The sequence below is a fragment of the Flavobacterium sp. genome (genome assembly GCF_035760125.1).
Taxonomy (GTDB): domain Bacteria; phylum Bacteroidota; class Bacteroidia; order Flavobacteriales; family Flavobacteriaceae; genus Flavobacterium.
The window spans coordinates 1-52,652 of sequence record NZ_DASTTN010000028.1; the positions used below are offsets into that span (position 1 = coordinate 1).

Genomic DNA, 52,652 nt, shown 5'->3' on the forward strand with positions numbered 1-52,652 from the left:
GGAGGAAAAGGACAATTGTCATCGGCATTAAAAAGTATTGACGCTTTGGGGTTACGAGGTAAAATTGCCATTATTGGTATTGCCAAAAGATTGGAAGAGTTGTTTTATCCTGGAGATTCAATCCCTTTATATTTGGATAAAAAATCAGAAACTTTGAAAGTCATTCAGCAATTGCGAAATGAAGCGCATCGTTTTGGAATTACATTTCATCGCGATAAAAGGAGTAAGGCAGCACTCAATTCTTCTATAGAAAGTATTCCTGGAATTGGTGAAAAAACGATGCAGACATTAATTCAACATTTTAAAAGTGTTAAAAGATTGAAATTGGCAACCGAAAAAGAAATTTCTGACGTTATAGGTGTGTCAAAAGCCAAAAAAATTACCGACTTTTACAAAACAAAGTAATTTGCCCTTTATGTATAGAATACTGATTTTTATTCTTTTGTTTTTTACTTGTTTGAATTCATTTTCCCAAGACACACTCAAAAAGCCTAAAATAGGCTTAGTGTTGAGCGGAGGCGGAGCCAAAGGGTTTGCTCATATTGGTGTTTTAAATGTATTGGAAGATGCAGGAATAAAGATAGATTACATTGGCGGAACCAGTATGGGAGCCGTTATAGGCGGACTTTATGCAATGGGATATAATGCTAAACAAATCGATTCTATTATTGATGTGACCAATTTCAGTAATGTCCTGAACGATTATATTCCCCGATCTTCCAAGAATTTTTATGAAAAGAGAAATGACGAATTATATGCGTTGACGCTTCCGTTTAATAAATTGATTATTGGTGCGCCAGAGGCATTGTCAAAAGGGATGTATAACTTCAATTTATTAAGCAGATTGACATTGCCTGTTCGACATGTTCGTAATTTTAATGAACTGCCAATTCCTTTTTTGTGTGTAGGAACCAATATTGCCCTTGGAGAGCAAGTGGTTTTTGACAAAGGAATTTTGGCTCAGGCAATAACGGGAAGTTCTTCTTTGCCTTCTATATTTGCGCCAGTTGTAATCGATAATAACCTTATTGTTGATGGAGGGGTAATTAATAATTATCCTATTGAAGAAGTTCGAAAAATGGGGGCCGATATAATAATAGGAGTAGACGTGCAATCAGGTTTACTCAGTAAAGACGAATTAAGAAGTGCTTCAAAAATTTTCTTTCAAATCACCAATTTGCAGATGATTGAAAGAATGAAAACAAATGCAAATCTAACGGAAGTTTATATCAAACCTGACGTGAAAAATTACGGAGTGGTAACCTTTGACAAAGCTGCAGAAATTATTAAAAAAGGAGAAGACGCTACTTTTGCTGTGTTTGAAAAAATTGAACTTTTAGCAGATAAAGCGAATCCTTATCACAAGCCCAAATTGAAAGTGGAAACGGATAGCTTAACGATTGTGGATATTAAAACCAATGAACTCCAAAATTTTTCCAGAGATTATATTATCGGGAAATTAAACTTTAAGCCTGGATCCAAAATAAGTTTTAGAAACTTGGAAACTGGAATAAACAATCTTAATGCTACTCAAAATTTTAGTGCTGTGAGTTATTATTTTGAGAAAAATGGAGAGCATGATGATTTGATTCTCACCTTAACCGAAAGTCCTATAAAAACAAATTTGAAATTTGGATTGCATTACGATGGTTTGTACAAAAGTGCTATTTTGGCTAATGTGACCAATAAAAAAACGTTTTTTAAAAATGACTTTTTATCTGCCGATTTGGTTTTGGGAGATAACGTAAGGTATTATTTTGACTACTATATTGATAATGGATACCAATTGAGTTATGGTTTCAAATCCCAATTAAACCGATTTAATAAAAACATTCCGGTGAGTGTGATAACCTATAATAGCGACGGAACAAATTCTATAAATATTGATTATCTTGATTTTTCTAATCAGATTTATATTCAATCCGTATTTGCACAAAAATTCCTTATTGGAGTTGGGGCCGAATTTGAATATCTTGACATTACTTCTGAAACGCTAGAAGTAGAGCCAACGATTACCAAAAGCAATTATTTTAGTCTCTTTGGATATATAAAATACGATTCTTACGACAACAAATATTTTCCTAAAAAAGGCTGGTATTTTTCAGGAAATCAACAGTTTTATATGTTTTCTTCTGAAAGTACAGCAAATTTTGAACCCTTTTCTATTGTAAGTGCCGAAGCTGGTATTGCAAGAACAATTTTTAAGAATACAACAATAAAACTTCAGGCAGAAGCTGGAGCTTCAATTGGAAATAAAAGTTTGCCTTATTTTGACTTTATTTTGGGGGGTTATGGATTTAATAACACCAATAATTTCAAGTATTTTTATGGTTATGATTACTTAAGTATTGCGGGCAATAGTTATTTGGAAACCAGTATTACACTTGACTTTGAAATTTTCAAAAAGAATCATCTTAATCTTTCGGCGAATTATGCCAATTTAGAAGATGATTTATACGATTCCTTGGATTGGATTTCATTGCCCAAGTATTCGGGATATGCGTTGGGTTACGGATTGGAAACTGTTATTGGTCCAGTCGAAGTAAAATATTCCTGGTCTCCGGAAACCTCAAATTCCTATCTTTGGATCAGTGTCGGATTTATATTTTAATTTGTATTTTTTTAAATAAAAATTACGATATTTGTAATTATGAAAACAAATTGGACAGGTTTATTAGAGTATCTTCAATTCTTAATCAAAAGAAATCCAGAGTGATTTTATTGGTGCAATTAGCCTATTAGTATTGTCAAAGAATTGAATACTTGATTGTGTATATCAAAGTTTTGTTTAAAAAAAGCAAACTATTTGACGCTACGATTTTTACGAATTGTTTACTATCTAATTTAAATTGTTATGCCAATATATCATAAACTAGGAAATATTCCTCCTAAAAGACACACCCAGTTTGAAAAACCAAATGGAGGTTTGTATTACGAACAACTATTTGGAACAGAGGGTTTTCATGGACATTCTTCCTTGTCCTATCATATTCATCGACCGACTCAGGTCAAAGAAATTTTAAAATCGTATTCCGTTGAGCCCAAAATTGCGATCGGGAAAAACATAAAATCATTATTGTTAAAAGGCTTCGAATTGAAACCCGAAGATGATTTCTTGGACAGCCGAAAAGCAATGTTGGTCAATAGGGATTGCATCATAGGATTGGCAGCGCCTAGAAAATCATTGACTAATTATTTCTATAAAAATGCCGATGCCGATGAAATGATTTTTATACACAAAGGCAAAGGAAAGCTTAGAACCATGCTTGGGAATATTCCTTTTGAGTATGGTGATTATTTGATTATTCCACGCGGAATCATTTACCAAATCGAATTTGAAACCGAAGACAATCGTTTGTTTTATGTAGAATCCTATTCTCCTTTTTATACACCAAAACGCTATAAAAATGAATCGGGACAACACTTGGAACATTCTCCATTTTGTGAGCGTGATTTTATTTTGCCAAACGAATTAGAATCACATGATGAAAAAGGAGATTTTGTCATCAAAATGAAAAAAGAAGGAATGATGCATGAAGTAGTTTATGCAACACATCCTTTTGACGTTGTGGGTTGGGACGGTTACAACTTTCCGTACGGATTTTCGATTCACAATTTTGAACCTATAACGGGGCGTGTACACCAACCGCCACCGGTCCACCAAACATTCGAGACAGGCACTTTTGTGGTTTGTTCTTTCGTGCCAAGACTTTACGATTACCACCCAAAATCCATTCCTGCACCATACAATCACAGTAATATTGATAGTGACGAGGTGTTGTATTATGTAGATGGCGATTTCATGAGCCGTAACAATATAGAGCAAGGACACATTACATTACACCCAAAAGGAATTCCACATGGACCCGCTCCAGGTGCTATGGAACGTAGCATCGGACACAAGGATACTCAGGAATTGGCCGTAATGGTCGATACCTTCCGTCCGCTTATGGTAACCGAGGAAGCTATGGGAATAGACGATGGACAATACTATAAATCTTGGGTAGAGTAAATCATCTCGAAGAACGAAAATCACATTTAATAAATTAATTAGGAGCTATTCCTGCTATCCGTTGCAAACGAAGTTCACTGAACTCCGCTTAAAATGAAAGTTAAGTGAAGTAATCTTTTATTTTTTAAAGAAAAAAATAAAAGGATTTCCATTACTATCAGGGCTAGGGCTTTAGAACAATCAATAACATTTTCTGGAATCATAAAAAATTCCGAATCAAAAAAATAAACACAATGGCAAAAGAAGTAAAATCAGTAGAATACGGATTAGAGAAAATATTCGAAGGAGCACAAGATTTCCTTCCGCTTTTAGGAACCGATTATGTCGAGTTCTATGTAGGTAACGCAAAGCAATCTGCACATTATTATAAAACCGCTTTTGGTTATCAATCATTGGCGTATGCCGGATTGGAAACAGGAGTAAAAGACAGGGCGTCTTATGTATTAAAACAAGACAAAATCCGAATTGTTTTAACCACTCCATTAACGCAAGATTCACCACTTCACGATCATTTAAAAAAACACGGTGATGGAGTAAAAGTAGCTGCGCTTTGGGTAGAAGATGCAAGAAGCGCTTACGAAGAAACAATGAAGCGTGGTGCTCGCTCATTTATGGAACCAACAGTCGAGCAAGATGAGTTTGGAGAAGTAGTGCGTTCTGGTATTTATACTTACGGAGAAACAGTTCATATTTTTGTAGAAAGAAAAAACTACAACGGTATTTTCTTGCCAGGATATAAAGAATGGAAATCCGATTACAATCCGGAACCAACAGGTCTGAAATATATAGATCACATGGTTGGAAATGTGGGTTGGAACGAAATGAATACTTGGGTGAAATTCTATGAAGACGTAATGGGATTTGTTAATTTCCTTTCTTTCGATGACAAACAAATCAATACCGAATATTCGGCTTTGATGAGTAAAGTGATGTCAAACGGAAACGGAAGAATCAAATTCCCTATTAATGAACCAGCCGAAGGAAAGAAAAAATCACAAATTGAAGAATACTTGGATTTCTATGGAGGACCTGGAATTCAGCACATCGCCATCGCCACCGATGATATCATAAAAACAGTTTCACAATTAAAAGCTAGAGGCGTAGAATTTTTATCACCACCACCACATACTTATTATGAAGCGATTCCAGAAAGATTGGGAGTGCATATGGATATGATGAAAGAGGATTTGAACGAGATAGAAAAACTGGCCATTATGGTAGATGCCGATGAAGATGGTTATTTATTGCAAATTTTCACCAAACCAGTTCAAGACCGTCCAACTTTGTTTTTTGAAATTATTCAAAGAATGGGTGCCAAAGGATTTGGTGCAGGGAACTTTAAAGCACTTTTTGAGTCAATTGAACGCGAACAGCAATTGCGAGGAACTCTGTAAAATTTCATTTTTTTTGCATTATCAAAAAAAATAATAGTTAAATAACCCTTAAAGTTGCAAATGTTGTGTTAAACTTGATTTTTTGCTAAGAAAACGTTGATTGATGGTGTACTTTTGCACTCGCAAATCAGGAAGGGGTGGTTTCCTTCTTAGTTTCATATAAATTTTCATAATTTATAGTTTTTTGGTTAGTTAATAGCATAAAAACTCAGTCATTAATTTGACTGAGTTTTTTTGTTTTAATACATTTGAGGTTATTTTAGTTGTAATGTATCGAATCCATGAAAAAAATTATAATTTTCTTGTTAGTGGTCTTCACTTTAGGTTTCGATAATGAGAAAGATGAAGCCTTTTCAGGAGGTGAATATCTAAAATTTAGAGTGCATTATGGGCTATTAAATGCCGGTTATGCCACACTTGAAGTCAAAGACGAAACATTAAGTGGTCAGCCTGTTTTTCACGTTATAGGAAAAGGCTTTTCAACCGGCATGACTAAATTTTTTTTTGATGTTCAAGATGTTTATGAAAGCTACATTGATAAGGATACTAGAAATCCATACAGATTTGTTAGAAAAATAGACGAAGGCGGATATACTAAGAATCAAGAAGGATTCTTTAATCAAAAAACTAATAAAGTCTTGGTGAAAGACTACAAGCACAAAACCGAAAAAACATTTGACTTTTCCAAAAACACACAAGACATATTGTCGTCATTTTATTATCTACGAAATTATCCGAATATCAATAAAATAAAAACAGGTGATTCGATAATTATCGATATGTTTTTCGACAATGAGACTACAAAATTTAAGTTAAAATTTATAGGTAGAGAAGATATTAAAACTAAATTTGGCGTTGTTTCTGCGATGATTTTTAGACCTTTAGTACAGTCTGGGCGGATATTTAAGGAAGAGGAAAGTTTAACGGTTTGGATTTCAGACGACTATAACAAGATTCCACTTAGAATAAAAGCGAGTCTCTTGGTAGGGTCGATTAAAGCTGATTTGGAAGAGTACAAAGGATTGAATAATCCGTTTAAATTAAAAGCAAAATGACAATAAATGATACCACTGCATCAATTTTGGATGAAATTGATCAAAAATTTCAAAAAATAAATCAAAAAACGGAGACACATCTTGAAGGATTGCTTTGGTCAAAACCGATAACTTATTGGGATTATATTCAAACTGATGCATTGTTGAATTTACAGATTCAAAGAACAACGCTTCCGGATGAAATGGTTTTTATCATGTATCATCAAGTCAATGAATTACTTTTTAAAATGATACTTTGGGAAATGCATCAAATTTCCTATGCTGAAAAACTGACAACCGATTTTTTTACAGAGCGATTAATGAGAATTAGCCGTTACTTTGACATGCTTACCACTTCTTTTGATATTATGGGAGATGGTATGGAGGTTGAACAGTATATGAAATTTAGAAATACGTTAACTCCAGCAAGTGGTTTTCAAAGCGCACAATATAGAATGATAGAAATAGCTTCAACGGATTTAATTAATCTTATCGATTACCGTTTTAGAGCAAGTATTGATAGAAATACACCATACGAACATGCTTTGAATCACATGTATTGGCAAGCTGCTGGTAAAGACCATCAAACTGGAGAGAAGTCTTATTTGTTATTGGAGTTTGAACGCAAATACAAAGCTGCATTTTTGACCCAAATGGAAGAATATAACACTATAAACCTTTGGCAGAAATTTAAACAATTACCAGAATCTGATCGCGAAAACCCTGAATTGGTTAAAGCCATGCGTCATTACGATCACACGGTAAATATTACTTGGGTAATGGGACATTTAAATGCCGCCAGAAAGTATATTGATAGTGGAAAAGGAGATGGTGAGGCAACTGGAGGAAGTGATTGGAAAAAATATATGCACCCAAGATATCAAAGAAGAATCTTCTTCCCGGAATTATGGAGTGAAGAGGAATTGGCTAATTGGGGAGTAGAAAACTAAAGATTAAAAAGAGATAACTTGAAGCAGGTAATTGTAATTTTAGTAGTGCTGTTTTCCTTGATATCCTGTAATAGGAGTGAGGATGTTGTGGAAAATCAAGTAATTCCAAAGTCAAAAAAGAGTGATTTTGGTTTTAAATTTTCTGATTTTAATGTTGTTCTGGATTCTGTAAAGTCAGGAGATACTTTTGGGAGTATTTTGCAAAATCAAAACATTGGAGACAAAAAAGTATTTGATATTGTTGCCCAAGTGAAAGACACTTTCGATGTGCGTACCATTAGAATTAATAAACATTACACACTGCTTCGTTCCAAGAATAAAACCAATACGCTGGATGTCTTTATATACCAGCCAGATGCTTTAAATTATTATGTGATTGATTTGAGGGATTCAATTGCAAAGGCATATAAAAAGACAAAACCTTTAACGTTAAAACGTCGAACTATTGGCGGAGTCTTAAAAGGGTCGTTATCCGAGACTTTGGAATCAGCTAATGTTGAAGGGGCTTTGGCAACGAGAATTTCTAAGATTTTTGCTTGGTCTATCGATTTCTTTAAAGTAAAAAAGGGAGACCGATTTGGATTGACCTTTACCGAAAGATATATCAATGATTCTATTTATGATGGTGTAGATAGTCTTGAGGCTGCTTTTTTTGAATATAAAGGGAAGATTATTTATGCTTTCCCATTTGAACAAAATCTGGGTTCGGGTAAAGTTGATTATTATGATGAAGATGGAAAAACACTGAAGAATTTTTTCCTTAAAACACCAATTAAATTTAGTCGTATTACTTCTCATTTTAGTTCTAATCGTTTTCATCCTGTACAACAAATATGGAAAGCCCACAAAGGAACCGATTATGCGGCACCTTATGGGACACCAATTTCTACGACTGCTGCTGGAATAGTCGAACAAACGGGCTATACGGCTGGTAATGGTAACTTTGTGAAAGTAAAACACAACAAGGTTTACTCCACTCAATATTTACACATGTCTCGAATATTAGTAAGACGCGGGCAACATGTTAATCAAGGACAAACTATTGGATTGGTTGGAAGTACAGGATTGGCAACTGGTCCACACGTATGTTATCGTTTTTGGAAAAATGGTGTTCAGGTCGATGCATTACGTTTGAAATTACCAAATGGGGAACCTATGAACCCAAAAAACAAAGAACGTTTCTTAAAGAAAATAGAGCCATTGAAATTTGAATTGGACAGTGTTTCCAATTTATAGAAGCGATTTTCAGGCTTATTTAAACCAAGTTAATTTATTCTTTTAATTTGATATTTAATTGTTATATAATGTACTGATTTTAGTCCAATCAAACTTATTTCAGTAAATTTGCACAATTATAAAAAACTAGAATTAAAATGGCTTTAAATACAATAAACCCAACTGAAACTTCTGCTTGGAAAAAACTGCAAGCACACTATAATGAAACACAAAAGGCTTCGATGACAGCAATGTTTCAAGCCGATTCTTCAAGAACCGAAAAGTTCCATTTGAAATGGAATGATTTTTTGGTTGATTACTCTAAAAATAGAATTAATCAGGAAACAATTGATTTGTTACTTGAGTTAGCAAACGAAACAGGTTTGAAAAATGCTATTTCCGATTATTTTGGAGGAGCAATTATTAATCAAACAGAAAATAGAGCTGTTTTACATACTGCTTTGCGTGCCAAAGAATCAGCTGTAATTAATGTGGATGGGATCAATGTGATGCCAGAAGTATATGCTGTGAAAAACAAAGTAAAATCATTTACAAACGAAATAACTTCTGGACAAAGAACAGGATATACAGGGAAGCCATTTACAGATATCGTTAATATTGGTATTGGTGGTTCAGATTTAGGACCTGTTATGGCAGTTGAAGCTTTACAATATTATAAAAATCATTTAAATGTACATTTTGCATCTAATGTTGATGGGGATCACGTAAATGAAATTATTAAAAAGTTAAATCCAGAAACTACCTTATTTGTGATTGTTTCCAAAACATTTACAACTCAAGAGACTTTAACAAATTCTGAAACCATTAAAGCTTGGTTTTTAAAATCGGCCAGCCAAGAGGATGTTGCAAAACATTTTGTGGCGGTTTCTACCAATATACAGAAAGTAACTGAATTCGGAATCAATCCTGACAACGTATTCCCAATGTGGGACTGGGTTGGAGGACGTTTTTCTTTATGGAGTGCAGTAGGGCTTTCTATAAGTTTAGCGGTTGGTTTTGATAATTTCAACGATTTGTTAAGTGGAGCCAATGAAATGGACGAACATTTCAAAACAGCTGATTTTGACAAAAATATTCCTGTAACACTTGCCTTATTGAGTGTTTGGTATAATAATTTCTTTGGTGCCGAGAGTGAAGCTTTGATTCCTTATACACAATATTTGCAAAAACTGGCTCCTTATTTACAACAAGGAACAATGGAAAGTAACGGTAAGAGTGTAGGGCGTAATGGGAAACCGGTAAACTACGAAACGGGAACTATTATTTGGGGCGAACCTGGAACCAATGCACAGCATGCCTTTTTTCAGTTAATACACCAAGGGACGAAATTGATCCCTTCTGATTTTATTGGATTTGTAAAACCTTTATATGGAAATGACGATCATCATGATAAATTGATGTCGAACTTTTTTGCGCAGACAGAAGCTTTGATGAATGGAAAATCAGAAGAACAAGTTCAAGCTGAGTTTGACAAACAAGGATTGAGTGCTGAGAAAGCAAGTGTTCTTTTGCCGTTTAAAGTGTTTACTGGAAATAAACCAACCAATACAATTTTGATTCAAAAATTGACACCAAAATCATTAGGGTCTCTGATTGCGATGTATGAACATAAAATCTTTGTGCAAGGTATTATTTGGAATATATTTAGTTTTGATCAATGGGGAGTTGAACTTGGAAAGCAATTGGCTAATTCAATATTAGAGGAGATTCATACCAAACAAGTTAAGAGTCACGATAGTTCTACAAAATTCTTATTAAATCATTTTTTGAATAATAAGTAGATCGTTTTAAATAGGTAAAAAGCTCTGATTTTTTTAAAATCAGAGCTTTTTTTATTCCAATAAGTTACATTTTTTTTAGAAAATAAGAAAAGTAGAATTTGACCTGTCGTTTTTAATATGAAATTCTTATAATTTTAAATTTTAATTAGTAAAAATGATAAAACATTAACGATAAAATTGTAATATGCTTTTTATGGGTATGAAAGTTATTAAAAGTGCAATTTCTTAAAGCTTTCTTAACATTAATTCGTTCAAATGTTATAATTTTGCCAAAAATATTTAAAATAACAAGAATGAAGACAATGAAAAGTTGGTTACTCTCTGGATTACTGTTTTTGATGGTTTCGACCGTATTTTCACAAGGAAAAATTACTGGAACTATTACAGATGGACAAGGTCCATTACCTGGAGCAAATGTTGCTATTAAAGGTACATCAGCAGCTGCTTCAACAGGTTTTGATGGTAAATTTACCATTAGTTCTACTGTAAATGCTGGGCAATTAATTATTTCTTACATTGGTTACGATAACCAAACTGTTAATTTTACAACTTCAAACAATGGAACTACAGATTTAGGGAACATTGTTTTGGTGTCTAATTCTAATCAGTTGAGTGAAATAGTTGTTAAGTCAACTGTTGTAGACGTTGCAAAAGACAGAAAAACACCTGTTGCTGTTTCGACTATTAGAGCAACAGAAATTCAACAAAAACTTGGAACTCAAGAATTTCCTGAAGTTTTAAAGAACACTCCTTCAGTTTATGCTGTAAAAGGTGGTGGTGGATTCGGAGATTCAAGAATTAGTATTCGTGGATTTAGTCAAAATAACATTGCCGTTATGATTAATGGTGTACCTGTTAATGATATGGAAAACAGTTCTGTATATTGGAGTAACTGGGCTGGATTATCTGATGTAACTTCTGCTATGCAAGTACAAAGAGGTTTAGGATCTTCAAAATTGGCTATTGCATCTGTTGGAGGAACAATAAATATATTGACTAAAACTTCTGATCAAAAAGAAGGGGGTTCTATTGGGTCTTCTTTTGGAAATGCAAATTATCTAAAAACACAAGCTTCTTATTCTACTGGTAAATTGGAGAATGGACTTTCAGCTTCTGTTTTATACAGCCACACAATGGGAGATGGATATGTAGATGGAACTGATTTTGTAGGAGATAACTATTTTATAGCTTTGGGTTATACTACAAAAGACAACAAACACGATTTTCAATTTACTTTTACAGGAGCGCCACAATGGCACAACCAAAGAAATTCAAGTATTACTATCGCTCAGTATCAAAAATATGGAGTTGATGGAGAGCCAAATATAAGATACAACTCTGATTGGGGATATTTGAATGGAGAAAAGTTTAGTATGACAAGAAACTATTTCCATAAACCAGTTGGTTCTTTTAACTGGGATTACAAAATAAACGAGACTTCAAAATTGTCTACTGTTCTTTATGGTTCTTGGGGCCGTGGAGGTGGAGCTAGAGGTGCTGGAGGAGTTAGAGGTTCATCTTATACGGCAGATGCTTTTAGAACTGCTGATGGTTTAGTGGATTTTGATAAAATTCAGGCCTACAACTCTGGTCAAACAGTTATGATTAATGGAGTGGCTAGAACTAGAACGGAAATTAATGGTAATTTTCAAAACAGTTCAGATACAGGTAGAAAAGGTGCTGGAACAGCAACTGATCCATATGTTTATAATAGCACTTCAGGTATTTCTCAAATTTCATCTATCAATTCTCATGACTGGTATGGTGGTGTAATCAATTTCAATAAAAAATTCACAGAGAACATAACTTGGGATTTAGGGGTTGATGCTAGAACTTATGTGGGTATTCACTATCAAAATTTAAATAATTTGCTAGGCGCAGATGTTTATTTTGATAATAATGATAAGAATAATCCAAATAGAGTTTTGACTAATACGTATACTGTGAGTCCTTCTGGGAATCCTTTTTCAAATGCTACAGCTGGAGATAAAATCAATTTTTACAATGATGGAAATGTAAACTGGTATGGTGCTTTTACTCAATTAGAGTATTCTAAAGATAATTTGACTGCATTCATTCAAGGTGCTGTTTCTCAACAAGGTTTCAAAAGAGTAGATTACTTTAAATATTTAAGTTCTGATCCACTTTCTTCTACTGATTACGAAAACATACTTGGTGGTAATGTAAAAGGAGGAGTAAACTATAATATCAACGAACAGCATAATGTTTTTGCTAATGCTGGGTATTATTCAAAACAACCGTTTTTTAATGCGGTATATCCTGGAAATGCTTCTATAGTGAATCCATATTTGGTAAATGAAAAAATCATGAGTATTGAAGGTGGTTACGGTTTCCGTTCTGGAATTTTCTCTGCCAATGTAAATGTTTATTATACTACTTGGGATGATAGAAATTTAAGAATAAATGATTCTAATACAGCTACTAATAGTGGTGGGTATTATGATTATACAGGAATTAGTGAAACACACATGGGAGCTGAATTTGAAGGAAACGCTAGAATTACCGATAAATTCAAAGTTAATGGAATGTTCTCTTTTGGAAACTGGGAATACAGTGGTAATGCTAATTCAACATTATACAATTCTGCTAACGTAGAATTGAGTAAAGCACTTTTATATTTAGATAAAGTTAAAGTAGGTGATGCTGCTCAAATGACTGCTTCTTTGGGAGCTTCTTATGAAGTTTTTGAAAGAGTTACTTTGGATGCTAATTACAACTATAATAACCATTTATATGCAGCAATTTCTCCTGAAAAATTCACAAAGATTGACAATAAAGGATCTTTAGAATTGCCATCTTACGGATTAGTTGATGCAGGATTCTCATATAAAATGCTTGTTGGAGCTAAAAAGGATAAATCAGTAAATTTCAGAATAAATGTAAACAACGTATTTGATGAAATTTATATTGCTGAATCTAGATCTAACATCTTCGCTGATGATTTTGTTTCGGGTACATCTGGACCTACTTATGCATCTGCAGGAAAAACATATAATGGCGTAGCAAATGCTAACCAAGTTTTCTTCGGATTTGGAAGAACTTGGAACTTTAGTTTACGTTACGATTTCTAAAAAAAAAATCAAAATACAGTTCACAAAACCCCAATCGCTTTTTAGTGTATTGGGGTTTTTTTATGACTTTTTTGCTTATATTTGTTTAAATTAAAAAAATATTTATGTACACGATTTTACAAAAATTTCACTCAGGTTGGGCTTATATTGCATTGTTAGTTCTTGTTATCGCGGTTATTAATGCCATAATAGGAATGTCTTCAAAAAAAGAATTTACTCCAAAAGACAGAAAAATTGCTTTGTTTGGATTAATTGGAATACACGTTCAATTATTGGTTGGTATAATCTTGTATTTTGTTTCTCCGCTAGGATTGGCCTCATTTGGGCAAATGTCTGATAAAGCATTGCGTTTAACTTCATTGGAACATCCATTAATTAATATCATTGCTATCGTTTTGATTACAATTGGTTGGTCAAAACATAAAAAATTAACGACTAGCGAATCAAAATTCAAAACCTTCTCTATATTTTACGGTTTAGGATTAGTACTTATTTTAAGTAGAATCCCTTGGTCCTTGTGGTTTTAAACCCATTTTTAAAAGTCCTGAAAAGGACTTTTTTTTACCCATAATTTTTTTGCAATTCAAAGTTTCACCTAATAAACTATAAATGAAAAAAATAATCACGCTTTTATTTTTACTGGCCAATATTGGTTTGGTAAGTAGTCAAAGTACCATTATAAACAGCAAAAAATTTTCCATCAATAAAGACACTGTAAAAAAAACTACTAAAGTTGTCGAAAAAGAGTTTACACCAGTAACAATCGCCCCAGATTCTGTAATTGTTGAAACCGGAAAGTTTGTATTCTTCAAAAAAAATGCCCACGCCTCTTATTATCATGACAAGTTTAATGGTAAAAGAACAGCAAGCGGAAAACGATTTGATAATAAAAAATTAACTGCAGCCCATAGAAAATTCCCTTTTGGTACCAAGCTCAGAATTACCAATGAAGCCAATGGAAAATCGGTAATAGTAGAGGTGATTGATCGCGGTCCTTTTGCAAGAGGAAGAGAAATTGATTTAAGTAAAAAAGCTTTTATGGATATTACTTCCAATAAAAGCAGTGGTGCGGTAATCGTAAAAATAGAGGAATTACAAAAATAAAATCACCAATTCTTAAAAGGATTGTTGCTTAAGTAGGCATTGTAATATCGTTTATCATTCGTAACTTCTTCGCCAAGCCAAATTGGTTTTTCAAAAGATTCAGTTTCGGATTTTAGCTCGACTTCAGCCATAATCAGTCCTTGATTCTCACCATAAAACTCATCAATTTCAATAATATGACTACCCGTTTTGACTTCAAATCGGGTTTTGTCAATTACGCCAGATTCGCATAAAAGCAATAATTTTTCGGCCTCATCAATAGGGATTTCCTTTTCCCATTCAAAACGGGACATTCCCGATTCGTTTGAGATTCCTTTTATGGTCAAAAAGCCTTTGTTTCCTTTCACGCGCACTCTTACGGTTCTTTCGGGAACTGAACTTAAATAGCCTTGCTTTATTCTGTTTTGGGCAAAAGATTCTTCTTTGAAAGTGTCTGAAGTGACCAAAAATTTTCTTTCTATTTCTAGCATTTGTATATTTTTAGGAGCTTAATCCAGCTGTACACTATATCTTTTTCTTTTTAAAGAAAAAAGAAAAAGGATGCCGTTTCCATCTGGGCTAGTTGCGTTCATCAAAGATATTCATTTATTTTTTAACAGTTCTGTCGTTCCATTTTTTTCAAAACGTTTCTAAATTTGTAACATGTCCGAACCGTTTCCACATAGAAAAATCATACACATCGACATGGATGCCTTCTATGCTTCTGTGGAGCAAATGGACAATCCTGAGTTGCGTGGAAAGCCTATTGCAGTTGGAGGAGCCGAGAATCGGGGAGTCGTTTCTGCGGCCAGTTATGAAGCCAGAAAATTTGGTGTTCGTTCTGCCATAAGTGGCTTTTTGGCCAAAAAAAACTGCCCGGAACTTATTTTTGTAAGACCTCGTTTTGATCGCTATAAAGAAATCTCAAAGAAGATCCATAAAATATTCCGTGATTATACGGATTTGATCGAGCCTCTTTCGCTTGATGAAGCCTATCTGGATGTTACCAAAAATAAAAAAGGTAATCCCAGCGCCAGTTTATTGGCACAGGAAATTAGGGAAAGAATATTCAATGAAGTTGGACTAACAGCTTCGGCGGGAATTTCGGTTAATAAATTTGTGGCCAAAATTGCCAGTGATTACAATAAACCTAACGGACAAAAAACGGTCAATCCAGATGAAGTGATTTCTTTTTTGGAGCAATTGCCCATCCAAAAATTCTACGGAGTAGGGAAGGTTACCACCGAAAAAATGTTTCAGCTTGGAATTTTTACGGGATTGGATTTAAAAGGAAAATCAGTGGAATTTCTGGAAAAGCATTTCGGGAAGTCGGGTGGGTTTTATTATAATGTTGTTAGGGGAATTCACAACAGTGAAGTGAAATCCAATCGGATTACAAAATCCGTGGCCGCTGAGCATACTTTTGACATTAATCTTTCTTCTGAAATATTTATGTTGGAAAAGCTCGAAAGAATCGCATCTGAATTGGAACGACGTTTAAAAAAACATCAAATTTCCGGCAAAACAATTACCCTTAAAATAAAGTACAGCGATTTTACCCAACAGACGCGTAGCAAAACAATGCCTTATTTCATTTCGGATAAAGCGCTGATTTATGAAACGGTCAAGGAATTGTTGTATCAGGAAAAAATGAAAGATTCGGTGCGACTTCTCGGAATTTCCTTAAGCAACCTTAATACCGAAATCAAAAAAACAGTGGTGGTACAGCTCAAATTTGATTTCTAATTCTATGAATTTCATTTGGTAAGGCATTTATTTTAGAAATAAACTTTATAAGCGGAGGTCGATTATTGTTGTTTTTTCTTTTTTGGATGATGGTAAAAAGGCAAAATCTTTCTCTTTAGCCCCGATAGAAGTGGAAATCCTCCCGATTTTTTTCGGGAGATTGTAACGGAAAGCGGGACAATATTGCCAAAAAAGCCAAATGTTTCTGCTCCAAATTAACATAATAATCAGGTTGTTATTGTTGTTGCTGTTGTTCGATATAATTTATTTGCTCGTTTATTTCCTGTGGAATTTCTTCAAGTTGAACATCGTTTATTTCTTCATAATGCCTGCCGTCCTCATAGCCTATGGAGACGCATACGGAGAGTGTCTGTCTGGCAAGTCCTTTGAACGTTCCTTTGATTGGTGTGCAATCGCAAAAATCACTGCCTACGGCTAGTTTTACGTGATTGTCCATAGTCCAGATATTATTGGTGGGATCGAGCCCAAGCCAGCCTTGAGTGGGAGTGTAAATTTCGACCCAGGCATGAGTTGCCCCTTCGCCCCTTAAACCACTTTCGTTTGGACAAATATAGCCACTTACATATCTGGACGGAATGCCAACAGTTCTTAACAGTTGTAGCAATACGTGTGCAAAATCTTGGCAAACTCCTTTTTTGAGTTCTAAAATTTCATCGATAGTGGTTTCTATATTGGTGATTCCTTTGGTATAGGTAAAATTGTCAAATATGTATTGATTGCATAATTGAGCAATGTTTATGACTGGTTTATTGACTACATCTATAGCTGCCAAAATAGCTTCAATCTCGTTTTGTTTTTGAATGGATTCGGGATAACTCAGCCTTAATAAGGTTATGTTTTCACTTTTTTGTTTCAATAGATCTTCAACAGTTGTGTTGTCGATTTCAGGTATTTTTAGCGAATGATTAACTCGAACAGTCATTCTAGATTCGATAACCATTTCTTCATGCGATTCCAGATTATTAAAATTTGCAACTCGATTGCCGTAATAATCTTGGTAATATTCTACTTTAGGATCATGGGTGATTAAGAGTTGGTAATCGAGTACGTCTTGATTGTCAAAATGATTGGGAAACAAACGTACCTCGTTTATACTTTCTTTTATGGGCCAGTTGTATTGGTATTTTGTAATATGAACTATTTTGAATATTGCCATAGGAAATTAGGTGTAGGAGAAAAATAATTTCGAGAAATCGACAGAAAACTGGGTAAGCTGTGTTTTTGTAGTTTCTAGAACTTCTTCCAGTTGTTTATCCGTCAAGTGATGATAGTCGGTAAAGGCTATGTAGCTTTTTAATCGTCCAAATTGATTGTATAATGTTCGGGCTTCACTTATTTCACTGTCTTTCACAAGGCAATCCAAATATTTATTAATTAATTCGAGTGTAAAGATCACAGAATGAGCAAAGTCTTGGTTGAAAATAACGTGCTGTACGACCTTTCGATTGTGTTTGATATTACTATAACTCTTTAGGTACAACTCGTAACCCGATAAGGATAGCAATAATCTTCTCCAGTACATTACGTCTTCATTTCCGTCCAAATTATAATTGATAGGGGCGTAATAAGCTTGTGTCATAGAGATGGTTTGTAGGCACCTTTCTATCAGTTTTCCTATATTCGAAAAGCTCCATCCAAGTCCTCTTGGCATGGTTACATGCAATATGCCGTTGTAAAGTAAGAGATCTTTATTTAGTTTGCTTACAATCTGCAAGGCATCTGATGTTTCCAGTTTTTTGGGAAGATCAGGGGAGTTCATGAAATGATACAGCGAATTGATATGTTCCCAGAGTTCTTTTGTTATTTTGTCTTGAGAACCTCTGGCATTTTCACGGGCTTTCACAACTAAATTTTTAACAGAATTGTGATTCAAACTATCGCAGATAATGTATTTCAGCACAAAGTTGGTGTCGTATTGCACTTCGTTTATTTGGTCGTATGTCAAATCGGTATAATATTTTAATAAAGGTTTGTAGCCCTGACAATCATCGGTTTCTTTGTCAAATGATAGAATGTAACTGGTGTTAAGAGTTAGTAACATGCCATCGGTTCTTTCCATATATCTGTGGAGCCAGAACATTCCGTCTGCCACTCGACTTAGCATATTTGCTTTCATATGATTCGATTTATAAATTGTAATTTTTTCAGCAAAATTATTTACTTCGTCAGTTCGCTAAAGCTCGTGTGGGCGTGACCCTGTTGAGCAAAGAGGAATACTTTTAGCACTGCTTATACAGCCCCTTAGCTCAACAGCGACGGGCTATCACGAGCGCATGGCGCCTTGTTCAAATGAAATTCACTGAACTCCAATGAAAATAAATATATAGTGAAGTAATCCCTCACGCAATCCCATAAATCGACAGCCCGTATATCTTACGAGTTCACAACTATCGAAAACTGTGGTCTAAACAATGCTCTTTTTTAGCATTTGAAAATAATAGGTTCTACAATGGTTTCTATTATTGACTCTATGATAGGAGCCTGAGATTCTGTGTAATTGTTGAGTAAAAACATCCCGTTTGTAACTCCACTTAGCATAGTTGTTTTCATTTGAATTGATTTTAAAATTGAGATTAATAGATTTTGATTTTATTTATAAATCGCTTGATTAAATTTTCTTCTATTTCACTTTTTGGTACTTCCAAATTGGGTTCCTCTACAGTTTTAATAGGTTTTATTTCTTCTTTTTTTGTAACAATTTCAGGAATTGGAATTGAATCTAAATTTGGTATTTCAGGATCGGCTGTTATTGTTATTTTTTTAACTTCAGGCTCATTTGTGTTTTCTACTGTAGTTTCAGTTGGTTTCGCGTCGTTTAAATGTTCTAAAACCATTTCGGGTAAAAAGGCAAACTTATTGCTTTCGTTTTTTTCTGTGTTTAAGGCTTCTGTTTTCATTTTGATTCATTTTAAAAATTAAAATGAAATTACTTTATGATCCAAGTGTCTTTACTCCCTCCTCCTTGCGAAGAGTTGACGACCAATGAACCTTCTGTCAATGCGACTCGAGTTAATCCTCCAGGCACAATCTCTACTCCATTGGGTCCACATAAAGCATACGGTCTTAGATCTACATGGCGTAATTTCAATTGGCCATCTATTAAACAGGGGACGGTGCTGAGTTGAATGATAGGTTGTGCGATAAAATTTCTGGGATTGGCCAAAATGGCTGTTTTACCATTTTCAAGTTCTTCTTGCGTAGCCTTATTTCCCATAATCATTCCATATCCCCCACTTCCGTTAGTTTCTTTGATTACCATATTTTCCATATCGGCAAATACTAGTTCTCTTTCCTCTCTGTTTTCCATTTGGTATGTTGGAACATTTTTAAGTATTGGTTCTTCGTTAAGGTAATATTTTATCATATCTGGGACATAGGCATAGACCGCTTTGTCATCGGCAACGCCATTGCCAACAGCATTTACCAAGGCCACATTTCCATGACGGTAGGCACTAATAAGTCCTGGTACGCCCAGTGTGCTTTCAGGTTTGAAAACCAACGGATCAAGATATTCATCGTCCAAACGGCGGTAAATAACATCCACTTGTTGTAATCCCGAAGTAGTTTTCATATAGACTTTATTGTTATTAACCACCAAGTCTCTTCCCTCCACAAGTGGAATTCCCATTTGTCTGGCTAAAAAAGTATGCTCATAATAAGCCGAATTATAGACTCCCGGTGTAAGTAAAACAACGTTGGGATTAGATACGTTTCGTGGGGATAACGAAACCAATATATTGTGAAATATCATCGGATAACTTCCTACCATGCTTACTTTATTGGAGGTAAGCATATCTGGAAAAATTCGTTTGGTAATTTCACGGTTTTCCAACATGTAACTTACACCGCTGGGACATCGCAGGTTGTCTTCAAGTACGTAGAATTCTCCTTTTGCACCTCGGATTAAATCAATTCCGGCGATATGCACATGAATATTATGGGGTACTTTTATCCCATGAACTTCTTGTATATAATGAGGACAAGACGCTACCAATGAAGCTGGGATTATACCATCTTTTATAATGTGTTGTCCATTATAAACATCTTCTAAAAATAAATTAAGGGCTTTTAATCTTTGTTTGATTCCGGTTTCCACTTCGCTCCATTCGGCTTTTGTGATGATTCTTGGAATGATGTCAAACGGAAAAATTCTTTCTATTCCTTGGTTATTGTCGCTATAAACTGTAAATGTTATACCTTGATTCATAAACAAGTCCGAAGCCTGAATCTGTTTGTCGTTTAGACTTTCAGGATTTAGATTTTGTAACGTTTGAAGGACCTGAGCGTAAGAATCTCTAACGCCTTCATTCGAGAACATTTCGTCCCACCCTTTTGGGTTTAGCTGTGGCATCAATTTCATCATATTTCTCAGTATTAAATAATTAATATTCTGGTATAATATGGCTTTTTGGGCCGTGTTTAGGACTAAATTATTAAATTATTATCACTGAAATCGACATCGGTGTGATTATTTTATAATTTATGTCAATTTCTTTTTTAGCCAATCTTTTTTTGATAAATCTAATTTTTTTGTTTGGATTTTTTTTTGATTTCGCATTCGCTAAATTGACTTTTGAGAACATAGCTATTTGATAGTGGGTATCTTGTAGTTTTGGCAGCGGTTTTTTTTTAGTGTTAGTTTTTGCAAAGAATGGAGCAATCTCTTATAGTCCATCTTGGAGGTTAAGATAATAAGCTAAGATTTGGATTTTTTGGATAAAAGGAGTTGAGTTTAGAGTGCAAAAAAAGCCATCATTTCTGATAGCTTTTTTAGGGCGGGACATAATGCGCTATATTTTTTGAATAAATTGATTTGACTATATTAAATTAATTTCTTTCCAAAACCAAATATCCCCAAGGAGTCAGCTGTAATTTATCTTTACCACTAAATTCATAATTTTTGGATGTAAACAATTCTGTGTATTTTCCTTTGTGGTATTCGTTTTCTAAAATGACTTCTTTCGCCTGGTCGCTGAAATTAATGATTACAATTACGTTGTCTTTGCCTTTGGTTCTGGAGAATGAAATCACATTTGACATTTGGTTGTTTTTTATGCGAACCATTTTTCCTCCCCAATCGCCATTCCAAAGCGCTTGATTGCGGTGTTTCAATTCAAATAATTTTTTGAAAATAGCACCATTTTCATGTTCTTTCCAAGTTATGGGATCTTTGTCGAAAAAATTTAGAGAACGATCCAGCCCCGATTCTTGACCACTATACAACATAGGCATACCGTCAATGGTTCCTATTAGAACCATGGATGGTTTTAGTCCGTCGCCAAAGTTTTTAAACACATTGCCTTCCCATGAATTTTTATCATGATTGTCTAAAAAAGCCATTCGATAACCAGCTTCGGGAAAAATGCTCACGTGCTCTGCGATATATCCTTCGGTAAGACTTTGAATAGTCGTTTTTTGAGTGGTTATTTTATGTAGGCAATCCCATAAACTCCAGGCGTAAGTCATATCGAAAGCTTTTCGGTGTAAATCAAATGTTTCTGATTCGGCCAGCATAAATACCGGTTTTATCGCGTCGAGTTCTTTTCTTGCGTTTTCCCAGAAATCCAAAGGCATAAAACTTGCGACATCACAGCGGTAACCATCGATATTGGTTTCTTTAACCCAATATTTCAATGCATCGGTCATGTATTTTCGAATTCCAGGTTGTTGGTAATCAAAATCTATAATGTCATCGTAATCGCGCCAAGGTGTCGGTTCAAAATTCCCTGCTTCGTCCTTGATGTACCAATCGGGATGTTGTTTGACTAATGCATTGTCTGTAGCCGAATGATTGGCAACCCAATCCAAAATTACGTGCATTCCCATCGCATGAATTTTATCTACCAAGGCCTTCAAATCGGCTAAACTGCCGTATTCAGGATTCACGCCATAATAATCTTTCACGGCATAATAACTTCCCAAAGTTCCTTTTCGATTCTTTTCGCCAATGGGATGAATAGGCATGAGCCAAATAATATCTACGCCCAAAGCTTTTAATCTTGGCAAATGGGTTACAAAAGCTTTGAAAGTGCCTTCTGGAGTGAACTGTCGAATGTTTACTTCGTAGATTGTCGCATTTTTGCTCCATTCAGGATGTTGTAATTCGACATATTTTTTAGGTTGGTACACATCTTGTGAAAATCCCAGAAGCGAAATAAAAAACAAGGCTATAGACAAGTATAATTTCATAGGGGTTTGATTTTTTAGAAATTAATATTCGTAAACTTCATAACCCCAAGGTTTCATTTTCCATTCTTTGGAGCTTAAAGTTTCTTCATTTCCTTTAAAAATATTATGTGCTTTTCCTGTCAAAGTAGCGTCTTTTATGGATATCGTCTGTTCGCTTGCAGAAAAATTAAGAATAACCAAAACTTTTTTACTTCCCTTCTCTCTTACATAGGCATAAATCGCTTTGTCGTCTCCCAAGTTTACTTTTTTGAAGGAGGCATTAGCGGAAAGGGCTTCGTTGTTTTTTCTTAGATTCAGCAATGTCTTGTAGAATTTCTCTCTTTGAAAATTTTTAAACGTCATGGGGTCTTTGTCGAAAAACTTCAATGCCCTTAAAATCGGTTCTTCTTGTCCGCTGTAAATTAGGGGGACACTGTTTTTCATAGTTTGTGTAAATATGGCAAAAGGCTCGTGAATAACCCCTGGAAAGGTTCCAAAATCGGCATGATTCCAACTGTTTTCATCATGATTACTTGTGAAATACATTTGAATCGTATTTTTGGGATATAAAGTTTCATTTTCGGTATTGATGCTGTCCAAGACAAGTGCTGATTTTTCACCTTTGGCTACTTTTTCCATCATTTTAAACATGTGCCAAGGGTAAACCGCATCGAAGCCACTTTTAGGAAGATAAGTGCTGTCTCCTTCGGCAAGCATAAAGACATTCTTCATTTTTTTTAATTCCGGAATCGATTTACGCCAAAAAGAAGCTGGAACGTTCCAGGCAACATCACATCGGAATCCATCAATATCAGTGTCTTCAATCCAGTATTTCATCGCGCGAACCATACTGTCTTGCAATACTTGATTCTTGTAATTTAATTGTCTCGTATCGTTCCAGTCAAATGCGACTGCCGGTTTTCCAGAGCTGTCTTTTACAAAAAAGTCGGGATGTTGTGTAATCCATCGATGGTCAGCGCCGGTGTGATTTGGTACCCAATCAATTAATACTTTCATTCCTTTATCGTGTATGGATTGTACCAATTTCTTAAAGTCATCCATTGTTCCAAATTCAGGGTTAATTGCGGTATAATCTGAAACGGCATAATAGCTTCCCAAAGAGCCTTTTCTGTCCAATTTACTAATAGGGTTAATAGGCATGAACCAAATCGTTTGGACTCCCATTGCTTTTAATCGGTCAAGGTGTTTTGCAAATGCATTAAAAGTTCCTTCGGGTGTGTATTGACGAACGTTGACCTCATAAATATTGCCTTGCATTATCCAAGCGGGATGACCATCGATTTGATTGTTGTCGTTATTTGATAATTTGTTGTTTTGACAGCATATCAAAGAAAAAATCAATGCTATAAACACGAAAGGAATAGAGAGTCTTTTCATAACGGAGAAAATTAATGATTCAAATAAGTTTACATTTTGAAGTGCTTTAGTTTATGAAAATATTGAAAAACGTTTTTCTATAAATTGCACAAACTAGTTGAGTACCAATTTAGTAATTTATTAAACAAACTTCAAATGAAAGTAGTATTAATATCTTAATCATTAAGTTGTTTCGATGTTGAGGACATAAGATTTTCCAGAAAGAAATTCTAATTTGTATCCATAACAAGGTGTTGTGGAGTTTATTTATAATTTGGGCATGACCACAAGGGTCGGGCTGTCCATTATATCTTTTCTTTTTCTAAAGGAGGAAAAGAAAAGGATGCCATTTCCATCCCTCATGCAATTTCGTTTTCATAACGAGCTTTTGAATAATTCTTAAATATTGAAGAGGTTTTAAAAAGAATTGTAAATAAAAAAAAAGACCATCATTACTGATAGTCTTTTTATTAAGCTCCCCCTCTTGGGCTCGAACCAAGGACCCTCTGATTAACAGTCAGATGCTCTAACCAACTGAGCTAAGGAGGAATCACCTTAAAGGTAAATATGTTTGCTAAAAAAAGTTTGCTCCCCCTCTTGGGCTCGAACCAAGGACCCTCTGATTAACAGTCAGATGCTCTAACCAACTGAGCTAAGGAGGAAGTTGTTGCTCTTTTTAGCGAGTGCAAATATAGGATTAAATTTAAATGTAGCAAACAAAAAAAGCAAAAATAACATTCTTTTTTATTTGCCTACAATCGCTTTATAAATATCGTTTCCATTAGCAAAAAGCAATAGGCTGATAAGTAATACAAAACCAACCATTTGGGCATTCTCCAAGAATTTGTCACTTGGTTTTTTACCGCTCACGATTTCAAACAATAAAAACATTACGTGACCTCCATCTAGTGCCGGAATAGGCAATAAGTTCATAACTCCAAGCATAATGGATAATATTGCTGTGATGCTCCAGAAAACTTCCCAGCTCCAAGAACTTGGGAAAATGTCAAATATGGCTTTAAAACCACCTACTTGTTTGTAAGCTTTAGTCTCTGGATTGAAAATCATTTTTAATTGTTTTCCATATCCCACCAATTGGTCTTTCCCTTTTTCAATTCCAAAAGGAATCGATTCCATGAAACTGTATTTTTGATGAGTAATTTTGTAATAACCTAATTTTTCTAAAGATTCAAGACCCAAACCACCAAGTTGAACGCCTAATTTACCTTCATTGTTTACTTTTACGTTTACAGCTACTTGTTTCTGATCTCTCAAAACTAATGCTGTAATGGTTTTGTTTTTGTTGTTTTCTAAAATTACTTTGGCTTGATCAAGATATTTTGTTGTTTGCCCATTTAGAGACAAAAGAATATCCTTTACTTTAAGGTCTTTGTTTAAAGATTCGTCAGGTACGTTTCCGATAACGAATGGGATTCTGATAGTAGCTAATGGAGCTTTCTCGAATTTTGACAATTGATCCACAAAATCATTTGGCATTTTAATTGTTTCTTGCACGCCATTTCGTTCAATAACCACTTGTTTAGCCAAAATAACTTTAGAGCTTATTTCTTTGTCAAAACGTACAATTTTTTCACCATCAACAGCTACTATTTTATCGCCAGATTTGAATCCGGCATTAATCATTGCTTGATTTTCGATCAAAAGACCGTCTTTCATATCGGCATTTGCAATATAGGAATCTCCATAAGCATAAGCCATACCTATATATATGATGAAAGCAAGTATAAAGTTGACTGTTACACCACCTAACATTATAATCAAACGTTGCCAAGCCGGTTTGGATCTAAATTCCCATGGTTGTGGAGGCAGAGCCATTTGTTCCTTGTCCATGCTTTCGTCAATCATACCGGATATTTTCACGTAACCGCCAAGAGGCAGCCAACCAATTCCGTATTCGGTTTCGCCAATTTTCTTTTTTAGAAGGGAATATTTAACGTCAAAAAATAAATAAAATTTCTCGACTCTGGTTTTGAATAATTTTGCAGGAATGAAATGCCCTAATTCGTGAAGTATAATAAGTAATGATAAGCTCAATAAAAATTGAGAAAGCTTGATAACTATTTCCATTTTTTAATTTTCGGTTCTTTAATGACGGACAAAAGTACTATTTTCTATTTTATTATTTGCGCTATATTTTTTTGGATCGTTTTAAATGTTTGTTAATTAATGCATTTTTCATTTTTATTTTAAAGTTAGTGCAATAACTTTACTACATAAAAATCTTGTTTTAATGCAATTTGGCTTAAAACATTAATACACTTGTATTTATGTCTTCACAATTATTTTCTCCATTACAAATAAAAAGCATCACACTCAAAAACAGAATTACAATTTCACCCATGTGCCAATATTCGGCGGAAGATGGTTTTGCCAATGATTGGCATTTGGTACACCTTGGAAGTCGAGCTACGGGTGGTTCGGGTTTAGTTATTCAGGAAGCTACAGCTGTTTCTCCAGAAGGAAGAATTTCTCCTAGTGATTTAGGTATTTGGAGCGATGATCACATCAAAAAATTGCAGTCTATCACCAAGTTTATCATTAGCCAGGATTCAGTTCCGGGAATACAATTGGCTCATGCAGGTCGAAAAGCCAGTGTTTCGTCTCCTTGGTATGGCAATAAAAAATTAGCTCAAAATCAAGGCGGGTGGGAAACTGTTGCGCCAAGTGCAATTGCCTATCATGATAATGAACAAACCCCAACAGCATTAGATAAAGCAGGAATTCAAAAAGTAATTGCCGATTTTAAATTGGCAACTAGAAGAGCTGAGAAAGCAGGATATCAAGTACTTGAAATTCATGCAGCACACGGTTATTTATTGCATCAATTTTTGTCTCCTTTATCTAATGCCAGAACGGATGAGTATGGTGGTTCTTTTGAAAACCGTATACGATTGCTTTTAGAAGTGCTACAAGCGGTTCAGTCAGAATGGTCCAAAGAGTTTCCTTTAATGGTAAGAATCTCTGCTACAGATTGGGCTGACAGTGGTTGGAATGCTGAAGAATCAGTGCAACTTTCTAAAATTCTAAAAGAGAAAGGAGTCGATTTAATTGATGTTTCTTCAGGCGGATTGGTGTCTCATCAGCAAATTCCTTTGGGTCCTAATTATCAGGTTCATTTTGCTGAAAAAATTAAAAAAGAAACGGGAATTTTGACTGGAGCTGTTGGTTTGATTACTAGTTCACAACAGGCCGAAGCTATTGTAGCGAGCGGTAAAGCCGATCTTGTTTTGTTTGCCAGAGAGTCATTGAGAAACCCAAATTTAGGTTTGACTTTTGCTCAAGAATTGGGAGTTGATGTTCAATGGCCAAAGCAATATGACAGAGCTAAAATGAGATAGGACTCTTTCTTAATGACTTTTTTACAAACTCTTTTTGAGACTTGTAAGCATTAAATTTAAAAAATAATAAAACATGCAAAAAATAAAAACCGCATTATTATCCTATGGAATGTCTGGAAAAGTTTTCCACGCTCCTTTTTTGGATTTTCATCAAGGATTTGAATTGGTTGGTTCTTGGGAAAGAAGCAAGCAATTAATTCAATTGGATTATCCAAATGTAAAAAGTTATGCAACTATTGAAGAATTGCTTCAGGATGATATTGATTTGGTAATTGTAAATACGCCGGTCGGAACTCATTTTGAATATGCTAAGCAAGTTTTGCTTGCAGGAAAGCATGCTGTGGTAGAAAAGGCTTTTACCACTACTGTTGCCGAAGCTCAGGAATTAGTGAATTTGTCCAAAGAAAAAGGATTGAAGCTTTCGGTTTTTCAGAATCGAAGATGGGACAGCGACCTTAAAACAGTACAAAAGGTTGTTTCCGATAAAGTGTTGGGAGAATTAGTGGAAGCCGAATTTCATTTTGATCGTTATAATCCGTTGTTGAGTCCAAAAGGGCATAAAGAAACTGCCAATTCTGGTGCTGGAATTCTAAAGGATTTAGGGCCGCATTTAATTGATCAAGCATTGTTTTTATTTGGGTTTCCCCAAAGTGTTTTTGCTGATATTCGTGTGACTCGTGAACATTCATTGGTAGATGATTGGATTGATATTTTGCTTTATTATTCGAATTTTAGAGTGCGTTTGAAAGCTGGTTTTTTTGTTAGGGAAGCCAATCCTGCCTATGTTATTCACGGAAAAAAAGGTTCTTTTCTGAAACCTCGAGGCGATGTGCAAGAAGATGAGTTGAAACTAGGAAAGAAACCAAATCTTACTACTTGGGGGAAAGAAGCTCCTGGTTATGAAGGATTGTTGCATACAGTGATCGATGATAAAATTATTAAAGAGAAAATCCCAACATTGCAGGGCAATTATTATGATTTTTTTGAAGGTGTTTATCAATCAATTATTAATGATGCCAAAGAACCGGTTACGGCTAAAGAAGGATTGCAGGTGATGCAAATTATTGAAGCTGCTTTAGAAAGTAATAATCTAGGAAAAGTTATTATGTTGTAAAAAATGATGTTTTTAACACTCAATATCTTGGTTTACGCTTGGGTGAGGGATAGGAGCTAGCTACCGAAGTAGCGCGGATAGCCCGACAGCATTAGGGAAAGGGACCGACTAAGCGATATGCTGAGTTGGTCCCTTTTTCTAATGGTGGCACCTCCACACGAGCTTTTGCGAACTGACGAAGTAAATGTTTCTTATTTTGAGGGGATTATTTGCTGTTTTTTCTAACAATAACGTTATAATTTATTGTTGAGGAGGGGTTTGTGTCTTTGGATTGTTTCTTTTCGTACTTTTGACACAAAGGATTCCCAAAAAACAATTATTTTGATAGATTTAAACTTTTTAGGTCGATTTAAGGCCAAGGGCAAATACAAGAAAAACTATCGAGATGCTAAAGCGTCTTATTTGGTTCGAATTCGATGGGCGGTATCAATGTTTTATTTTGCTATGGGGTTGTGTTTTGCTACATGGGCAAGTCGTATTCCAACGATAAAATCAGCATTGAACTTAAGCGATGGTCAGTTAGGAAGTATTCTTTTTGCCTTGCCTGTAGGACAATTAACGATGATGTATTTTTCGGGTAAATTGGTTACGCGTTATGGGAGCCATCGGATTTTGCCTTTTGCGATTATAATGTATGCGGTGAGTTTAACAAATTTGGGACTGGCTCAAAACGCATGGCAATTGGCTCTTGGATTATATGCTTTCGGAATCTTTGGTAACCTCACTAATATTTCTGTAAACACCCAAGGCGTTTATACAGAAGGACTTTTTAGAAGAACTATTATGTCTTCATTCCACGGGATGTGGAGTTTGGCCGGATTTACAGGTGCATTGGTAGGATTGGGAATGTTGGCATTACAACTCAGTACGTATACCCATTTCCTAATCGTTGCTTTTATTGCATTTTTGTTGATTGCATTAAATTTTAAATTTTTGATTAAGGCCAAAGAACCCATTAAAACAGAGAAGAAAAAAGGATTTAGTAAACCAGATGCCACTTTAGTTTCACTTGGAATTATTGGATTTTGTAGTATGGCCAGTGAAGGAATTATGTTTGATTGGAGTGGTGTTTTTTTTAAAGACATAGTCAAAGCACCAGGAGCTTTAATAATTTTAGGCTACACTTCATTTATGATTATGATGGCAAGTGGTCGTTTTTTTGGAGATAAATTGATTAATAGATTTGGACGAAAAACAGTAATGAAAATTAGTGGAATTATGATTTCATCTGGTTTCTTCACAGCGGTTGCGTTTCCTTATATAATCCCTTCCGCAATTGCTTTTATGGTTATTGGTTTGGGAGTTTCTACAGTTGTACCTACTTTATATAGTATTGCAGGTAAACACCCAACAATCCCTACCGGCGAAGCTTTGACCACTGTTTCAAGTGTTAGTTTCCTTGGTTTTTTGATGGGACCGCCCGTTATAGGCTACATTGCCGAACTTTTTAGTTTGCGATTCTCATTCGCCTTTATTGGAATTTTCGGTTTTTTCATCGCTTTTATGGTTAGCCGAATTAAGGCTATTGATTAGATCTATAATTTTAAATTATTTCTTTGATTTTGTTATAATTAAGAAAATAGAGACTATTTAAATATTAATTAATAGTTTTTTTCTTAAGTTTGCGGCCTATGTTTTAATCGAATGATTAGTTTATTCGATTGAAAACTAAGATGCCACATTTGATTTAGGCTTTATCGCTTATTTTTCCCAAAAACATTTTATCCTTTTTTTAAACGAATCTAATTTTTGGATGCGTTGTGTTTTGCATGCAACGTATTCCAAATGTTTACAAAACAAGTATGGGTAAATTTTGGTTAGGAATGCTTTTTTTATTGAAAATGTCTTTTTTATTTGCCCAAAAACCAACAGGAATTAAGGGAAAAATAATCGATGCTAAAACTCAAAAACCATTAGAAAATGTTGTGGTTACGATTGCAAACACGCAGTTGATGCAACTCACTTCAAGTGATGGTGTTTTTAGTTTTTATGCTGTTGTAGCCGGAAATCAATTGATGCTTTTGCGCAGCCAAGGATTTAAGGATGTGATATTGCCAGTTGTGGTTACTAAGGACCAAATGTTGGATTTGGGAGCTATTCCATTAGAGGATAATCAAACTTCGGAGCAACAAACGGGTATAATCACGCTACTCGAAAGTGATTTAAGTGATGACAACAGCGGCTCAGAAAGTACGTCGGGACTTTTGCAATCTTCCAGAGATGCTTTTCAGCAAGCTGCGGCTTTCAATTGGGGACAGGCCCGGTTTAGGATTCGGGGATTGGACAGCCAATATGCGACGACGATGATCAACGGTGTTACAATGAACAAACTGTTTGACGGAAGACCACAATGGGGGAATTGGGGAGGATTGAATAATGTGATTCGGAATCAGGAATTTACTGTGGGTTCTTTTCCTTCAGATTATGCTTTTGGGGGCATTTTGGGAACTCAGGAAATCAATACCCGAGCTTCGATTTACAAACCGGGAACGATTTTATCTTTTTCGCGGACCAATACTAATTATGATTGGCGAATGATGGGAACTTATGCTTCCGGAATGAATAATAAAGGTTGGGCATTTGTGGTTTCGGCAGGAACCCGATGGGCTGAGGAGAGCTATTTTGAAGGAACAAATTATAATGCAATTGCCGGTTTTATTAGTGTAGAAAAGAAAATAAATGAACGCAATTCACTGAATTTCTCCGGATTCTACACGCCTAATTCCAGAGCCAAAAATTCGCCAAATACTGCAGAAGTTACTGAATTAACAAGCTACAACTACAATTCGTATTGGGGTTGGCAAGATGGCAAAAAGCGAAACGCCAGAATAAAAACCATTGAGGAGCCTATCTTGATGCTGAACCATTTTTGTACTATCGATGATTATTCAACGCTGAATTCAAGTTTGACCTATCAATTTGGAAAAATCACAAACAGTAATATTGATTACCAAAACAGCAATAGCCCTGATCCAACTTATTATAGAAAGATGCCGAGCTATTACAGTTCGATGTATGCTCCTGATAATGGGGAGTTTTCAGGAGAATTTACTCCCGATTATGAGAATGCCGAGAAAAGCAAAGAACAGTTTTTAGAGAATAATCAAATTGATTGGAATGCGTTGTATTATGCGAATCAAACTCCAATTTTGGACACCAACGGGAGAATAACAGAATATATTCCAGCCAAAAGCAATTATGTTTTATATGAAGACCGAACGGACGACCAAACGATAACAGCCAATTCTAACTTCAATACACAAATAAGCGATAATCTTTACTTGACTGCTGGAGGTTTTTACAGCCATTTAAAATCCCATAATTACCAACAATTGACAGACTTATTGGGAGGTTTGTATTTTGACGATATTGATGTTTTTTATAATGGAAATCAGGCGCAATCAGATTTGAACCATCCCGACAGGCAAGTTGTGGAGGGAGATACTTATGGATACAACTTTAATTATGTTGCCAATACTTTAAACCTTTTTACCAACTTTAAATTTACTTACGACAAAGTCGATTTTTATTTGGCTCAAAATTTCATAAGCACAACTTATCAACGAGAAGGTTTGTTTCAAAATGGGATTTATCCAGCCAATTCTTTTGGAGAAAGTGAGAAAGTTCAATTTGAGAACTTTGGTTTCAAAGGCGGAATGCTTTTTAAAATTTCGGGGAAACAGCAGTTAAATTTTAATGGAGCTTATCTTTCTAATGCGCCCACAATTCGGAATACATTTCCTAATTCCCGTTTGAACAATTCGGTTGTTGCTGGTTTAGAAAATGAAAACATAAGCAGTTTGGATGCGAGTTATTTTTATCGGACCCCAAAATGGCAAACCCGTCTGACTCTTTTTTATGCCAAAATAAAAAACGTTACACAAACATCTTTCTTTTATGCCGAGGGAATATTTGATGATGGGGCAGGATATGCTAATACCGATGCTTTTGTGAGCCAGACCTTAACACATTTGGACAAGAAGAATGTAGGTGCGGAATTCAGCTTTCAATACCAATTAAGCCCAACGTTAATGACTAGTTTTTCGGCAGCTTACGGTCAGTTTACTTTTGAAAGCAATCCAAATGTCACCATAACCAATGATGCTCAGGCTACTACTGAAAATCCCAATCCAGTATTCGATTTTGGAACTTCATCATTAAAAAATTACCATCAAGCTGGAATGCCACAACAGGCATTTGCTCTAGGGATCGAATATAGAGACCCCAAATATTGGTGGGTTGGTACCAATATTAATTATTTGGCTAATAGTTTTATAGATATTTCGCCAATCTCTAGAACGGCTACATTTTATAAAAATCCTGCAAGCGGTTTCAATTTTCCTGAAGCTTCAGAAGAAAGAGCTAGAGAGTTATTGAAGCAAGAAGAATTTGATCCTACTATTTTGCTAAACATTTCAGGAGGGAAATCCTGGAAAATAAAGGGAAAGAATGTTGGGCTTTTTGCAACTATAAATAATGTTCTGGATTTTAGCTATAAAACTGGAGGATATGAACAAGCCAGAAATGCAAATTTTAGGCAACTCAATCAAGATGTTTCGAGTGGAACACCCAATTTTGGCAACAAATATTTTTATGGTTACGGGAGAACGTATTTTGTAAACCTGTACATCAATTTATAAATTTTAAACAAAAGAAAAATGAATTTAAAATTACATACTATTTTTTTAGCAGTTGCAATGACTTTTGGGAGCTGTGTAAAAGAAGAATTTGATGTGCCAAAATTTACTTGCACTCAACCCGATTTGATAGTAAATCGAACCGTTGAAGAAGTGCGTGCCAGCACAAGTTCAATAGTCACACAATATACATACGATGATATTATTGAAGCGTATGTGGTTTCCAGTGATGAGGGAGGGAATTTTTTCAAGACGATTTCGTTTCAAACTTTGGAGACAGCGACAACTCCGGCGATGGGTTTTAGTATTCCGGTGGATGCTTCAAATACGTACATTGATTTTAGGCTGGGTAATAAAGTTTATATCAAATTGAAAAATCAATATACGGATATTTACTTCGGCGGGATGCGAATTGGGAGCATCTATGTTAATACGTATAACGAAGGGGGTGTTGGTAGAATTTCTCCAAACGATTATAAAAATGTATTGAATGCTTCCTGCACAATGGTAAGTGAGGAGCTTCTGGTTAGGTCTATTTCTATTGCTGATTTGTTAAAAGATTCGAATATCAATACACTGGTGGAATTGTCGGAAGTTCAATTTACAAAAGATGCTATTGGACGCCATTATTATGAGGAATCCAATGATGTTGGTGGAGGAACCAATTGGAGTCTGATGGATAAATTAGGGAATCAAGTGCTGTTTCGTACGAGTAGTTTTGCCGATTTTGCTGATAAAATTGTTCCGGACGGAACTGGAAAAGTGCGAGGAGTTTTGACCAAGTTTGGTTCTGACTATCAATTATTGGCACGTTCTGAAAAAGATGTGGCGCTTACAGGAACTGCTGCTGTTCCATTCTTTTCCGAAAACTTTCAAAGTGTCGAAACCAATACCAAACTCAATCTTCCGGGCTGGTCAAATATGGTGCAAAAAGGAACAAAGTTTTGGCTTGGGACTATGTACGCAGGAAATGGATATGCGGAGTTTAATACAACAGGAACCAAAGTAGCATCAAATATAGCCTGGCTGATTTCTCCAAAAATTGATATGGATCTACATACCAATGAAATGCTTACTTTTAGAACGGCACAGCATCATTTGGATGTGGATTCTCCTTTAAATTCGCTCGAAGTATATGTCTCTAATGATTTTGATGGCTTGAATATTGCCAAAGCCACTTGGGTTCCGCTCACAGTTGTATTGCCTAAACAAGCTACACCTTGGTACCAGTTTGTGGGTTCTGGCGGAGTGGATTTGTCAACCTATACAGGGAAAATAAACATTGCTTTCAAGTACGTTGGCTCGGGTAAAAACCTTGCTTTGGACGGTGCTTTTCAAGTCGACGATGTTCAGATTTTCGGCGATAAATAAAGAGTTTGGTTATAAAGCATAAAAATTAAGGCTCATTAAGTTTTTGATTCTTAATGAGCCTTAATTTCTTAATGGTTATTTATTCTGTCAGGAATTCGAATAAATTATTATTTTTTGTTTTCAACGATACTTATTGCATAACCACCACCGGCAGCACTCAATTGAGAAAGTTTGGATGTATTTGTCACCTGTATTTTTCGAACGATATATGCTTGTGGATTTGTTTTATAATTAGCGTCTTTTCCATCAGCATAAATAGTGGCTGTGTATTTTTTTCCTTTTTCCAGAAAAGCAAAATTTATGTTCGAAGTACGAGGTTCATATCCATTTACATTCCCAATAAACCAGTTGTTTGTTCCTTTTGCTTTTCTAGCTACGGTTATATATTGTCCTGGTTCTGCTTCCAGATAGTTGCTTTCGCTCCAATCTACCGCTACATCTTTAATGAACTGGAATGCATCCAGAAATTTATTGTAGTGTTCTGGAAAATCTGCAGCCATTTGCAACGGACTGTAAAGTGTTACGTATAATGCCAATTGATTGGCAATAGTGCTGTTTACGTGTGATTTATTGTTGGGACTAAATTTGCTTAAATCCATTTCAAAAATACCAGGAGTATAATCCATTGGTCCACCGATTAATCGAGTAAAAGGTAATAATGTTACATGGTTAGGTTTTGAACCACCAAAAGCCTGGTATTCTGTTCCCCTAGCGGCTTCGTTACCAATTAAGTTTGGATAAGTTCTGCAAATACCAGTTGGTCTAACCGCTTCATGGGCATTAACCATAATTTTATATTCAGCGGCTTTTTCTATTGCGTATTGATAGTGATTTATCATAAATTGATTGTAATGATTATCACCATTTGATATGATACTACCTACATAGCCACTTTTTACGGCATCGTATCCATTGTCTTTCATGAATTGGTAAGCTTTATCCATATGACGCTCATAGTTACGAACCGAACCAGATGTTTCATGGTGCATAATCATTTTTACACCTTTGGATTTTGCATATTCGTGCAATCCCTTAACATCAAAGTCTGGGTAAGGAGTTACAAAGTCAAAAACGTAATCTTTGTAGTGACCAAACCAGTCTTCCCAACCTTCATTCCAGCCTTCAACTAACACAGCTCCAAATCCATTAGCGGCAGCAAAATCAATATATTTTTTAACATTTGCAGTATTTGCACCATGTGTTCCGTTTGGTTTTGCTTTAGAAAAATCAGTAACACCAAGTTGTACCGACGGGAATTCATCTGTGTAAGACCACGAACTTTTTCCAGAAATCATTTCCCACCAAACACCAACATATTTTATAGGTTTAATCCAAGAGGTGTCTTCAATTTTGCAAGGGTCATTTAAGTTTAAAGTCATTTTTGAAGCCAGTATTTCTCTAGCGTCATCACTTACGATAATTGTTCGCCAAGGAGAATGTGTAGGTGCTTGAATATATCCTTTGTCTCCTTTTTCATCTGGAGTTAACCAAGATTCAAATACCATATTTTTGTCATCCAAATTCAAGTGCATACAAGAATAATTGATTAATGCGGCTTCGTGTAAATTGATGTACAATCCGTCATTTGTTTTCAACATAAGAGATGTTTGCACACCAGTTGGTGAAAAGGAAGTTTGCGATAAATTTTCAGTTTTCGCTTTTTCAGTTAAGCCTCTTATTTCAGATAATTTCGAAGTGGTGTAATCGTATTCTTGAGTGTCAAAATCTCCAGGAATCCAATAAGCAGTATGGTCTCCTGTCATTGCAAATTGAGTTCTCTCTTCTTTTATAACAAAATAAACCAAGTTTTTTTGGGTTGGGAATTCATATCGAAAACCTAAACCATCATTAAACAATCGAAAACGAATGATGATTTGTCTATCAGTATCTTTTTGATTTAATGTAACTGCCAATTCATTATATTGATTTCTGATATTTTCCACTTCTCCCCAAACCGGTTTCCAAGTTTCATCAAAAGTGGCTGTTTTGGCATCAATTACTGTAAAATCATTCAATAAAGATTTTTTATCGTTTTTAAGTTCAAGACCTAATTTACTTGGCTTTATAACAGTTTTGTCTTTGTAGTTTAAACTATAACTTGGAGTTCCATCTTTTTGTAAAGTAAATTCCATAATGAATTTTCCATTCGGGGATTTCAACTGTTGGGCATTCGCATATTGCAAAACCAACAAACAGAACAGAGCTGTATAAAGTAAATGTTTCATTTTTTAATATAAATTAGAGATTGATTTTTTTGAATAACTTTTGACGAAATCGATTTATTAATTGTAAAAAGGATATATCGTTTTCGTGAAAGTAAAAGTAGATGCTTTACAGTTTAAAAAATTCAATTGTTTTAAAAAAGTAGATTGTAATTTCAAAAATACAATTTAAAATATTTATAATCAACAAGTTGTAAATATTTTAAATTAAAAAAAAGTGGTGGTAAAGTAAACAGAAATTTATGTCAAAAGTAAATTTGGCTTGATTTTATAAATAATTACATTTTCATTTGGGCGTGACCCTCCGTAAAAACTTCGGGTCGGGCTTTCCGTTCCCGCTTTTTTTTATCCCAAAAAAATGGGATAAAAAAAGAGCTCCACTTCAATCCCTCACGCGAACTAATGCCAGCTAAGAAAATTGGTGGAAAACAAAACTATAAATTTTGAATAAAGATGTAAATGCAATTTATGCAAATTCCAGAAGAAGAATTTATTTATTTCCAGTTCCAATTTGTATCACTTTTTCTTCAAATTCATCTCTAGGTCCAGCCGATTTGTTTTTGAGTTGCGAACGATAATTGTAAATAGTGGAAATGGAATATCTGAGGAATACAGCAATTTTGGCACTGTCTTTTATTCCCAAACGAATGAGAGCGAAAATCCTTAATTCAGTATTGAGTTGTTCGCCTTCTTTTGGCTGAATGACATCTGCCGGGATTAATAAAGCATTAAAATCATGAATAAAATTAGGGAAGAGTTGTAAAAAGGTTTTGTCAAAATTTGCATAAAATTCCTTTAACTCATTTTCAATATATTCTTTTGATTTTACTGCGCTTACCAAATCATTCAGTTTTCCCGTAGTTGCCAATACATTTAGTTTCCGTTGGTATTCATCCAGTTTTCCTAAATAATCAGAACATTGGTCCATGTAGCGACCAATATATATTTCTTTTAAAAAATTGGCTTCCGTCAAAGTGTTATTGGACAGATTAAGTTTTTCATTGAAAGTGTTTAATTCAGAATTCAATTCAGAAAGTTTATTATTAGCCAAGCTTAAATCGCTCTTTGCTTTAGATAATTTTTTCATTTGTCTAATGAGTAAAAACAAAAGGGCAAGTAATATGAGCACTAGAAAACTGGCACTAATTAAAAACGCGACCAATTGAAATCTGTTAGTTTCGTTTTGTTGCTGATATGATTCGCTGATAATGGGAAGCATCTTTGATATTTCATAAGTCCGTAAGCGGGCATTACACACAACAGCATCGTCTAGAGAACGTTTTATATAAGTGTAAGCTCTATCAATATCACCATCTTCATAAAGTAGAAAGGCCAATGATCGAAGCGAAATATATTCTTTTTTGGCTAACTGTAAATCGGATAAAGCCGAAATACTTAGCCATTTTTTTTCCTGATTTCTATCTTTTTTCTGTTTGTAGGCTTGTGAAAGGATATAAGATATTATAGCCCGATTAGGATCATTTTGTTGAATTTTTGGAAAGAAAGGAAGTAATAAGTCAAGAGTTTCTTCGGGTTTTTTATTATCTAAATACCAATCGGCTTTTGCAATAATAAATGGATTGGAATTGTGGGGGTAAAAATTCACACAGGAATCTCGGTATTTTTTTGAAAGCAAAAGATATTTTTCTTTTTCTTGTTGAGAAGAAGCATTGTCGGCCATTTGACCATAAATTACTCTACTAACACCATAAAAAGAACCTTTTAAGTTGAGGGTAGATGTAATAGTAATGGCATTCAGTACATCGATTCCTTCTTTGTACATGCCTAATGTTCCCATAATGGAAACGAGATTAAATTTTGCCTGATTTAATCTTTCAGGATTATTCAGATTTTCCGCTATTTGGAAATTCTTTCGGGCATAAACCAAAGCCGAATCGGATTGATACGATTGGTAATCATTATACAGTTTTTGCGTAATCTTATATTTTTGCTCAGGATCAATGTTGTGTTTTAATTGCGCTTTAAGTTGGGCAATTCCGTGTTCTTTCTTTTGTGTATAATAGGAATTGTTTTCAATAGTTTTGTCTATTTCAAGCAATAGATTATTTGAATTATTTTGAGCAAATAAAGGAAATGATAGAAGTGAAATAATAAGAAACAGTGAAAAGCGATTCATTAAGGTTGGATTTGTTTCCTGTAAAAATAATTAAAAATTTAAATAAAAAACCGTCTTGAATCTTTAAGGATACAAGACGGTTTTATATTTTGATACACTAAAAGTTATTCTATTTCAGAAACTCTTAAGGTGTTTACCATTCCCTTTTCCGAAATAGGCATAGCAGCTAAGTTAATTAAGAAATCACCTTTTTTCACATATCCTTTTTCTTTCACGATGTTATTCACATCTGTAACAGTATCATCAGTACTAACTGATTTTTCGTAATAAAATGATTTTACTCCCCATAATAAATTAAGTTGAGTTAAAATTCTTTTATTAGAAGTAAAAACCAAAACGTGAGCAGAAGGTCTCCATGCTGAAATTTGGAATGCAGTATAACCACTATTAGTTAAAGTACAAATTGCTTTTGCTTTGATAGCATTGGCCATAATAGCTGCATGTTGACAAATTGTTTTAGTGATAAAACGGTTTGTTCTTACTTGTGGAGAGTTTTGAGGAACTTGGATAAGTGGAGAATCTTCAACAGCTTCAATGATTTGAGTCATTTTTTGAATCACTTGTACGGGATAATTTCCAGTAGCAGTTTCTCCAGAAAGCATTACTGCATCTGCACCATCCATCACAGAGTTCGCAACGTCATTTACTTCAGCACGAGTTGGAGTCAAACTGGTAATCATCGTTTCCATCATTTGAGTCGCAACAATAACTGGAATTCTAGCTGTTTTAGCTCTGCGAATTAATTCTTTTTGTACTAATGGCACTTCATGAGCAGGAAGTTCAACTCCTAAATCTCCTCTGGCTACCATTAAAGCATCACAATAAGCAACAATTCTATCCATGTTTTCTAATGCTTCTGGCATTTCGATTTTGGCTATAATTGGAATTTTATGTTCGGAATGTTTTGCAATCAACTCTTGTAAATCTTGTAAATCTCTTGGTGTTTTTACAAATGAAAGAGCAATCCAGTCTAGTTTTTGCTCAATTGCAAAAATAGCATCTGCAACGTCTTTCTCGGTCATTGCAGGTAATGAAATTTTTGTATTTGGTAAATTTACCCCTTTCTTTGATTTCAATTCACCACCTTGAATAACACGCGCTACAACTTCTGTTTTTTTATCGGTTTCAACGATTTCAAAAATTAATTTTCCATCGTCAAGTAATATTCTTTCTCCAGGATTTACGTCATTAGGGAAGTTTTGGTATTTCATGAATACTTTCTTTGAAGTACCAATTATATCTTCTGCAGTTGTAAAAGTGATTAAATCACCGTCATTTACAACAACTCCGTCTTCCATTACTCCAACACGTAGTTTAGGCCCTTGTAAATCTCCTAGAATCCCGGTAGTATATCCAAATTCTTCGTTTATACCGCGAATAATGCTTATCTTATTTTTTACGTCTTCGTAATCAGCATGGGAAAAATTTACTCTAAATACATTTACACCTGCTTCAATCATGTCTTTTATGATTTCTCGTGTGCTACATGCAGGCCCAAGTGTGGCTACAATTTTGGTCTTTTTGTTAGTATGCATTTGTATTAAAAAATTAAATTGTTTTTAGATTTTATTTTATTTGTGTCAACAATATATATCGTTGCTATATTGTCTATTGTATTCAATTCATTCTGTATTTTTAAAAGATTCAAATTCTCATCGCTATTTTCTATTTTTAAAAAGTAATCTACTTTTTTAAATTCAGGAAGCATATACACTTTTGTGGCAACTTCTAAATTTACATTCGAAAATAAACTCTGATTTTCTTCTTTTTGTTGTTGAATGACTTCGTTTTTATTCTGTATCAAATCCCAAGAAATCTCTTTTTTCTTTTCATAATAATGAAATCTAGAAAAATGAGCTTCTCCTTCCTTAACTGTAATTTGAATTTCTTTTATAGATTTATTCAGATTAACATGAAGTTTTTGATTGATAAAATAAGCCAATCGGTAATCTTCTAATGAAGTATGAATAGCAATAAGACTATAATCTATTTCGTCAAATTCGCCAAAATCCAGTTTATGAATTGCCATTTCATTAAAAAATAAGATGTAAATATAGTATTTCTATTGTAGCAAAAGGTTGCTTGGTGGCTATGATTTTGATATTTTATTAACGAAAACGATGTAGTATTGATAGTAGAATAGTTATTTTCTGTCAATTTTCTCTTGAAATGCAAAGTAAGCGCGTTGAGATGCTTTTTCTTCTGCTTTCTTTTTAGAAGTAGCTCTGGCTTTTGCAATTACTTTGTCATCAATACTAAGTTTTACACCAAATAAACGTTGGCCATCAATAGCATTGTCTTCAAAGATGTCATAGTGAAATTGTTTTTTCTCTTTTTGACACCATTCGATAACAAGGCTTTTGTAGCTGATTACTTTTCCTTCTAGTCGCGCAATGTCAACATAAGGAATGATTACTCTCTTTTGAATGAATTTTTCGCAATATTCATAACCTTTGTCTAAGTAGATGGCTCCAATCAAAGATTCGAATATATTACCATGTATGTTTTCTCCAAAATGATGAACAGGTACTTTGCTTTCTACAAATTGGATTAAATTTAAATCTTTGCCTAATTCATTTAAATGTTCTCTGCTAACTATTTTAGAGCGCATTTTTGTTAAATAACCTTCGTCTCCAAGTGGAGCTTCTTTAAATAAATAAGCAGCAATTACGGAACTTAGCATTGCATCTCCTAAAAATTCAAGTCTTTCGTAATTGATTGGGTTTCCTTTTAAGTCGATACGATTGGATGAGCGATGTGTAAATGCTTTTTTGTAACATTCTAAGGTTACAGGGTCGAAGCCCAGTATAGGTTGAATAGCATCAAAAAAAATCCCGTCTTCTAGAGAACGGGATTTTGAGAATATTTTTTTAAGTATACGCATTTATGCTTTGTAATCTAATTTTTTTACCAAAACGCAAGCATTGTGGCCGCCAAAACCAAATGTATTACTCATAACAACGTTCATTTCTCTTTTTTGAGCAACGTTAAAAGTAAAGTTTAATTTTGGGTCAATATTTTCATCATCCGTAAAATGATTGATTGTTGGAGGAACAATGCCATGTTTTAATGAAAGAATACAAGATATAGCTTCAATAGCTCCAGTAGCACCAAGTAAGTGACCAGTCATTGATTTTGTTGAATTCAAATTCATTGTGTAAGCGTGCTCGCCAAAAACGTGTAGAATTGCTTTAGATTCTCCAATATCACCAAGAGGAGTTGAAGTTCCATGCATATTTACACCGTCTACATCAGTTGGTTCTAAACCAGCATCTCTCAAGCAGTTTAACATTACATTTTTAGCCCCTAATCCTTCAGGATGTGGTGCAGTTATGTGATAAGCATCTGCAGACATTCCGCCTCCGCCAATTTCACAGTAAATTTTTGCTCCACGTGCAACAGCGTGTTCGTATTCTTCTAGAATTAATGCTCCGGCACCTTCACCTAACACAAATCCATCTCTGTCTTTGTCCATCGGTCTAGAAGCTGTTTTTGGATCGTCATTTCTGGTTGATAAGGCATGCATAGCATTAAAACCTCCCATTCCAGCAATTGTTACAGCTGCTTCTGAACCACCGGTTACTATTGCATCTGCATGACCTAGTCTAATGTAATTGAAAGCGTCAATGATTGCGTTTGTTGATGATGCACAAGCTGAAACCGTTGTAAAATTTGGGCCTCTAAGTCCATATTTCATTGAAATTAGACCACCTGCAATATCTGCAATCATCTTTGGTATGAAGAAAGGATTAAACTTTGGAGTACCATCTCCGGCGGCAAAATTAAGAACCTCTATTTGAAAAGTTTCTAATCCTCCAATTCCTGAACCCCAAATAACACCTACTCTGTCTTTATTTATTTTGTCAAAATCGAAACCGGCATCTTTTACAGCTTCTTCTGATGCAACCATCGCGTATTGCGCGTAACGGTCCATTTTTCTTGCCTCTTTTCTGTCTATAAAGTCTTCAACATTGAAGTTCTTTACTTCACAGGCAAACTGTGTTCTAAACTTTGAAGCATCGAAATAGGTTATTGGAGCTGCTCCGCTAACACCATTGATTAGACCATTCCAAAATTCCTCAATATTGTTACCAATGGGAGTAAGAGCACCAAGGCCTGTTACAACAACTCTTCTTAAAACCATAACGTTTTTATTTTTGTTATCTTTTAACAAATAAAGCCCATGCTTTCTATACTATAAGAAGTAACTAAAAGAGACATGGGTATTATAATGCAAATATAATTTGATTGAAGTTCAATCGAAAAATTAATTTAATCAAATAATAACACCCGATTCTTAAATTTTTAAAACTTTAGAAATCGGGTGTGTCATTATTATTTTTTAGCTTCCTCGATGTAAGAGATAGCTTGACCTACAGTAGCGATGTTTTCTGCTTGATCGTCTGGAATTTGGATATCAAATTCTTTTTCGAATTCCATAATAAGCTCAACAGTGTCTAATGAGTCAGCTCCCAAATCATTAGTGAAGCTTGCTTCTGTTACAACTTCGTTTTCGTCAACACCTAATTTGTCTACGATAATCGCTTTTACTCTTGATGCAATGTCTGACATAATCTTTTAATTTTAGAATTTAATTTGTTGGCAAAAATAAAACAACTTTATTTTAAAACAACTATTTAGTGAATAAATGTGTGTACTAATTTATAAAATTTATTTCAACAAAGATTTCTTAAATCTATTTATTTTCGTTTTTTATTCCTTTTTTTGCATAAATTTTAAAAAATGAATTATGAAAAGAATACTGATATTTGCTTCTGGATCGGGGACTAACGCTGAAAATATTATAAAATATTTTGGCAATAGATCTACTGGAACTGTAGTGGCGGTTTTTTCAAATAATTCAAATGCAACTGTTCTTGATAAAGCAAAAAAATTAGCTGTTCCAACCGTTATTTTTTCAAAAGAAGAATTAAATTTAGGAAAAACACTACAAAAAGTTAATGATTTTCAACCTGATTTGATAGTCTTGGCTGGCTTTTTATTAAAATTTCCAGAAAATTTGATTGAAGCCTATCCAAATCGCATAATAAATATACATCCGGCACTATTACCAAAATTTGGTGGAAAGGGGATGTATGGTATGCATATTCATAAAGCTGTAATCGAAAATAATGAAAAAGAAACAGGGATCACCATTCATTATGTAAATGAAAACTATGATGAAGGTAATATTATATTTCAAGAAAGTGTTGCTCTTTCAGAAGTCGATACCCCAGAATCGGTAGCTGTCAAAATCCATACATTGGAACAAAAATATTTTCCAGAGATTATTGAAAAGCTTTTAACTTCTAACCTCTAATTTCATACTTTGGAATACGACGTACATATATATACGGATGGCGCTGCCAAAGGCAATCCAGGAAATGGTGGCTATGGAGTCGTTATGGAATGGGTTGGCAAACCCTATAAAAAAGAATTTTACGAGGGTTTTCGATATACAACCAATAACCGAATGGAATTGCTAGGTGTTATTGTGGGTTTAGAAAAATTAAAAAAAGAGAATACAGTTGTTTTGGTTATCTCGGATTCAAAATATGTCGTAGATGCTGTGCAAAAAAATTGGGTTTTTGGCTGGGAGAAGAAAGGCTTTGCAGGAAAAAAAAACCCCGACTTATGGAAACGCTTTTTAGTGATCTACAGAAAACACAAAGTAGACTTCAAATGGATTAAAGGTCATAATAATCATCCCCAAAACGAAAGATGCGACGAATTAGCAGTTATGGCTTCCATGCAAAAGCAACTATCTATTGATGCTTTTTATGAAAAAGAAGAAGGTAAATTTTTATGAAAACTTTGATAGTCTGACCCTTTGCAATATTGCAACTTATGGACTATCTTTGCACCCTAATTCGAAACACACCTAATGAATAAATTATTGATTGTTGGAACAGTAGCTTTCGACGCAATTGAAACTCCTTTTGGAAAGACAGATAAAATTTTAGGAGGAGCAGCAACGTATATAGGGCTATCAGCTTCTTTTTTCAATGTAAAATCAGCTATAGTCTCTGTAGTTGGCGACGATTTTCCGCAAGAATATTTAGATTTGTTGACAGATAGAAATATTGATATTTCAGGTATCGAAGTTGTTAAAGGAGGTAAAACCTTTTTCTGGAGCGGATTGTACCACAACGATTTAAATTCAAGGGATACTTTGGTTACAGAACTTAATGTTTTGGCCGATTTTCAACCAAAAGTTCCTCAAGACTATAAAAAAGCCGAAATTGTGATGTTGGGTAACTTGCATCCATTAGTACAAAGCAGTGTTTTGGACCAAATGGAAACAAAACCAAAATTAGTGGTTCTGGATACCATGAACTTTTGGATGGATTGTGCTTTACCAGAATTATTGGCAATCATCAAAAGAGTAGATGTCATTACAATAAATGATGAAGAAGCCCGTCAACTTTCAGGAGAATATTCTTTGGTAAAGGCAGCCGCAAAAATTCACGAAATGGGACCAAAATATGTGGTAATCAAAAAAGGAGAACATGGAGCTTTATTGTTTCATGGTGAAGAAATTTTCTTTGCTCCGGCACTACCATTAGAAGAGGTTTTTGACCCAACTGGTGCAGGAGATACTTTTGCAGGTGGTTTTTCAGGATTTATTACACAGAGCGAAAATGTTTCTTTTGATAATATGAAAAATGCAATAATTCATGGTTCCAATTTAGCTTCTTTCAGTGTAGAGAAATTTGGAACGGAACGAATGGTTGATTTAGATAAAGAAGAAGTGGTGTCAAGATTGAAACAGTTCAAGTCTCTGACCCAGTTTGAAATAGAATTATAAAGTTCTTAAGCCTCTATATGAGGCTTTTTTTAATTAGTACAGTCAATATTTATAAGAAAGAGTACGAATTTGCATCGTATTTGATTAGAATGATAATAATTGAGACATCATTAAATACCAATAACTACAAACAATAAAACAATGAGCGACGCTTTAAAACACGAATGTGGAATAGCTTTAGTTAGACTTTTAAAACCCCTTGAATTCTATAAAGAAAAGTACGGAACTGCTTTCTATGGTATCCAAAAAATGTATTTGATGATGGAGAAGCAGCACAATCGAGGTCAAGACGGTGCTGGTTTTGCAAGTATTAAAATGGATGTAGAGCCTGGAGAGAGATACATCAGTCGCGTGCGTTCCAATCATGCACAGCCGATTCAAGATGTTTTTAAACAAATAAATGATAGAATAAACGAAGAAATGACAGCCCATCCAGAATACGCGGATGATATGTCAGAATTAAAAGCTAACATTCCTTATATAGGAGAATTGTTTTTAGGACACGTACGTTATGGAACTTTTGGTAAAAACAGTATCGAAAGTGTTCACCCATTTTTGCGTCAAAGCAATTGGATGCACAGAAACTTGATTTTGGCAGGGAATTTTAACATGACGAATGTTAAAGAACTTTTTGAGAATCTAGTTGAATTGGGTCAACACCCAAAAGAAATGGCCGATACAGTTACTGTAATGGAAAAAATTGGTCATTTTTTAGATAAAGAAGTGATGCAATTATACCAAGATTGTAAAGCTGAGGGTTATTCTAAAAGAGAAGCTTCACCAGTTATTGCAGATCGTTTAGATATTGCAAAAATATTAGCAAGATCAGCAAAAAATTTAGATGGAGGTTATGCAATGGCTGGATTATTAGGTCATGGAGATGCATTTGTTTTCAGAGATCCAGCAGGAATTCGCCCAGCTTATTTCTATCAGGATGACGAAGTAGTCGTTGTTGCTTCTGAACGTCCAGTTATTCAGACTGTATTTAATGTACCTTTTGAAAGCGTTCAGGAAATCGAACCAGGAAACGCTTTAATTATCAAGAAAAGCGGAAAAGTTTCTATGAATCAGATTTTGGAACCAACCGTTAAAAAAGCGTGTTCATTTGAACGTATCTATTTCTCAAGAGGAAGTGATGCCGAAATCTATCAGGAAAGAAAGAATTTAGGAAAGTTTATTTTGCCGGCAGTATTAGAATCTATCGATAGTGATACTGACAATACGGTTTTCTCTTATATTCCAAATACAGCTGAAACTTCTTTCTACGGGTTGGTGGAAGCGGCTCAAGATTTTTTGAATCAAAGAAAGAAAAATTTTATTCTTGAGAACAAAGACACATTAACAGTTGATTCTTTAGAAAAATTACTTTCTGTAAAAATCAGAACCGAAAAAGTAGCCATAAAAGACGCTAAACTTAGAACCTTTATTACCGAAGACAGTAGTAGAGATGATTTGGTGGCTCACGTTTATGATGTGACTTATGGAGTAATTAAACCAACAGATAATCTTGTAATAATTGATGATAGTATTGTAAGGGGGACAACTCTTAAAATGAGTATTATCAAAATGATGGATCGTTTAAATCCAAAAAGAATTGTAATTGTTTCCTCAGCACCACAAATAAGATTTCCGGATTGCTATGGAATTGATATGGCAAAACTGGAAGGGCTTGTTGCCTTTAGAGCAGCATTAGAGTTGCTAAAAGAAAGAAACTTATACCATATCGTTGATGAAGTTTATGCTAAGTGTAAAGCTCAGGAAGACTACCACGATAATGACGTTGTGAATTATGTAACCGCTATATACGAGCCGTTTGCACCTCAAGAGATTTCAGATAAAATAGCCGAAATGCTAAGTTCACCTGAAATTAAGGCAGAAGTAAAAATTATCTTTCAAACAGTTGAAGATTTACATGTTGCTTGTCCAAAAAATTTAGGAGATTGGTATTTTACCGGTGATTATCCTACTCCAGGAGGTAATCGTGTGGTTAACAGGGCTTTCATGAATTTTTATGAAGGAAAAGATGCAAGGGCATATTAATTCACTTTACCGTTAAACGGGTTTGTGTGTGTTTTATCGACTTTATTTTCAAAGTTGTAAATCTCAAAGTATATTCGCCTACCATAATTTTAGTAGGTTAAGTTTATGGTAGATTTGGGGCAAAAAGGGTGAAAGTAACATTTCACCTTTTTTATTGGAATAAAGTCAAGTTTTAGGTTCTATAATATAAGTTTGACAGCGAAATAGTTTGTTTGAAAGTTATTAAATATTTTGTGAATCAATAAATTAGCTAATAATCGAGTATTTTGGATATTTATCGAATTTATTTTAAAAAGAACAAATCTCAAAGTATATTTGACTACCATAATTTTTAGTAGGTTAAGTTTATGGTAGATTTGGGGCAAAAAGGGCGAAAGTAACATTTCGCCTTTTTTATTGGAATAAAATCAAGTTTTACTTTTTTAATAATAAATTAAGAGTAAAATAACAAGTCAAATATTCTGAAAATCAGTAAATTAGTTGATAGTCGTATATTTGCGACATTCATCGAAAATATTTTCAATAAAGTGATTATCGACGTACATTTGATTACCATAATTTTAGTAGGTTAAGTTTATGGTAGATTTGGGGCAAAAAGGGTGAAAGTAACATTTCACCTTTTTTATTTTAAAAAAATAAAATTTAATTTACTGATAATTAGTAAATTAACAATTAAACGAGTATTTAGGGTATTCAACGAAAATAATATTAAAACAGTTTATTTCAATGTATATTTGACTACCATAATTTTTAGTAGGTTAAGTTTATGGTAGATTTGGGGCAAAAAGGGTGAAAGTAACATTTCACCTTTTTTATTGGAATAAAGTCCCAAAAACATAATAGAATTGAGAGAATAGAAAAAAAATATAGATCAAAAAAATAGACGAACAAACTTTTCAGTCTATTCGTCTATCATGTATGGATTTATTATCTTTCTTCTTATTTCTCTAAAGCAAAACGTCTAGATACTTCTGTCCAGTTAATCACATTGAAGAAAGCTTCGATATAATCTGGTCTTCTGTTTTGATAATGTAAGTAATAAGCATGTTCCCAAACATCCATTCCTAAAATTGGAGTTCCACCGCAACCTACTTCTGGCATCAATGGATTATCTTGATTTGGAGTTCCGCAAACGTCAAGTTTACCACCTTTTTGCACACATAACCAAGCCCATCCAGAACCAAATTGTGTAGCTCCTGCTTTAGCAAATTTTGCTTTAAATTCTTCAAAAGTCCCAAAAGAACTTTCGATAGCAGCTAACAATTCACCTGTTGGCAATCCACCACCGTTTGGAGACATAACAGTCCAAAACAAGTTGTGATTGTAAAATCCACCACCATTATTGCGAACTGCAGCATTAGTTTTATCTAGGTTAATTAAGATATTCTCAATTGTTTTTCCTTCCAAATCAGTTCCAGCAATAGCTGCATTCAAATTTGTTGTATAAGCATTGTGGTGCTTTGAATGGTGAATTTCCATTGTACGAGCATCAATATGAGGTTCTAATGCGTCATACGCATAAGGTAATTGTGGTAATTCAAAAGCCATAATATAGTTGTTTAATGATTTATAAATATTTTATTCAAAATTAAACATTTAACTTTGGAATTGAAAATTCTATTTCGTTATAATTTCATCAAATAAAATGATAATGTGATTTTTTAGGAGCTATTTCCCGCTATTCGTTGCAATCTTTTCTTTTTTAAAGAAAAAAAGAAAAGGATTTTCACTGTTATCGGGGCTAGGGCATTTACGATTTCAATAATCTTAAGTGTAAATCAGAAGTCTAAAATCGTTAATCTAAAATTCAAATGGAAAGACCTTCTTTCGCCATATACGACGCCTCTGCAGGTTCCGGAAAAACATACGCTCTTGTAAAAGAATACCTCAAGATCATTCTTACCGCAAACAAAAATGATGCTTACCGAAATATTCTTGCCATAACGTTTACCAACAAAGCGGTGCACGAAATGAAAAGCCGAATCGTAGGCAGTTTGTCTGAATTTGCCAAAGACGAACCTAATGCAAAAGCTTCGGATTTAATGCAGGACTTATCCATAGATACAGGACTTTCAATAATTCAAATTAAAACCAAATCACAACAAATCATCAAGCACATTATTCATAATTATGCTGCTTTTGATATATCCACTATAGATAAATTCACCCACAAAGTAATTCGTGCTTTTGCTCATGATTTAGGATTGCCTATGACTTTCGAGGTGACTCTAGATACCGAAAATCTACTAATCGAAGCGGTTGACGCGATTATTGCACAAGCAGGTGAAGATGAAACCTTGACTAAATTACTCATCGATTTCACGATGGAAAAAACCGATGATGATAAATCTTGGGATATTTCGCGAGAAATTTTGGAAACGGGCAAATTAGTGCTGAATGAAAATAACCGAAATGAAATTACTCATTTTCACGACAAATCGATCAGTGATTTTATTGCTGTAAAAGAAAAATTAGTTCAAGTTTGTAAAGATTTAGAAAAAGAAAATGCAAACCTTGCAAGTGAATTGTTATTGCTAATTGATAAAAATGCAATTGATTTAAAATCATTTTCCAGAGGAACTTTTCCTAATCATCTTCAAAGTATAGCAGATGGAAAATTCAATTCTAAAAACAAGATGTTTCATGAGTCCGAAGATATTGCCATTAATAAAACGGCAAAAGACCGAGCGCTAATCGAGAACATTATCCCTGATTTATTGAAAAGTCTTTCAGAAATTTACAAAAACTTCGAAAAGAGAAATTTCTATAAAGCCTTCTTGAAGAATATCACACCTTTATCATTATTAAATACTGTTAGTAATGAATTGGCAAAAATTCAGAACGAGCAAAATGTACTTTCGATTTCTGAGTTCAATGCGATTATTCACCGCGAAATCCAAAATCAGCCTGCACCTTTTATATATGAACGATTGGGAGAACGTTACCGTCACTTTTTTATTGATGAATTTCAGGATACTTCCGAGATGCAATGGCAAAACCTGATTCCACTTATTGATAATGCGCTTTCGGGTCAAGATGATTCTGGACAAAAGGGGACTTTAATGATCGTTGGTGATCCAAAACAATCTATTTATCGTTGGCGTGGTGGTAAAGCCGAGCAGTTTATTGAGTTGAGCAAAGATCAAAATCCGTTCAGTAATCCTGAGAAAAAATTAGAACATTTAGATAAAAATTACAGAAGTTATTCTCAAGTAATCGAATTCAATAATGGCTTTTTTCAATTATTGTCCAATGAATTTAGTAATGCTGATTATAAAGATTTATACGAAAACCACAGTCGTCAAAAGATAAATAATAAGGTAGGTGGTTATGTAAATATTTCTTTTCTACCAGAAATTGAATCTTCAGAAGAGGATGAAGATGTATTGGATAAAACGGATTTGTACGTTTTGGCGACATTAAATACTATTCAAAAAGTTGTAAAAGAAGGCTTTGAATATAAAGACATTGTGATTCTGACTCGAAAAAGAAGTCAGGGAATTGCTGTCGCCAATTATTTAACAGAACAAAGTATTCCACTTTTGTCCTCTGAAACATTGATGATTCAAAACGCTACCGAAGTTCGATTGATTATTTACATTTTAAAATATTTGAAGAATAGTTCGGATTTGGAATCAAAGGCCAACTTTTTGCAATATTTGGCACAAAACAAACAAGCAGATTTACCTGTTCATGATTTTATAGCCAAAGGAATGGAATTGAAAGAGGAAGTAGCTTTCGAGAAATGGCTTGAAAACTGTAATATAGAACTCTCATTTCAAGATATTAGAAAAAAATCATTGTACGAAGCGGTTGAAATTATTGTTTCAAAATTCCTTTCAAATGAAAAAGAACAAGTTGCTCAAGTTCCCACTTCAGGGACGGGAGGGGCTTATGTCCAATATTTTCTTGACATTGTTCTCGAACGGGATGTTCGTAATCAGGCTGGAATTTCAGATTTTCTCAATTATTGGGATAAAAACTCAGAGAAATTTAGTATTCCTTCTCCAGAAGGAACAAATGCGGTTCGGATTATGACCATTCATAAATCAAAAGGATTGGAATTTCCGCTTGTAATAATGCCTTTTGCTGAAGAAGATTATAATAGAAAACCGAAAGATAAATTATGGCTTAACTCGGAAGAACAAGATTTTGATATGCCAAAAGTACTTGTGGATAATAGTAGCGCGATTGAAGAATTTGGAGAAGAAGCTTCTACTGTTTATAACCTGAAAAAGCAGGAAGAATTGTTGGATAACATTAATGTATTGTACGTCGCTTTAACTAGAGCCGAAGAGCAATTATATGTTATTTCTCAAAATATAAAACCAAGGAAAGATGGGGAATATCCAAGTAATATGGCTTCATTTTTTATGAAATATTTAATCAAACAAGGGCTTTACAATGAAAATCAATTAGAATATGAATTTGGTAATTCGGCTAAGTTATCTGAAAAAGAAAAACATATTGATACTTCCAAAAATATACCTGTAGTTTCGGAAGTGTTGAATCCTAAAAATATAAAAATTGCCCAAAGGGAAGCATTGATGTGGGGAACGCATCAATTGGAAGCTATTGAGTTTGGTAATGTGATACACGAAATACTTTCATTTATTGCAACAAAAAAAGATCTGGAATTGGCAATTAATAAAGCGATTGAAAATGGATTGATTACAATACTTCAAAAGGATATAGTCTATAATGCTATTATTGAAATAGTGAATCATCAAGATTTAGTGGAACATTTTGCGGAAGGGAATGAAGTTTTGAACGAAAAAACGATTATCCAAAAAGAGGGTGGTACAGTCAAACCAGACCGAATAGTAATAAATAAGGCAAAAGAAGTTTTTTTATTGGACTATAAAACAGGTCTTCCTAATCCAAAATATAAGTATCAATTGGAAAATTATCAAATGGCTATTGAGAAAATGGGATTCAAAGTATTAAAAAAAGCGCTCGTGTACATAGGAGTCGAAATCGATGTAGTACATTTGTAAAAAAAAATAATTGTCAAATAGCGAAGTTTATAGCTTATCTGTCTTTAAACTTTAAGATTTAAATCTAATAAAA

General features: G+C 34.4%; 39 protein-coding genes and 2 tRNA genes. 22 read left to right on the forward strand and 19 right to left on the reverse strand.

Annotated features, from left to right (window positions below; all coding sequences use genetic code 11):
- From VFS71_RS01275 to VFS71_RS01325, 11 genes are all read left to right on the forward strand, one after another.
- The coding region (locus VFS71_RS01275; RefSeq protein ID WP_326398863.1) for a helix-hairpin-helix domain-containing protein at window positions 1-405 on the forward strand (405 nt) is incomplete at its 5' end.
- Window positions 406-415: 10 nt separating this feature from the next.
- Window positions 416-2,611 carry a patatin-like phospholipase family protein gene (locus VFS71_RS01280; protein ID WP_326398864.1) on the forward strand — a complete coding sequence of 732 codons (2,196 nt, stop codon included), beginning with the start codon at window positions 416-418 and terminating at the stop codon, window positions 2,609-2,611.
- Between the two features lie 243 nt (window positions 2,612-2,854).
- Window positions 2,855-4,012 carry a homogentisate 1,2-dioxygenase gene (locus VFS71_RS01285; protein WP_326398865.1) on the forward strand — a complete coding sequence of 386 codons (1,158 nt, stop codon included), beginning with the start codon at window positions 2,855-2,857 and terminating at the stop codon, window positions 4,010-4,012.
- 233 nt (window positions 4,013-4,245) lie between these two features.
- Window positions 4,246-5,406 (forward strand): 4-hydroxyphenylpyruvate dioxygenase, encoded by a 1,161-nt coding sequence (hppD, locus tag VFS71_RS01290; protein WP_326398866.1) that lies wholly within the window; start codon window positions 4,246-4,248, stop codon window positions 5,404-5,406.
- 281 nt (window positions 5,407-5,687) lie between these two features.
- A complete protein-coding gene (locus VFS71_RS01295; protein WP_326398868.1) occupies window positions 5,688-6,461 on the forward strand; it encodes a DUF3108 domain-containing protein in 774 nt (257 codons plus the stop codon).
- Window positions 6,458-7,390 (forward strand): tryptophan 2,3-dioxygenase family protein, encoded by a 933-nt coding sequence (locus VFS71_RS01300; RefSeq protein WP_326398869.1) that lies wholly within the window; start codon window positions 6,458-6,460, stop codon window positions 7,388-7,390. The genes VFS71_RS01295 and VFS71_RS01300 overlap by 4 nt, the downstream gene beginning before the upstream one ends.
- Before the next feature lie 18 nt (window positions 7,391-7,408).
- On the forward strand, window positions 7,409-8,626 hold the full coding sequence (locus VFS71_RS01305) for a M23 family metallopeptidase (protein WP_326398871.1): 1,218 nt from the start codon (window positions 7,409-7,411) through the stop codon (window positions 8,624-8,626).
- A 137-nt stretch (window positions 8,627-8,763) separates the two neighbouring features.
- On the forward strand, window positions 8,764-10,407 hold the full coding sequence (gene pgi / locus VFS71_RS01310; RefSeq protein WP_326398872.1) for a glucose-6-phosphate isomerase: 1,644 nt from the start codon (window positions 8,764-8,766) through the stop codon (window positions 10,405-10,407).
- Window positions 10,408-10,700: 293 nt separating this feature from the next.
- Complete coding sequence (locus VFS71_RS01315) at window positions 10,701-13,499, forward strand: TonB-dependent receptor (RefSeq protein WP_326398873.1); 2,799 nt, start codon at window positions 10,701-10,703, stop codon at window positions 13,497-13,499.
- A gap of 104 nt (window positions 13,500-13,603) precedes the next feature.
- Window positions 13,604-14,026, forward strand: coding sequence for a hypothetical protein (locus tag VFS71_RS01320; RefSeq protein WP_173503031.1), 423 nt, complete (start codon window positions 13,604-13,606; stop codon window positions 14,024-14,026).
- Between the two features lie 82 nt (window positions 14,027-14,108).
- The gene (locus VFS71_RS01325) at window positions 14,109-14,603 is read left to right on the forward strand and encodes a septal ring lytic transglycosylase RlpA family protein (RefSeq protein ID WP_326398874.1); all 495 of its coding nucleotides are present in this window, start codon (window positions 14,109-14,111) and stop codon (window positions 14,601-14,603) included.
- A gap of 2 nt (window positions 14,604-14,605) precedes the next feature.
- On the opposite strand, the gene VFS71_RS01330 is transcribed toward VFS71_RS01325, so the two are convergent.
- Window positions 14,606-15,073 (reverse strand): CYTH domain-containing protein, encoded by a 468-nt coding sequence (locus VFS71_RS01330; protein WP_326398876.1) that lies wholly within the window; start codon window positions 15,071-15,073, stop codon window positions 14,606-14,608.
- Window positions 15,074-15,245: 172 nt separating this feature from the next.
- On the opposite strand from VFS71_RS01330, the gene dinB reads away from it, so the two are divergent.
- A complete protein-coding gene (gene dinB / locus VFS71_RS01335) occupies window positions 15,246-16,328 on the forward strand; it encodes a DNA polymerase IV (RefSeq protein WP_326398877.1) in 1,083 nt (360 codons plus the stop codon).
- 235 nt (window positions 16,329-16,563) lie between these two features.
- Here the strand turns inward: dinB and VFS71_RS01340 are convergent, their stop codons facing one another.
- From VFS71_RS01340 to rseP, 10 genes are all read right to left on the reverse strand, one after another.
- Window positions 16,564-17,505, reverse strand: a complete 942-nt coding sequence (locus VFS71_RS01340) for a transglutaminase family protein (protein WP_326398879.1) — start codon at window positions 17,503-17,505, stop codon at window positions 16,564-16,566.
- Between the two features lie 6 nt (window positions 17,506-17,511).
- Window positions 17,512-18,465: an alpha-E domain-containing protein gene (locus VFS71_RS01345; RefSeq protein WP_326398880.1), complete on the reverse strand. Its 954-nt coding sequence runs from the start codon at window positions 18,463-18,465 to the stop codon at window positions 17,512-17,514.
- Window positions 18,466-18,770: 305 nt separating this feature from the next.
- The gene (locus VFS71_RS01350) at window positions 18,771-18,899 is read right to left on the reverse strand and encodes a hypothetical protein (protein ID WP_326398881.1); all 129 of its coding nucleotides are present in this window, start codon (window positions 18,897-18,899) and stop codon (window positions 18,771-18,773) included.
- Window positions 18,900-18,922: 23 nt separating this feature from the next.
- A complete protein-coding gene (locus tag VFS71_RS01355; protein ID WP_326398882.1) occupies window positions 18,923-19,246 on the reverse strand; it encodes a hypothetical protein in 324 nt (107 codons plus the stop codon).
- A 29-nt stretch (window positions 19,247-19,275) separates the two neighbouring features.
- Complete coding sequence (locus tag VFS71_RS01360; protein WP_326398883.1) at window positions 19,276-20,712, reverse strand: circularly permuted type 2 ATP-grasp protein; 1,437 nt, start codon at window positions 20,710-20,712, stop codon at window positions 19,276-19,278.
- A gap of 464 nt (window positions 20,713-21,176) precedes the next feature.
- On the reverse strand, window positions 21,177-22,538 hold the full coding sequence (locus VFS71_RS01365) for an alpha-amylase family glycosyl hydrolase (protein WP_326398885.1): 1,362 nt from the start codon (window positions 22,536-22,538) through the stop codon (window positions 21,177-21,179).
- 21 nt (window positions 22,539-22,559) lie between these two features.
- Window positions 22,560-23,915: an alpha-amylase family glycosyl hydrolase gene (locus VFS71_RS01370; protein WP_326398886.1), complete on the reverse strand. Its 1,356-nt coding sequence runs from the start codon at window positions 23,913-23,915 to the stop codon at window positions 22,560-22,562.
- Window positions 23,916-24,369: 454 nt separating this feature from the next.
- Window positions 24,370-24,443: transfer RNA gene (locus tag VFS71_RS01375), tRNA-Asn, on the reverse strand.
- Window positions 24,444-24,482: 39 nt separating this feature from the next.
- Window positions 24,483-24,556: transfer RNA gene (locus tag VFS71_RS01380), tRNA-Asn, on the reverse strand.
- 82 nt (window positions 24,557-24,638) lie between these two features.
- The gene (gene rseP, locus VFS71_RS01385; RefSeq protein ID WP_326398888.1) at window positions 24,639-25,982 is read right to left on the reverse strand and encodes an RIP metalloprotease RseP; all 1,344 of its coding nucleotides are present in this window, start codon (window positions 25,980-25,982) and stop codon (window positions 24,639-24,641) included.
- 200 nt (window positions 25,983-26,182) lie between these two features.
- Between rseP and VFS71_RS01390 the strand changes: the two genes are divergently transcribed.
- From VFS71_RS01390 to VFS71_RS01410, 5 genes are all read left to right on the forward strand, one after another.
- Entirely contained in the window at window positions 26,183-27,253 is a 1,071-nt protein-coding gene (locus VFS71_RS01390; RefSeq protein WP_326398890.1) for an NADH:flavin oxidoreductase/NADH oxidase, read from the forward strand.
- 73 nt (window positions 27,254-27,326) lie between these two features.
- Window positions 27,327-28,367, forward strand: coding sequence for a Gfo/Idh/MocA family oxidoreductase (locus VFS71_RS01395; protein WP_326398892.1), 1,041 nt, complete (start codon window positions 27,327-27,329; stop codon window positions 28,365-28,367).
- Window positions 28,368-28,688: 321 nt separating this feature from the next.
- Window positions 28,689-29,900: an MFS transporter gene (locus VFS71_RS01400; protein WP_326398894.1), complete on the forward strand. Its 1,212-nt coding sequence runs from the start codon at window positions 28,689-28,691 to the stop codon at window positions 29,898-29,900.
- 269 nt (window positions 29,901-30,169) lie between these two features.
- On the forward strand, window positions 30,170-33,007 hold the full coding sequence (locus tag VFS71_RS01405; protein ID WP_326398896.1) for a TonB-dependent receptor: 2,838 nt from the start codon (window positions 30,170-30,172) through the stop codon (window positions 33,005-33,007).
- Window positions 33,008-33,025: 18 nt separating this feature from the next.
- The gene (locus VFS71_RS01410; protein ID WP_326398898.1) at window positions 33,026-34,375 is read left to right on the forward strand and encodes a DUF5689 domain-containing protein; all 1,350 of its coding nucleotides are present in this window, start codon (window positions 33,026-33,028) and stop codon (window positions 34,373-34,375) included.
- A gap of 107 nt (window positions 34,376-34,482) precedes the next feature.
- On the opposite strand, the gene VFS71_RS01415 is transcribed toward VFS71_RS01410, so the two are convergent.
- The 7 genes from VFS71_RS01415 to VFS71_RS01445 all read right to left on the reverse strand — a co-directional run bounded on the left by VFS71_RS01415 (window position 34,483) and on the right by VFS71_RS01445 (window position 43,306).
- Window positions 34,483-36,600, reverse strand: a complete 2,118-nt coding sequence (locus VFS71_RS01415) for a glycoside hydrolase family 97 protein (protein WP_326398899.1) — start codon at window positions 36,598-36,600, stop codon at window positions 34,483-34,485.
- Between the two features lie 487 nt (window positions 36,601-37,087).
- Complete coding sequence (locus VFS71_RS01420) at window positions 37,088-38,734, reverse strand: DUF6377 domain-containing protein (RefSeq protein ID WP_326398901.1); 1,647 nt, start codon at window positions 38,732-38,734, stop codon at window positions 37,088-37,090.
- Window positions 38,735-38,838: 104 nt separating this feature from the next.
- Entirely contained in the window at window positions 38,839-40,269 is a 1,431-nt protein-coding gene (gene pyk, locus VFS71_RS01425) for a pyruvate kinase (RefSeq protein WP_326398902.1), read from the reverse strand.
- Between the two features lie 5 nt (window positions 40,270-40,274).
- The gene (locus tag VFS71_RS01430) at window positions 40,275-40,763 is read right to left on the reverse strand and encodes an IPExxxVDY family protein (RefSeq protein WP_326398904.1); all 489 of its coding nucleotides are present in this window, start codon (window positions 40,761-40,763) and stop codon (window positions 40,275-40,277) included.
- 114 nt (window positions 40,764-40,877) lie between these two features.
- On the reverse strand, window positions 40,878-41,618 hold the full coding sequence (gene rnc, locus VFS71_RS01435) for a ribonuclease III (RefSeq protein ID WP_326398905.1): 741 nt from the start codon (window positions 41,616-41,618) through the stop codon (window positions 40,878-40,880).
- Window positions 41,619-42,878, reverse strand: coding sequence for a beta-ketoacyl-ACP synthase II (gene fabF, locus VFS71_RS01440; RefSeq protein ID WP_326398906.1), 1,260 nt, complete (start codon window positions 42,876-42,878; stop codon window positions 41,619-41,621).
- A 191-nt stretch (window positions 42,879-43,069) separates the two neighbouring features.
- Window positions 43,070-43,306, reverse strand: a complete 237-nt coding sequence (locus VFS71_RS01445) for an acyl carrier protein (protein WP_007137004.1) — start codon at window positions 43,304-43,306, stop codon at window positions 43,070-43,072.
- A gap of 178 nt (window positions 43,307-43,484) precedes the next feature.
- Between VFS71_RS01445 and VFS71_RS01450 the strand changes: the two genes are divergently transcribed.
- The 4 genes from VFS71_RS01450 (at window position 43,485) to VFS71_RS01465 (ending at window position 47,582) form a co-directional block, all read left to right on the forward strand.
- Window positions 43,485-44,054 (forward strand): phosphoribosylglycinamide formyltransferase, encoded by a 570-nt coding sequence (locus VFS71_RS01450; protein WP_326398907.1) that lies wholly within the window; start codon window positions 43,485-43,487, stop codon window positions 44,052-44,054.
- Between the two features lie 9 nt (window positions 44,055-44,063).
- Window positions 44,064-44,543, forward strand: a complete 480-nt coding sequence (gene rnhA, locus VFS71_RS01455; RefSeq protein ID WP_326398908.1) for a ribonuclease HI — start codon at window positions 44,064-44,066, stop codon at window positions 44,541-44,543.
- Window positions 44,544-44,618: 75 nt separating this feature from the next.
- A complete protein-coding gene (locus VFS71_RS01460; RefSeq protein ID WP_326398910.1) occupies window positions 44,619-45,542 on the forward strand; it encodes a PfkB family carbohydrate kinase in 924 nt (307 codons plus the stop codon).
- Between the two features lie 141 nt (window positions 45,543-45,683).
- A complete protein-coding gene (locus VFS71_RS01465; protein WP_326398912.1) occupies window positions 45,684-47,582 on the forward strand; it encodes an amidophosphoribosyltransferase in 1,899 nt (632 codons plus the stop codon).
- A 939-nt stretch (window positions 47,583-48,521) separates the two neighbouring features.
- Here VFS71_RS01465 and VFS71_RS01470 read toward each other — a convergent pair.
- Window positions 48,522-49,130 (reverse strand): superoxide dismutase, encoded by a 609-nt coding sequence (locus VFS71_RS01470; RefSeq protein WP_326398913.1) that lies wholly within the window; start codon window positions 49,128-49,130, stop codon window positions 48,522-48,524.
- Between the two features lie 263 nt (window positions 49,131-49,393).
- On the opposite strand from VFS71_RS01470, the gene VFS71_RS01475 reads away from it, so the two are divergent.
- Window positions 49,394-52,579, forward strand: coding sequence for a UvrD-helicase domain-containing protein (locus VFS71_RS01475; protein WP_326398915.1), 3,186 nt, complete (start codon window positions 49,394-49,396; stop codon window positions 52,577-52,579).
- Window positions 52,580-52,652 lie beyond the last annotated feature (73 nt).

Bases quoted from the DNA above. Each gene is read 5' to 3' on its own strand.
- VFS71_RS01465 (WP_326398912.1), top strand. From the start codon at position 45,684: ATGAGCGACGCTTTAAAACACGAATGTGGAATAGCTTTAGTTAGACTT.
- VFS71_RS01315 (WP_326398873.1), top strand. From the start codon at position 10,701: ATGAAGACAATGAAAAGTTGGTTACTCTCTGGATTACTGTTTTTGATG.
- VFS71_RS01410 (WP_326398898.1), top strand. From the start codon at position 33,026: ATGAATTTAAAATTACATACTATTTTTTTAGCAGTTGCAATGACTTTT.
- VFS71_RS01470 (WP_326398913.1), bottom strand. From the start codon at position 49,130: ATGGCTTTTGAATTACCACAATTACCTTATGCGTATGACGCATTAGAA.
- VFS71_RS01330 (WP_326398876.1), bottom strand. From the start codon at position 15,073: ATGCTAGAAATAGAAAGAAAATTTTTGGTCACTTCAGACACTTTCAAA.
- VFS71_RS01345 (WP_326398880.1), bottom strand. From the start codon at position 18,465: ATGAAAGCAAATATGCTAAGTCGAGTGGCAGACGGAATGTTCTGGCTC.
- VFS71_RS01285 (WP_326398865.1), top strand. From the start codon at position 2,855: ATGCCAATATATCATAAACTAGGAAATATTCCTCCTAAAAGACACACC.
- VFS71_RS01430 (WP_326398904.1), bottom strand. From the start codon at position 40,763: ATGGCAATTCATAAACTGGATTTTGGCGAATTTGACGAAATAGATTAT.
- VFS71_RS01390 (WP_326398890.1), top strand. From the start codon at position 26,183: ATGTCTTCACAATTATTTTCTCCATTACAAATAAAAAGCATCACACTC.
- VFS71_RS01280 (WP_326398864.1), top strand. From the start codon at position 416: ATGTATAGAATACTGATTTTTATTCTTTTGTTTTTTACTTGTTTGAAT.
- dinB (WP_326398877.1), top strand. From the start codon at position 15,246: ATGTCCGAACCGTTTCCACATAGAAAAATCATACACATCGACATGGAT.
- VFS71_RS01420 (WP_326398901.1), bottom strand. From the start codon at position 38,734: ATGAATCGCTTTTCACTGTTTCTTATTATTTCACTTCTATCATTTCCT.
- VFS71_RS01445 (WP_007137004.1), bottom strand. From the start codon at position 43,306: ATGTCAGACATTGCATCAAGAGTAAAAGCGATTATCGTAGACAAATTA.
- pgi (WP_326398872.1), top strand. From the start codon at position 8,764: ATGGCTTTAAATACAATAAACCCAACTGAAACTTCTGCTTGGAAAAAA.
- VFS71_RS01295 (WP_326398868.1), top strand. From the start codon at position 5,688: ATGAAAAAAATTATAATTTTCTTGTTAGTGGTCTTCACTTTAGGTTTC.
- rseP (WP_326398888.1), bottom strand. From the start codon at position 25,982: ATGGAAATAGTTATCAAGCTTTCTCAATTTTTATTGAGCTTATCATTA.
- VFS71_RS01355 (WP_326398882.1), bottom strand. From the start codon at position 19,246: ATGAAAACAGAAGCCTTAAACACAGAAAAAAACGAAAGCAATAAGTTT.
- rnc (WP_326398905.1), bottom strand. From the start codon at position 41,618: ATGCGTATACTTAAAAAAATATTCTCAAAATCCCGTTCTCTAGAAGAC.
- VFS71_RS01370 (WP_326398886.1), bottom strand. From the start codon at position 23,915: ATGAAAAGACTCTCTATTCCTTTCGTGTTTATAGCATTGATTTTTTCT.
- VFS71_RS01395 (WP_326398892.1), top strand. From the start codon at position 27,327: ATGCAAAAAATAAAAACCGCATTATTATCCTATGGAATGTCTGGAAAA.
- VFS71_RS01350 (WP_326398881.1), bottom strand. From the start codon at position 18,899: ATGAAAACAACTATGCTAAGTGGAGTTACAAACGGGATGTTTTTACTC.
- VFS71_RS01325 (WP_326398874.1), top strand. From the start codon at position 14,109: ATGAAAAAAATAATCACGCTTTTATTTTTACTGGCCAATATTGGTTTG.
- VFS71_RS01360 (WP_326398883.1), bottom strand. From the start codon at position 20,712: ATGATGAAATTGATGCCACAGCTAAACCCAAAAGGGTGGGACGAAATG.
- VFS71_RS01300 (WP_326398869.1), top strand. From the start codon at position 6,458: ATGACAATAAATGATACCACTGCATCAATTTTGGATGAAATTGATCAA.
- VFS71_RS01320 (WP_173503031.1), top strand. From the start codon at position 13,604: ATGTACACGATTTTACAAAAATTTCACTCAGGTTGGGCTTATATTGCA.
- VFS71_RS01475 (WP_326398915.1), top strand. From the start codon at position 49,394: ATGGAAAGACCTTCTTTCGCCATATACGACGCCTCTGCAGGTTCCGGA.
- VFS71_RS01450 (WP_326398907.1), top strand. From the start codon at position 43,485: ATGAAAAGAATACTGATATTTGCTTCTGGATCGGGGACTAACGCTGAA.
- hppD (WP_326398866.1), top strand. From the start codon at position 4,246: ATGGCAAAAGAAGTAAAATCAGTAGAATACGGATTAGAGAAAATATTC.
- VFS71_RS01415 (WP_326398899.1), bottom strand. From the start codon at position 36,600: ATGAAACATTTACTTTATACAGCTCTGTTCTGTTTGTTGGTTTTGCAA.
- VFS71_RS01460 (WP_326398910.1), top strand. From the start codon at position 44,619: ATGAATAAATTATTGATTGTTGGAACAGTAGCTTTCGACGCAATTGAA.
- VFS71_RS01340 (WP_326398879.1), bottom strand. From the start codon at position 17,505: ATGGCAATATTCAAAATAGTTCATATTACAAAATACCAATACAACTGG.
- fabF (WP_326398906.1), bottom strand. From the start codon at position 42,878: ATGGTTTTAAGAAGAGTTGTTGTAACAGGCCTTGGTGCTCTTACTCCC.
- VFS71_RS01365 (WP_326398885.1), bottom strand. From the start codon at position 22,538: ATGAAATTATACTTGTCTATAGCCTTGTTTTTTATTTCGCTTCTGGGA.
- pyk (WP_326398902.1), bottom strand. From the start codon at position 40,269: ATGCATACTAACAAAAAGACCAAAATTGTAGCCACACTTGGGCCTGCA.
- VFS71_RS01405 (WP_326398896.1), top strand. From the start codon at position 30,170: ATGGGTAAATTTTGGTTAGGAATGCTTTTTTTATTGAAAATGTCTTTT.